The following is a 57,671-nucleotide window of genomic DNA, read 5'->3' as shown; positions in this document are numbered from 1 at the left end:
CCCGGCGAGGGCCTCGTCGTCGGCGACCACGGGCGGGATCCCCTCACGGGGTTCGAGCAACGGGATCGGCAGCCCATCGGACGGTCCGTCGACGTCGTCCGGGGGGCCGCCCCCGGTGGTGGTGCGCAGGTCTGCTGCGGTCTCTTGGGCGTCGGTCACCGGTCAAGGGTATCCGTGGATGCGGCGCGCCCGTCGCCGGAACGTTCCGTCGACGGGCGCGGGGTGGAGGGAGGAAGGGGAGGCGGGGGCTTTCCGGCCGGCTGCGGCGGGGTCCTCGGGGGCCCCGGCCGGTATCCGGGGGAGGCCGGCGGCGGTCAGTGGATGATTCCGGTCCGGAGGGCCACGGCGACCATTCCGGCGCGGTCGCCGGTGCCCAGCTTGCGGGCGATCCGGGCCAGGTGGGACTTGACGGTGAGTGCGGACAGGCCCATCGAGACGCCGATGGCCTTGTTGGACTGGCCCTCGGCGACGAGGCGCAGGACCTCGACCTCGCGGCCGGAGAGCTCGCGGTAGCCGCCCGGGTGGCTCGGGGCACCCGGGGGGCGGCGGTGCATACGGGCGGCGGCCGAACCGATGGGGGCGGCGCCCGGGCGGCCGGGGAGGCCGATGTTGGTTCGCGTACCGGTGACGACATAGCCCTTCACGCCGCCCGCGAGGGCGTTGCGAACCGCGCCGATGTCATCGGCGGCGGACAGGGCCAGACCGTTGGGCCAGCCGGCGGCGCGGGTCTCGGAGAGCAGGGTGAGACCGGAGCCGTCGGGCAGGTGGACGTCGGCCACGCAGATGTCGCGCGGGCTGCCGACGCGGGGACGGGCCTCCGCGATGGACGAAGCCTCGATCACGTCGCGTACTCCGAGGGCCCACAGGTGGCGGGTCACGGTGGAGCGGACGCGCGGGTCGGCCACGACGACCATGGCCGTCGGCTTGTTCGGGCGGTAGGCGACCAGGCTTGCGGGCTGCTCGAGAAGAACGGACACCAGGCCTCCTGGGGGAGTGGCGGGTCGGCGCCGGCTCGGGGAAGAAGCCGGTGCGCTCCGTGCGGATGGTCACTGACTCCTTCGGCACGTCACCCGCCCGGCTTTAGGGAATGATCACGATTTGGTGAGTAACAATTCGGGCAATTCGGATGCACGATCGATCGGAGGGTGATCAGAAGCCCGCAGCGGCGACCGGATTCGGACACCGGGTCGAGACTCGGCCGGACGAGGGTGAAACTCGCACCGACTCGTGCGGCGCCCGGACGGCACTCGGGCCCGACTCGGACGGTACTCGACCCCCGCTCGGACCCGGCTCGATCCAGGCTCGCCCCGCCCGCCCGCCCGCCCGCCCGCCCGCCCGCCCGGACCCCGGCCCGGGTCCCGGGATCCGCTACGGGTGGTGCGGACCGCGCCGCTGGGGCAGCGTCACCACGCCCGGCTCCACCGGCGGCAGCGGCTCCAGCCCCGAGATCTGGCACAGCAGCTCGCACCAGGCCGCCAGGTGCGCGGCGGTGTCCGGCACCCCTCCCACGCCCTCCCGGGGCGTCCAGGAGGCCCGGATCTCGATCTGGGTGGCCGGGGCCCGCTCCCCGAGCCCGCCGAAGTAGTGCGAGCTCGCCATGGTCACGGTGCCGCTGGGCTCCCCGTACGCCAGACCGCGCGCCTCCAGCGCGCCGGTCAGCCAGGACCAGCACACCTCCGGCAGCAGCGGATCCGCCGCCATCTCCGGCTCCAGCTCCGCCCGGACCAGCGTCACCAGCCGGAACGTGCCGTGCCACGCGTCGTGCCCGGACGGGTCGTGCAGCAGGATCAGCCGCCCGTCGGCGAGGTCGTCCTCGCCGTCGACGACCGCCGCCTCCAGGGCGTACGCGTAGGGGGCCAGCCGCTGGGGCGCCCGGGTGGGGTCGATCTCGATCCCCGGCCGCAGCCGGGCCTTCCGCAGGCCGTCGACCGCCCGCCGGAACGGGAGCGGGACGGAAGCCTCCTTCGCGCTGTCCACACCGTCAGCGCCATCTGAAAATCGTCCCTGAGCCGCAGCCATGCGGGGAACGATAGGCGGAAGAAGGGCCCGTTCAGCGCAGGGACACCCGGGCCGGGTCGGACACTTCTTCATACGTGCGAAGATTTGCCGCGTGAGCGCCAACCACAGCCCCGCGGGCCAGCCGAGCCAGACGTACGATTCCGCCTTCCTGAAGGCGTGCCGGCGGGAGCCGGTGCCGCACACCCCGGTGTGGTTCATGCGGCAGGCGGGGCGCTCCCTCCCCGAGTACCGCAAGGTCCGCGAGGGCACCGCCATGCTGGAGTCCTGCATGCGGCCCGACCTGGTCACTGAGATCACCCTGCAGCCGGTGCGCCGCCACAAGGTGGACGCGGCGATCTTCTTCTCCGACATCGTGGTCCCGCTGAAGGCCATCGGCATCGACCTGGACATCAAGCCGGGCGTCGGCCCGGTCGTCGCCCAGCCGATCCGCAGCCGCCAGGACCTCGCACAGCTGCGCGACCTGACGCCCGAGGACGTGTCCTACGTCACCGAGGCCATCGGCATGCTCACGGGTGAACTCGGGAGCACCCCGCTGATCGGTTTCGCGGGCGCCCCGTTCACCCTCGCGAGCTACCTGGTCGAGGGCGGCCCGTCCAAGAACCACGAGCACACCAAGGCCCTGATGTACGGCGACCCGCAGCTGTGGGCCGACCTGCTGGACCGCCTCGCGGACATCACCGCCGCCTTCCTCAAGGTCCAGATCGAGGCCGGCGCCTCCGCCGTCCAGCTCTTCGACTCCTGGGTCGGCGCGCTCGCCCCGGCGGACTACCGCCGCTCGGTGATGCCCGCCTCGGCGAAGGTCCTGGAGTCCGTCGCCTCCTACGGGGTCCCGCGCATCCACTTCGGCGTGGGCACCGGCGAACTCCTCGGCCTGATGGGCGAGGCCGGCGCCGACGTGGTGGGCGTGGACTACCGGGTGGCACTGGACGAGGCGGCCCGCCGGGTCGGACCGGGCAAGGCGCTCCAGGGCAACCTGGACCCGGCCGTGCTGTTCTCCACCCCGGAGGCCGTGCGGGCCAAGGCGGACGAGGTCCTCGCGGCCGCGGCCGGCCTGGAGGGCCATGTCTTCAACCTGGGCCACGGGGTGCTGCCGACCACCGACCCGGACGCCCTGACCCGCCTGGTCGACCACGTCCACACCCGCACCGCGAAGTAGCCCCCGGCCCCGGCCCGCCGCGGCCTAGGGCTTCGCGCAGGTCAGGGTGACGATCGGGCTCTGCCCGAAGACGTCGCCGGCGTGCAGCCGGGCCATGGTGGTCCGGTTGGCGCCCGGCGGGACCTCGACCACGGTGGTCACGTTCAGGCTGGTCTCGCCCGGGGCGAACGTGTGCTGTCCGGCGCCCACCGGGGTGCTGTCGGAGCGGTGCGCCCAGTGGTAGTCGACGCGGCCGGGCCCGGACACGGTGATCCGGCCGTCGAACACCACCCTGTTGTCCCGGGTGCAGTCCACCGGGGTGGCGGCGTTCGTCAGCGACACCACCTCGACCTTGGTCACCTTCGCGGTGCCGCCGCGGCCCTCCTCGCCGCCGCCGGAGCCCTGGCAGCGGACCCGGTTCCGGTCGCCGTCCTGGTCGCGGAACCCCACGCCGTACTGGCCCTGGCGGACCCCGGAGCGGGTGGCGGAGCCCTGGTCGTCGACCGTGAGGCGGAAGTCCCGCGGACCGTCCACCTCCACCCGGGCGCCCGCCGGGAAACCGGTCAGGACCAGGTCGAAGGCGTTCCCGCCACCGCCACCGGCGGGGACGAGCCGGCAGGCGGCCGCCGGGGCGGCGGGCGCGGCCTGCGCCGGGGCGGCCAGGGAGCAGAGCAGCAGTGGGGCGGCGAGCAGGGTGAGGCGGCGACCGTTCATCGTGCGGCCCTCCCGGGCACGGCGGATCCCCGAGCCTGAGCTCTCAGGATAGGCCGCCTCAGACGGTCGCGCGGACCGCGGCGACCGCCTTGCGGGCCGCCACCAGGACCGGGTCCCACACCGGGGAGAACGGCGGCGCGTAGCCCAGGTCCAGGGAGACCACCTGCTCCACGGTCATGCCCGCGGTCAGCGCCACCGCCGCCACGTCCACCCGTTTCGCTGCCCCGGCCCCGCCGACGATCTGCACCCCCAGCAGCCGTCCGGTCCGCCGCTCGGCCAGCATCTTCACCGTCATCTCCGCCGCCCCCGGGTAGTACCCGGCGGTGTTCGTCGACCGGATGGTCGCGGTCACGAACCGCAGGCCCACGGCCAGCGCGTCCTTCTCGCGCAGCCCGGTCCGGGCGATCTCCAGGGAGCAGACCTTGCTGACGGCGGTGCCCACCACCCCCGGGAAGGTGGCGTAGCCGCCGCCCACCCCGGAGCCGATCACCTGGCCGTGCTTGTTCGCGTGGGTGCCCAGCGGCACGTGCCGGGTGCGGCCCGCGACCAGGTCCAGCACCTCCACGCAGTCCCCGCCCGCCCAGATGTCCCGGTGCCCGCGGACCCGCATGGACAGGTCGGTGAGCAGCCCGCCGGACTCGCCGAGCGGCAGCCCGGCGGCCCGGGCCAGCGCGGTCCGCGGCTCCACCCCGATGCCCAGCACCACCACGTCCGCCGGGTACTCGGTGCCGTCCGCCACGGTCACCGCGCGGGCCCGGCCGGCGCCGTCGGTCAGGATCCCGGTGACCTCGGCGCGGGCCACCGTGCGGATCCCCATCGCGTTCATGGCCGTGTGCACCAGCCCGCCCATGTCCGGGTCGAGGGTGGCCATCGGCTGCGCGCCGCGGTGCAGCACGGTCACCCCGTACCCCCGGTCGACCAGGGCCTCGGCCATCTCCACCCCGATGTAGCCGGCCCCGACGACCACCGCCCGGCGGGCCCCGGACCGCCCGCCGGATTCCAGGGCCTCCAGCGAGTCCAGCAGCCGCCGGCCGTCGTCCAGGGTCTGCACCCCGTGCACCCCGGGGGCGTCGATGCCGGGCAGCGGCGGCCGGACCGGCCGGGCGCCGGTGGCCAGCACCAGGTGGTCGTAGCCGGTCCAGGACTCGGCGCCGGTCTCCAGGTCCCGGGCCCGGACCCGGCGCCCGGCCGGATCCAGCGCGGTCACCTCGGTCCGGGTCCGCAGGTCGATGCCGCGGGCCCGGTGCTCCTCGGGGGTCCGGGCCACCAGGTCCTCGGGCCCGGCGACCTGCCCGCCGATCCAGTACGGGATCCCGCAGGCCGAGTAGGAGGTGAACCGGGAGCGTTCGAAGGCGACGATCTCCAGCTCGCCGGGGCCCTTCAGCCGGCGGGCCTGCGAGGCGGCGGACATGCCCGCCGCGTCGCCCCCGACCACCACCAGTCGTTCCGCCGCCATCGCCGTACCGCCTTCCGCCGCCCGCGCCGCCGCCACCGTGACGGTGACCGCCCCACGCTATGCGGGATCCGGCCCGTACGGCGGCGGCGGGGTGTCAGCGGTCCCGGTCCTCCTCCTCGGAGGCGCCGGCCGGGTCGCCGCCGGCGTCGGCCGGAGCGGGCCGCTGCGGGCCCACCCGGGGGGCGGCGGCCGGCGCGTAACCGGGCAGCCCGGGCCGGGCCGGGGCGGCGGCCGGCCGGACCCGGGCCGGGCGGAACCGCCGGTACAGCTTCCACAGGACCAGCGGGAGCAGACCGGCCAGGGCGAACGGCAGCACCGCGCCCAGCACCAGGGTCACCCACTTCAGGGCGGTCACGAACGCGTCCCAGCCGCCCCCGAGGGCATCGGTGAACGCCGGGTCCCCGTCCTCCTCCTCGACCGCCGTCGGCGCCCCGGAAACCTCCAGGGTGATGGTCGCGAGGGAGGTCTGGTCCTTCAGCGCGGTCTGCTGGGCCAGCAGCGACTCCAGCTCCGACTGCCGCTTGCTCAGCTCCCCCTCCAGCAGCACCACGTCACCGAGCGCCGTGGCCTTCTCCATCATGTCCCGCACCCGGGCCACGCTGGCCTGCTGCGACCGGACCCGGCTGTCCACGTCCACGACCTTCTCGGTGACGTCCTGCGCCCCCACCTGCCGGTGCAGCGGCTTCCCGCCGCCCTCCAGGGCGGCCAGCACCCCGTCGAACCGGTCGCTGGGCACCCGCAGCACCAGCGTGGAGGTCAGGATCCCGCCGTCGCCCCCCTCGGTGGTCTCCGATCCCACGTAGCCCCCGGCGCCCACGGCGGCCGCCCGGGCGGCCGTCAGGGTCCGCCGCGGGTCCTTCGCCTCGATGCCCAGCGTCGCCGTCCGGATGATGTGCTGCCGGACCTGCACCGGCTTGCCCGGCGCCCCCGGAGCCGCCGGAGCCGCCGGAGCCGCCGAGGCGGCGGACCCGGCATCGGCCCTGGCCCCCTCCTGACCGCCCTTCGCGTCCGCGGTCAGCCCGTGCGGGGCGGCCGCCTTGTCCCCGGCGCCGTCCCCGGCCCCGCAGCCGGTGGCCGTCAGGGCCACCGCGGCCGCCAGCGCCACCAGCACCCCGGTGCCCCCGCGCACCGTTCTCCGGCCCCGGCCGATCTCACGCGTCGTCATGGTCACTGCGGTGCCCCCCGGGCTCGATCCGATGTCCCCCTTCCGACGTGCCGGCCCGGCCCCCGGTTTCCTCGTACGGTCCCGAGCCGGTCCCGAACGGGTCACGGTCCGGCCTCGGCCCCCGCCGGAGCCGTCCCGGCGCTCTGCGACCATGGACCCATGCGCGAAACGGACACCGCCACGGACACGGCAACCGGCACCGGCACGGCAGGGGCACCGGCAGCGGATGCCGGACGGCCCGGCCGCCGCGGACACGCCCTGGTGGTCGGCGGCGGCATCTCCGGCCTCGCCGCCGCGCACCGGCTCCTCGCGACCGGCGCCCGGGTGACCCTCCTGGAGGCCGGCCCCGCCTTCGGCGGAAAGCTGCGCACCGGGGAACTCGCCGGCCGGCCCGTGGACCTCGGCGCCGAATCCCTGCTCGCCCGCCGCCCCGAGGCGGTGGACCTGGCCCGCGCGGTCGGCCTCGGCCCCGACCTGGTGCCGCCCGCCACCGCCGCCGCCCGGCTGTGGAGCCGCGGGGAACTGCTGCCCATGCCAGGCGGCCACTTCATGGGCGTACCGGGCGACCTCGCCCCGCTCGCCGCCGCCGGGCTGCTCTCCGCCGAGGGCCTGGCCCGCGCCGAAGCGGAACGGCCCGACCCCGAAGGGGGCCTGGCGGAGGACGAGGACGTCGCCGTCGGCGGCTACGTCGCCGACCGGCTCGGCCGCGAGGTCGTGGACCGGCTCCTGGAACCCCTCCTCGGCGGGGTCTACGCCGGTGACGCCTACCGGATCTCGCTGCGCGCCGCCCTGCCCGCCCTGCACACGGCGCTGCGCACCCGCCCCGTCCTCACCGAGGCCGTCCGCTCCATCCAGCGGGAGGCCGCCGAACGCGCCCACGCGCTCGGCGCGGCCGCCACCGGCCCGGTCTTCACCGGCATCGAGGGCGGCATCGGCCGGCTCCCGCTCGCCGTCGCCGAGGCCTGCCGGGCGGCCGGCGCCGACCTGCGCACCGGCACCGGGGTCCGGGAACTGCTGCGCACCGGGCAGGGCTGGCGGGTGGTGACGGACGGCGGCGAGGCCATCGACGCGGACGCCGTGATCCTCGCCACCCCGGCCGGCCCGGCCGCCCGGCTGCTGGCCGGGGCCGCACCGGCCGCCGCCACCGCGCTGGCGGAGGTCGAGTACGCCTCGATGGGCCTGGTCACCCTCGCCTTCCGGCGCTCCGAACTCCCCGGGGCGATCACCGCGGGGGGCTCCAGCGGGTTCCTCGTCCCGCCGGTGGACGGGCGGACCGTGAAGGCCTCCACCTTCTCCAGCAACAAGTGGGCCTGGAACGCCGCCGACCCCGAACTGTTCCTGCTGCGCGCCTCGGTGGGCCGGCACGGCGACGAGAAGGACCTGGACCGGGAGGACCCCGAACTGGTCTCCGCCGCCCTCGCCGACCTCGGCGAGGCCGTCGGTCTGGCCGCCCGCCCGGTCGCCTCCACCGTCACCCGCTGGCACGGCGGACTGCCGCAGTACCCGGTCGGCCACCTGGACCGGGTGGCCCGGATCCGGACCGCCGTCGCCGCCCGGCCCGGCCTCGCGGTCTGCGGTGCCCTCTACGACGGGGTGGGCGTGCCGGCCTGCATCGCCGCCGCCCGCGCGGCGGCGGACGCGGTCCGGGAGGCGCTGGCAGCCCCCGGGGGCACCCCTGGCACGGACCACTGATCGCGGCAGGGACAATGGGTCCATGACTACGTCGGAGAAGATCCCCAATGCGGGGAAGAAGGCCAAGGACCTCAACGAGGTCATTCGCTACACCCTCTGGTCCGTCTTCAGGCTGAAGGACGTCCTGCCGGAGGACCGCGCCGGGTTCGCCGACGAGGTGCAGGAGCTGTTCGACCAGCTGGCCGCCAAGGACATCACCGTCCGCGGCACCTATGACGTGTCCGGCCTGCGCGCCGACGCCGACATCATGATCTGGTGGCACGCCGAGACCTCGGACGAGCTCCAGACCGCCTACAACCTGTTCCGCCGCACCCGGCTGGGCCGCGCCCTGGAGCCGGTGTGGTCGAACATGGCGCTGCACCGCCCGGCCGAGTTCAACAAGTCGCACATCCCGGCCTTCCTGGCCGACGAGGTCGCCCGCGACTACGTCAGCGTGTACCCCTTCGTCCGCAGTTACGACTGGTACCTGCTGCCCGACGAGGACCGCCGCCGGATGCTCGCCGACCACGGCAAGATGGCCCGCGGCTACCCCGACGTCCGCGCCAACACGGTGGCCTCCTTCTCGCTGGGCGACTACGAGTGGATGCTCGCGTTCGAGGCCGACGAGCTGTACCGGATCGTCGACCTGATGCGCCACCTGCGCGCCTCCGAGGCCCGGATGCACGTCCGTGAGGAGGTGCCCTTCTACACCGGGCGCCGCAAGTCCGTCGCCGACCTGGTGGCCGGGCTCGCCTGATACCTCCCCTGGGGGGAAGGACCGGAGGAACACACCGCCAGGTGGCCCCTCCGGTGGATCGGGAGGCCCTGCCCCCGAATCGACGCAGCCGGAGATCCCGCCCGGAAGTTCAGACGGCAGGCGGCAGCAGCGACCCCCGGGTCGCCGCCGCCCCGCCGTCCAGCGACACCGGTGCGGGCTCCGGATGCGGCGCACAGCCGGCCCGCGGACCAGGGGTGTCCCCGGTCAGCAGATAGCGCTCCACATGGCGGTCCACGCACGCGTTGCGGCCGCCCGCCACCCCGTGGGTGCCCGCTCCCCACTCGGTGACCAGCGAGGCCCCCGGCCCGAGCCGCCGCTGGAGCTCCAGCGCCCCCCGGTAGGGGGTGGCCGCGTCCCGCTCCGCCGCCAGGACCAGCAGGTCCGGCAGCCGCACCCCGAGGCCCGCCGCCGAGGCCGGCGCGGGGGCCCGTACGTCCACCGGCCGCGGCCGGTCCGGCACCGGCCAGTACGCGCAGGGCAGGTTCAGCCAGGCGTTGGCCCAGGTCTCGAAGGGGGCCCGGCGGGCCAGCTCGGTGTGGTCGCGGTCCCAGACGGCGAAGTCCCGGGGCCAGGGCGCGTCGTTGCACAGCACGGCCGTGTAGACGGCGGTGGCGTTCTCGCGCTCCCCGGCGGACGCCGGATCGGGTGCGGCCAGCTCGGTCAGCGGACCGGGGTCCCCGGCGAGGAAGGCGCTGAGCGCGGCCGCCCGCTCGGGCCACACCTCGTCGTAGTAGGCGGCCTGGAGGTACGCGGACTGGAGCTCGCCGGTGCCGACCAGTCCGCCCGCGGGCTCCCGGGCCACGGCCGCGCGCACCTTCTCGTAGCCGGCCTGGACGGCCGCCGGGGTGTCGCCCAGCCGGTAGACGGAGTGGTGCCGGGCCGCCCAGGCCCGGAAGTCGTACCAGCGGCGCTCGAAGGCGGCGGACTGACGCAGGTTGTTGCGGTACCAGATCCGGCGCGGGTCCGGGTCCACGGGGGAGTCGAGGACCATCCGGCGGACGTGCTCCGGGTAGAGGGTGGCGTACACCGAGCCGTAGTAGGTGCCGTACGAGGCGCCGAAGAAGTTCAGCCGGGGCTCGCCGAGGGCGGCCCGCAGCACGTGCAGATCGCGGACGTTGTTCAGGGTGGAGTAGTGGCGGAGCGCCTCCCCGGCCCGCTCCGCACAGCCCCGGGCGTAGCCGCGGGCCTCCTCGATCCGCTGCTCCTTGTACGCGGCGGAGGGCACGGCCGGGACCTGGCGGGGGGCGAGGCCGGGGGCTCCGGCGGTGCCCGGGGCGGTGTCCCGGGGGCGGCAGGACAGCGGGGCGGACCGGCCGACCCCGCGCGGGGCGTAGCCCACCAGGTCGTAGGCGGCGGCCACCCGCCGCCATTCGGGCAGCGCGGCGACGGTCGGGAAGAACATGCCGGAGGCCCCCGGTCCGCCCGGGTTGTAGACCAGCGCGCCCTGGCGGCGGACGCCCTGGCGTCCGGTGGCGGGCAGCCGGCTGACGGTGAGGGAGATCTGCGGGCCGTCGGGGCGGGCGTAGTCCAGGGGGACCGGGAGCAGGGCGCAGCGGACGGCGGAGGGGAGGCCCTCGGCGGCCGGGCAGGCGGTGAACCGGGGCGGCCGGGCGGCGGCCCGCCGGGCGGCGGCCTCGGCCCCGGCGGCCTCGGCGGTCCCGGTGGCTCCGCCGGTCTCGGCGGCTCCACCTGTTCCGGAGGCTTCGGCTGCCTCGGAGGCTTCGGCGGCGGGCCGGGTGGTCGTGGCGGCGGCGGTGGCGGGGTGTGCGGGGGCGGCCAGGGCGAGGGAGAGGGCCGCGGTGGCGGCCGCGGCGGCGCCCCGGCGGGCGAGCGGAGTCCGCAGCACGGCGGCTCCTTCCGTTTCCGTGTCATCGGACGGTCGTACGGTCGTACGGTCCGATGGGCAGCTGGACTGATGGACCGGCTGATCGATGAACCGATGACACGGGCGGGCGGGTCCGGAGTAAAGCGGACCCGCCGGGCGGGGGCCTCAATGACCCCGTTGGCGGGGCGGCAGTCCGCGCTCGCCGACGGACAGCGCGGCCCGCAGGTCCGGATCGCCGACGGCGGACAGTCCGTGCACGGCGACGGCCGTCAGATAGCCCGGGTCGTCCCCGCGCAGCCCGGACAGCATCCGCCGGCCGGCCGGGGAGGCCCAGACGGTGTGGGCGCCGTCGAACCGGGCCATCGCCAGCAGGGTGGTGGCCAGCAGCAGCGGCAGCGAGAACCAGCACAGCAGCAGGGTGGTGCGGACCCCGCCGGTGGGCACGGACAGGGCGGCCGCGGTCATCGCGAGCACCAGCAGGACGGAGCCGCGCACCTCGCGGATCCCCTGGTGCAGGCCCGTACGGACCCGGTCCGGCAGGGTCAGCCCCGCCTCGGTGAGCCGCTCGGCGACCCGGCGGACCGCAGGGGCCCCGGCCGTGGCGGTCCGCAGCGCGGAGACCGGGAGCTGTCCGTCGGGACCGAACGCCCCGAGCACCGAGCGTTCCAGGGGGTCCCGGCCGACCGGGTCGACCACCGTGGCCCAGCCGGTCCGGGCCAGCAGCAGGCGCCGCTCGCGTGCCATGGAGAGCAGGGTCAGATCGGTGACCCGGCGGGGGCCGCCGGCCAGATAGGCGGCCTCGTAGAGGGTGAGGTCCCCGTGGTGGCGGACGGTGGCCGCGGCCGGGCCGGAGTCCGGCGCGGAGTCCGGCCCGGCCGCGGCGGGTTCGGCGGCTTCGGTGGTCGCCCGCAGCAGCCGGACGCTGGCGAGCAGCACTCCGGCCCAGGCCACGAGCAGAAAGGGGACCCAGAACATGACCGGATGTCTACAAGAAGCCGATCACACCGGTCCGGGCCGGTGCCGAGGTGTGAACAGGTCGTGATGCGGCCGTGATCCGGGGTGATGTCCAGTCAGGAGCTGCTGCCGCAGCTGGAACTGGACGAACTCCCGCAACTCGACCCGCTGGAACAGCTGGACCCACTGGAACAGCTGGACCCGGAGGAACAGCTCGACCCGGAGGAGCAACTGGAGCCGGAGGAACAGCCGCTCCCCGAGGAGCAGCTCGCACCGCCCGGGCCGCCGCCGCACCACATCACCGGCAGCACCTCGCTCCCGGAGGAGGACGAGGAGGAGTGCGCCCGGTGCGGGTGGCCGGCTCCGCCGGGCCCGCGCCGGCGGCCCGCCGCGCCCCGTACCAGCTGGAGGCGGAGCAGCGGATCGGCCACCGCGGCGGGACCGCGCAGGGCCACCGCGGCGGTGGGGTCCGAGCTCCGGCCGTACGTGGCGCGGTAGCCGGCCAGGGCCTGTCGGCCGGCCCTGGTGGCGCGTCCCACGGTGGAGGTCACCAGGACCACTCCCGAGATCAGTCCGAGGACGGCGGCGGGCAGGGCGGCCAGCCCCGCGCCGACGTCGACGACCGCGGCCAGCACGATGCACACCGGCGTCGCGACGAGGCAGAGCAGGGCCTGCAGGACGGCCCAGCCGCGCAGCCCGGCCAGCCGGCCCGGGGCGAGCAGCAGCCCGCGGGCGGCCAGCCCCTCGCCGGTCTCCCGGACGGCCGGATGGGTCTGGGTGGCGGCCCGCAGCGGGTAGAGGGCACCGGCGGCCGCCCCCGCGAACACCTCCAGGACGGCCCGTTCCACCGGGTCCCGGCCGCGGGCACCGGTCCGCACCTGCACGATGCCGGGGCCGCCGATCATCATCCGGCCGTCCTGGCAGAGCGAGACCATGGCCGCCTCCACCACCCGGCGCGGTCCGCCGGTGAGGAAGGCGGCCTCGGGGGCGTCGAGCGGCGCGGGGACGGGCGGGACGGGGCCCCGGGCCCGCCGGACGCCGAGGAGGATGCCGGCGGTGGAACCGAGGACGGCCAGCCAGAACAGCACCGGGAACAGGATCATGCGGCGGCCCGCCCGGGGCGGGGGCCGAGGCCCAGTCCGCGCAGCCACTGGCCCAGCCGGGTCCGCGGCCGGTGGCCGGCCCGGTCCTGCCACCAGCGGGTGAGCCGGCGGCGGGCGGCCGGGTCCAGGTCCGCGGGCAGGCCGTGGACCAGCAGGTGCTCGGCGAAGTCCAGGGCGTCCCGGCGGTACCCGTCGGTCATCGGGCGGTGCCGGGCGTAGCCGGCGAAGGCGGTCCGGTAGGCCGGTCCGAGGATCTCGGGCAGCTCGGGCGCGATCTTGCGGACCACCGAGGCCCGCTTGCCGACCAGGGCGCGCGCCTGCACGGCTATCCGCTGCCGGTCGAAGCCCTCCGGGACCGGGGTGCCGGCCACCAGCGCGGACAGCAGCGCGGTCTGCGCGATGCCGACCCGCACCCGGGCGCCCTCGGGGTCCCCGGCCGGTACGGGCACGGGGCGCGGGGTGTCTGCGGGGCTCGGGGGGTTCGGGGTGCTCGCGGGGTTCGGTGGGAGGCCGCCGGGGCCGGGGCCGGGGCGGGTGCCGGCGGCGCCGGCCGGTACGCGCGCCGGGGTGCGGGCCGGGACGCGGGCCGGTACGCGGGCCAGGGCGCCGCGGATGGCGGTGAGTTCGGCGGCGAGTTCGGCCTCCGGGGGGAAGTCGTCGTCCCGTTCCAGCAGCACCCCCGGCGGGTCCATCCGCTGCCGGAGCTCGGTCAGCAGGTCCAGGACTTGCGAGGGCACCGGGTGGGCGTGGGTGTCGTGCCACACCCCGTCCCGCTCCAGCCCGCCGGCCACGTGCACATAGGCCAGGGCCTCCGGCGGCAGCGCGTCGAGCACGGCGAGGGGGTCCTCGCCGCGGTTGACCCGGTTGGTGTGCAGGTTGGCCACGTCGATGAGCAGCCGCACCCCGGTCCGCTCCACCAGCTCGGCCAGGAACCGGGCCTCGGTGAGCTCCTCGCCGGGCCAGTTCACCAGCGCCGCGATGTTCTCCAGCGCCAGCGGCACCGGCAGCGCCTCCTGGGCGATCCGGACGTTCGCGCAGAGCACGTCCAGGGCGTCCCGGGTGCGCGGCACCGGCAGCAGGTGACCGGCCTCCAGGGCCGGGGAGGAGCTGCGGACGAACGCGATGTGCTCGGTGACCAGCGGGGCCCCCAGGGCCACCGCCCGCTCCGCGAGGGCGGCCAGCCGGCCGGGGTCGGGGCGGTCCGCGCCCCCGAGTCCCAGCGAGACCCCGTGCGGGACCACCGTCACCCCGCGCTCGCGCAGCCGCAGCAGCGAATCCGGCAGATGGCCGGGGCACAGGTTCTCGGCCACCGCCTCCACCCAGTCCAGTCCCGGCAACCGCTCGACCGCCTCGGCGATCTCAGGCCGCCAGCCGATCCCCACCCCCAGGCGTGCCATGGGCTCCATGCCCCCCGCCCCCCTTCAGTACGTCGTGCCGATGTCATGACCCCGGCACGAGGACGCCAACCACGCACAGAAGGTTTCAGAGCAACATTTGAGCTTCCGCCCGCCGCCCGGCCCGCGCCCCGGGCCTCTCAGCCGTGGCGTCGGCGCAACAGCACGAACGCCCCGGCGGTGGCCGCGGCGGCCAGCGCCAGCAGTATGCCGCTCTCCGCCAGTTGCAGTGGCCAGTACCCCCACGCGACGGGCCGGAACCGGGAGCCCAGGGTGGTCAGGCCGGCCATCGCGGCGGCGGTGACGGCGCTGGCCACGGCCACGGCGGGCACCGTGCGCCCGGTCAGCAGCGCGGCGAGCGCGCCGACGGCGGTGCCGAGAAGCGCGGTGGCCACCGCCACCGGTCCGATCGCCCCGTAGAAGGGGAACTCGTACCACTGCACCGGGTACCAGGAGTCCGCCGTGCGCAGCCGGATCCATTCGGCGATCAGGCCGAACGCGGACAGTGCGAGGACCGCGGCGACCGCCGGGACGGCCAGCCGGGCGGTCAGCCAGCGGGCGGGGCTGACGGACTGGGTCCACTGGAGCCGGTAGGTACCGGACTCCAGCTCGCGCCCGATCAGCGGACCCGCGACGTACCCGGCGAGGGCGACCGGCAGCAGGACCACCGCGAGGGCGATGACACCGAAGAGCTTCTGCTCGTACAGGGCGCGGGAGAGGTAGCCGCGCACCTCGGTCCCGCAGCCGGGCACCGTGTTCCAAGGGTCGCAGCCGGAGGCGGCGAGGTCGGCGCCCACGGACTGTACGTACCAGCGGGCGGTGGGGAGGGCGAGCACGGCGAGAAGCAGGACGGCGAACGCGCCCCACAGGGCGGTGCGGTGCAGACGGGCGGTGACGCGGACGGGTCCGCGCAGATCGGCGAGGGTCATGCGGCCACCGCCATGGCCGCGGTGAGCAGGGCCGGTGCGCCGGGGGCGCGGAGGTGGGAGAGCAGGAGCTCCTCCAGGGTGGGTTCGGTGCCGCCGAGCGCACCGCCGGGTGCCTCGACCCTCAGCAGGGCGGTGAGCTGCCGCCCGATGGTCCGCGAGCTCACCACGGTGTGCGGGGCCAGGTCGCGGACCGGACCGCTGACCAGGGTGTGGGCGGAGAGGAGTTCCTCGACCGGTCCGCCCAGGCGGATCCGTCCGCCGTCGAGCAGGAGCAGGTGGTCGCAGGCGTCCTCCAGTTCGGGGAGGATGTGCGAGGACATCAGGACGGTGGTGCCGTGATCGGCGGCCGTCGCCAGCAGGGTGCCCATGAGTTCGTGGCGGGCCAGTGGGTCGGCCTCGGACAGCGGCTCGTCCAGCAGCAGCAGTGACGGCCGCTTGCCGAGGGCGAGGGCCAGGGCGACCCGGGAGCGCTGCCCTCCGGAGAGGGTGCGGATCCGGCGGGCCGGATCGATGCCGCCGGCCGCCACCACGGCGTCCGCGGCGGACGCGTCCCAGCGGCCGGGGTTCAGATCGGCGCCCATCCGCAGGGTCTGGGCGACCGTCAGCCGCGGGTAGAGCGGCTTCTCCTGGGCGACGTAGGCGACCTCCTCCCGGGGCGGGACGGTCAGGCGGCCCTCGGTGGGCCTCATCACGCCCGCGGCCAGTGCCAGCAGGGTCGACTTGCCGGCCCCGTTGGGCCCGACGAGGGCGCAGACGTGCCCTGCCGGGAGCCGGAAGGAGCAGTCGCGCAGGGCCCAGCCCTCGCGGAACCTCCGTCCGAGCCCGCGCGCTTCGATCGCTGACGTCATATCGGTTCCCCCTGGTCGTTCGGTTCGCTGTCGGCTCCGCCCAGCACGGAGGCGATCAGTGCGGCGATGTCCTCTTCCTCCAGCCCGGCTTCGCGGGCCCGCTCCAGCCACCGGGCGAGCTCGGAGCGGAGTCCGCCGTCGGCGGCCCCGCCCTCGCCCAGCGTCCGGCGGACGAAGGTGCCCAGCCCCCGGCGGCCCTCGACCAGGCCCTCGCGCTCCAGTTCCCGGTACGCCTTGAGGACGGTGTTCGGGTTGATGGCGAGCGCCTCGACCACCTCACGGGCCGTGGGCAGCCGGTCCCCGGGCCGCAGCAAGCCCAACCGGAGGGCCTGCCTGGTCTGCTGCACGATCTGGAGATAGGTGGCCACACCGCTGCGGCGGTCGATGCGGTACTCGACCATGCCCACACCACCCTTTCACTAAGGAAGTAGTGAAAGGGTGGTGCACGGCACCGAGGGCTGTCAAGAGCGATCTTGGGACCTAGGAGGTCGGGCGGGTGCGGAGGGCCGGGTGGTCGGAGACCAGGGTGCAGGAACCGGGGGCGATCTCGGTGAAGCCGGCGTCGCGGACCACCGGGAGGCCGGAGGCGGTCAGTTCCGCCCAGCGGGCGGGGGGCGCGGTGCGGACGGCCAGGGGGAAGCCGGCCTCGCGCCAGGCGGCCCGCTCCTCGCCGGTCAGCTCCCACCAGGCCAGTTGGGCCGCGTGGCCGGTCTGTGCCATGGCCTTGCCGGCCGACATGTCCAGTTCCGGGTTGAGCCACAGCACCGGGACCCCGGCGGGCGCCGGGCCGGGCGCGGCCGGGTCGTCCAGGTCGGTGCCGGAGACCTGGAGCTTGGCCAGTTCCTTCGGCCAGCCGTCCAGCGGCACCGGCGGGAACACCCGCACCTCGGTCTCCGTACCGCTCACGGTGATGCCGGGCAGCGTCCCGGCCTTGCGCCATTCCGCGCCGCGGGCCCGCCGGACCACCTTGCGGATCCGGGCGTCCTGCCAGTCGCGGACCGCCGCGGCCCACTCGCCGTCGCCCTGCGCCCGCCCGTCCGACAGCAGGACGAGGACCGCGCGGGCCGCCGTCTCCAGGGCGTCGGTACGGGCCGGCGGGTCGGTCTTCTCGATCCGGACCACCAGCGGGAGGACGAACTGGGGCGCCAGGTCCCGGGCGGCGGCGGCCTCGGCCGGGGTGGTGGGATCGGTGGTGTCTTCGCTGCTCACCGGCCAAGGATGCCACCGGCGGAGGAGGTCCCCCGATCCGGGCTCCGACTTCAGGATGACGCCGGGGGCCGCGGGTCCGGGCGAGGATCGGGGGCATGAAGAGCGACCTCTTTTCCGCCGAGCACCTCGCCCAGCCCGCCGCCGCCCCCGGCATGGCCCTGCAGAACGCCAAGTCGGTGAAGTACACGGTCAACGGCGAGATGCTCGCCCGCCAGGGCTCGATGGTCGCCTTCCGCGGCGGTCTGCGGTTCGAACGCAAGGGCCAGGGCATCGGCGGGATGCTCAAGCGGGCCGTCACCGGCGAGGGGCTGCCGCTGATGTCCGTGACCGGGCAGGGCGAGGCCTGGTTCGCGCACCGGGCCGAGAACTGCTTCATCGTGGAGATCGAGCCGGGTGACGCGTTCACCGTCAACGGCCGCAACGTCCTCTGCTTCGACGCGACCCTCGGCTACGAGATCAGGACCGTCAAGGGTGCCGGGATGACCGGCGGCGGCCTCTTCAACAGCGTGTTCACCGGGCAGGGCAAACTGGCCCTGGTCTGCGACGGCACCCCGATCGTCATCCCGGTCACCGCCCAGGCCCCGGTGTACGTGGACACCGACGCGGTGGTCGGCTGGAGCGCCTCGCTGGACACCGGGCTGCACCGCTCCCAGTCGGTGGGCTCGATGATCCGGGGCGGTTCCGGCGAGGCCGTCCAGCTGGAGCTGCGCGGCGAGGGCTTCGTGATCGTCCGGCCGAGCGAGCACGTGGAGAAGCCCGCCTCCTCCTGAGTCCCCTCCTGGGCCCGCCGTCCCCGGGGAGGCCCGTACGCTCGGTCCCATGGACGAGCACGAGCACGAGCACGCGCACGCGGATCAGGTGTACTGCGCCCCGGCTCCGGGCCGCCCCCCGGGGGCGGTGGCCGGGCCGCCGTACGCGGACTGCGTGGACTGCGGGAAGCCCACCGAGTACGGGACGGCCACCCCGGGGCGGGTGCTCTGCCCGGTCTGCGAATGGCAGGAGGCGCAGCGCAACGCCTGCTCCGGCTGAGCCGGGACCGGGGTCGCGGTCGGGGCCGTGGTCGTGGCCGTGGTCGCGGGTCAGGTGCCCATCAGCTCGGACACCTTGACGAACCGGTAGCCGCGCTTGCGGAGCTCCGGGACGATCGTCCGGATCGCCTCCTCGGTGACCGGGGCCGCGCTGCGGGTGCAGTGCATGACCACCACCGACCCCGGCTTCACCCCGGCCAGCACCTGCTCGGCCACCGCGTCGGGGTCCGTGGCGAAGGCGTCCCCGCTGACCACGTCCCACTGCACCGCGGTCACCTTGGCGGTGGACAGGGCGCGCAGCGCCTTGTCGTCGTAGCAGCCGCCGGGGAACCGGAAGTACGGCACCGTGTTGACCGCCCCGGCCTCCCGGAAGGACTCGAAGGCCCGGTCCACATCGGCGCGGACGGCGGCGCCGTCCAGCGCGGGCAGCCCGTAGCAGGGGGTGCTGAAGGCGTGGTGGCTGTAGGAGTGGTTCGCGATCTCGAAGCCCGGGTCGGTGCCGATGTCCTTGGCCTGGTCCGGGTACTCCTCCGCCCAGCGGCCGGTCATGAACACGGTGGACGGCACCTTCAGCGCGCGCAGCGCCTCGATCAGCCCCGGGTTGTCGAAACGTTCCCCCCGGGCCGCGCGCGGCCCCTGGTCCGAGGTCATGTCGGCGTCGAAGGTCAGCGCCACGGTCTTGTCCCGCTGCTGCCGGGCGCGCAGGAACACCGGGGCCAGACCGCCCGGGCCGGGAGCCATGGTCGGCGGCTTCTTCGGCGCCCGCCCGGGCCCGGGAGCGGCCCCCGGCGCGCCCCCGGTCGCGGTGGCGGACGGAGTGGCGGTCGCGGTGCCGGACGGGGAGGCGCCCGCGGCGGACGGGGCACCCGGCTTGAGCGCGGACGTGGCCGGCCCGCCCGCCCCGCCGGCACACCCGGCGAGGGCGGCGCCCAGCACGGCACCGAGCACGGCAAGGGCTGCCGATTTGGTCACAGAACATACGGAACGTGCGGAAGCTGTCACCTCCGCAAAATATATGACTATCTGTAAAGCAGGCGGATCCGGCGCCCCTCACCCCCTCCGTGTCCGCCGTTCGGTCCGCACCGGCTCAGCTTCAGCCACTCACCCATGAGGCCACCGACGCGATGAACCCGGGTGGCAGATTTTCCAGAGCCCAGCTCATGGACCGCTCGCCGAGCGCCGTGCCGAGTCCCTGGCCCACGCCGTAGAGGAGTCCCGCGCCGACGAGCGCCCCGGCGGTGGCGACGCCCGGGCGCGGACCACGGGTACGCGTGTCTCCGCGTACGTCGGCCGTGGATCCCCGCCCGTCCGCGTTCGAGGCCGCGCTCCGCGACTGTTCCGGAAGCCTCACCATGCCCGGACCGCCCCGTGCGACACCGCGTACCCGGCGGCGGCGTCGCGGCGCCGCTCCGACCGCTTCAGCCAGTAGTAGGCCGTCGCCGACCGGTCCAGGCGGGCACGGCGATGAGGCTCGCCCAAGGTCGTCCACGCCTCCTCCCATGCCTCCATGGCCGCAGGTCCCGCACCGCAGACCCGTACCAGGGCCAGGACGGTGCCGAGGGGAGCGCTGCGCTCGCCGCGCAGGAGGGCACCCACCGTGGACCGGCGCAGCACCCCGCTGGTGTCGCGCTCCACCAGCTCCCGCTGCGACATACCGCTGGAGACCACGAGGCCGCGCAACGCGGTCAACAGCTCGCGATAGCCGACCAGACCGTCAGGAGGGGCGCCCTCCCTGCGGTCGGCCCGGCCCTGCCGCCTGATGGCGTCCGCCGTCGACCACAGGTCCATCACCATCGGGAGATCCGCCCCCGAGCGCACGGCGATGCTCTCGACCAGGTGGCGGGGCGGAACCGAACGGCCCGCGAGTGCCCGGGACACCTGGGAGCGGTGCCGTCCGACGAGCACCGCCACCTGGCCCTGGCTGAGCCCCCGCCGCTTCAACTGCTCCCGCAGGACCGTTGCCATTTGACGCACCGCCGGTTGCCAACGGTCCGCCGTTCCGTATGCGCTCACACTGCCCCCGCTCCGACCGAACTCTGCCCGAACTGCCTGGTCGGCAGCGTGCCCCCGCTGCGCCGGCCCCGTCCAGCCCGGGCGGCCCCCGCTGTGCGCTCGTGGCCACACACCACCGCTTTCCTCGTGGTTTCAGCAGCATCAGCACAGGTCAGGGCGCCGCCGATGCTGGTGTTGCCAACCTGGCATCTCCACGGGACACGCCGGGCAGGATCCTCCCGGCGGGCGGTCAGGTGGTCAGGAGGCGGGCGCGGGTGGTGGGGACGTCGAAGGTGGCCTTCGGGTAGTGGGGGGCGAGTTCTTCCAGGTGTTCCAGGAGGAGGGTGCTGACGGCCCAGTTGCGGTACCACTTGCGGTCGGACGGGACCACGTACCAGGGGGCGGCGCCGGAGCAGCGTTCCAGGGCGGTGCGGTAGGCGTCCTGGTAGGCGGGCCACAGGGCGCGGTCGGTGATGTCCTCGGGGCTGAACTTCCAGTGCTTGTCGGGGTTGTCCAGGCGTTCCAGCAGGCGCTGGAGCTGCTTCTCCGGGCTGATGTGGAGGAACACCTTCAGCAGGGTGACCCCGTCCTCGACCAGGCCCCGCTCGAAGGCCTCGATCTCGGCGTAGCGGGCCTCCACGGTCTCCGGCGGGACCAGGCCGCGGACCCGGGTGACCAGGACGTCCTCGTAGTGCGAGCGGTCGAAGATGCCGATCTCGCCGGGACGGGGGAGGGCCCGCTCGATGCGCCGGAGGAAGGGCTCGGCGCGCTCCTGCGGGGTGGGGGCCTTGAAGGCCGTGATGCGGGCGCCGGCCGGGTTGAACTGGCGGATCACGTGTTTGACGGTGCCGCCCTTGCCGCTGGTGTCCATGCCCTGGAGCACCAGCAGGATCCGCCGCCGGTCGCCGGCGGTGGCGGAGGCGAACAGGCGCTCCTGGAGCGAGGCCAGCCGTACGGCCAGGGCCGGGGCGGCGGCGGCCGCCTCCGCCTTGTCGCGGGGGCCGGCCGGGAGGCCCGCCGGATCCGTTCCGGCCGGAGCACCGCTCCGGGCCGAGAGCACCGCTCTCAGGGTGGGTTCGGGCCGCTCCCTCTTCGTCATGCGGGCTTCCTTCCTTCGGTCAGTGCCGGGGGCCTCGGAGCCGGGCCTCGGAGCCGGGCCTCAGAGCCAGGGGCCGGTGACGGCGAACGTGGTCCCGGGGGAGTAGACGTTGACGAACAGGGTCCGGCCGTCGGGGGCGAAGGTGACCCCGGCGAACTCGCCCCACTCCGGGGTCCCGGAGGTCCCCGGGGTCCCGGCCGGGCCCAGGGTCTCGGCGTTGCGGGCCACCGGGTACACACGGCCCGCCCGGCTCACCCCGAACACGTACTGTGCCCCGCCGCCGTCCTCGCACACCATCAGCCCGCCGCCGGGCGCCGGGCAGATGTTGTCGGGGGAGTCGCCCGGCAGCCCGGTGTCGGTGCCCGGGCCGAACCTGACCTCCAGGGTGACCCGGCGGCGCACCGGGTCGTAGTGCCAGACCTGCCCGAAGTGGTCGGCCGCCGCGCCCTCCCGGGCGCGGGCGAAGCTGGACACGAAGTACACCCCGGAGCCGCCCCAGTAGCAGCCCTCCAGCTTCTGCGCGTGGGTGATGCCGCCCCGGCCGAAGTCCTGGAGCCGGACCGGGGTGACCGCCGCCGAGGGGTCCGGCACCGGCACCCACTCCACCGGGAAGGAGCTGCCCGGCTCGGTGACCGCGGCCAGGTCCGGGACCCCCGGCACCCGCATCGCCTCCAGCCGTCCGCCGGCCCGCAGCGAACCCGGCCCGCCGAGCGGCCGGGCCGGCAGGAAGCGGTAGAACAGGCCGAACGGCCGGACGAAGGCGTCCTCCGTCTCGTAGACCACGCCCCGGTACGGGTCCACCGCGACCGCCTCGTGGGCGAACCGGCCCAGCGCGGTCAGCGGGACCGCGCCGCTGCGGTGCGGATCGGCGGGATCGACCTCGAAGACGAAGCCGTGGTCCTCGGCGTAACCGGCCGTGCCGGCCCGGTCCTCGGTCTCCTCGCAGGTCAGCCAGGTCCCCCAAGGGGTGCGCCCGCCCGCGCAGTTGACGGCGGTGCCGGCGATGGCGACCCGTTCGCCGGTGACCGCGCCCCGCGCGTCGAGGGTGAGCACGGTGCAGCCGCCCCGCGCGTACGGGTCGTAGGTCAGGCCCGCGACCGGCGGGACCGGCAGCGCGGCGCCGGCCCGGTTCTCGTGGTTGCGGACCAGTCGCACCCGCCCGCCGCCCGCGTCGAAGGCACCCATGCCGTCGCAGTTCGCCGGCACCGCGCCCTCGCCGGAGAGCATCGGCCGGCCGGCCCGGGACAGCACCCGGTACCGGAACCCCTCGGGCAGGTCCAGCAGCCCCTCGGGGTCGGGCAACAGCGGCCCGTATCCCGGGTGTTCACCGGCCGCACCGGCGCGGACCGCGTCGGTGCGGGCGGCGGCGGCCGCCGGGAAGCCGGCGGACAGGGCGCCCGGCGCACCGGCGAAGACGATCCCGGCCAGGAACTGACGTCGTGTCGCGGACATGCGTCCTGTGGTACCACGCGGCGGTACGGGCTCCCCGGACCGCCGCGCGCACCGACGGGCCGTCAGATCAGCTCGGCGCTCAGGGTGATGGTGGTGCCGGTCAGGGCCTGGCTCACCGGGCAGTTCTTCTTGGCGTCCTCGGCGGCGGAGGCGAAGCCCTCCGCGTCCAGACCGGGGACCTCGGCACGCACGGTGAGGTGGATGCCGGTGATGCCCTCGCCGGGCTGGAAGGTGACGTCGGCCTTGGTCTCCACCCGGGTGGGAGGGGTGCCCGCGCCGTCCAGGCCGTGCGAGAGGGCCATGGAGTAGCAGCTGGAGTGGGCCGCGGCGATCAGCTCCTCGGGGCTGGTCTTGCCGTTGGCGGCCTCGGCGCGCGAGGGCCAGGAGACCTCGAACGAGCCCCGGCCCGAGGAGTCGAGGGAGACGGTGCCGGCACCCTGGAGGAGGTTGCCCTCCCACTCGGTGTGGGCGGTACGCGTGGTGGCCATGGTGGTTCCCTTCGCAGACGTGGTAGGGCCGCGCCGCGAACGGCGGCCCGGCCGTCCCCAAACCTACTGGGCCACCAGCCCCTTCGCGTCCCGTGCCAGCGCGGTGAGCCGCGAGATGGCGCGGAAGTACTTCTTTCGATAACCGCCGTTCAGCATCTCTTCGCTGAACAGCCGGTCGAAGGGGGCGCCGGAGGCGAGCACCGGGACCTCCCGGTCGTACAGCCGGTCGGCGAGCACCACCAGCCGCAGCGCGGTGGACTGGTCGGGCACCGGGCCGACATCGGTCAGGCAGACCGCCGAGACGCCCTCGGTGAGCGCCCCGTACCGGCTGGGGTGGACCTTGGCCAGGTGCTCCAGCAGGCCGGGGAAGTCGTCCAGGCTGGCGCCGGGGGTGGCGTACGCGGCCTTGGCGACCTGCTCGTCGGAGAACGGCGGCGGGGCTTCGGGCAGCCCCCGGTGCCGGTAGTCCTGGCCGTCGATGCGCAGCGGTCGGAAGTTCGCCGACAAGCCCTGTATCTCGCGCAGGAAGTCGGCGGCGGCGAACCGGCCCTCGCCGAGCTTGCCGGGCAGGGTGTTGGAGGTGGCGGCGAGCGCGACCCCCTGCTCCACCAGCCGGGCCAGCAGCGAGGACACCAGCACGGTGTCGCCCGGGTCGTCCAGCTCGAACTCGTCGATGCACAGCAGCCGGTGCCCGGACAGGGTCTGCACGGTCTGCTGGAAGCCGAGGGCGCCGACCAGGTTCGTGAGCTCCACGAAGGTGCCGAAGGCCTTGAGGGCGGGCTCGGCCGGGGTGGCGTGCCAGAGGGAGGCCAGCAGGTGGGTCTTGCCGACGCCGTAGCCGCCGTCGAGGTACACCCCGCGCGGTCCCGCGTCGGCGGTGCTCTTGGGGGCCCGGGAGAACCAGCGGCGCTTGCCGGAGCCGGTGGCGTGGGCGCCGCCCAGTCCGGCCGCGAAGGAGGACAGCACGGTGACGGCCTGGGACTGGCTGGGCTGACCGGGGTCCGGTACGTAGGTGTCGAAGCGCACCGAGTCGAAGCGCGGCGGGGGCACCATTTCGGCGACCAGACGGTCGGCGGGCACCCGGGGCTCGCGGGCGCACAGCGACTGCGGTCCCGCGTCGGTTATGTGACCGGTCGCGGCCGCGTCGCCGGAGGTCCTCAGAGATGTCGACACAGCATTCAACTGTACGTCGTGCCACACTGCACCCCATGCGTCGCCTGTTCCCTGTGACCGATCAGACACCGGCCGAGACCGACCGGGAGTGGTCGCTCGACGAGCTGGCGGAGGCCTACGGGTACCCGCCGCCGCCCGCGGGGGCGCCGGACGGCCCGCCGTGGCACTGGCTGCGCGGGAACATGGTCTCCACCCTGGACGGGGCGGCCCAGCACGACGGGCGCTCCCAGCCCATCTCCAACGCCACCGACATGCGGGTCTTCGGCACCCTGCGGGGGCTGGCCGATGTGGTCGTGGTCGGCGCGGAAACGGTTCGCCAGGAGGGGTACCGGCCGGCCCGGGCCCGGGAGGCCTTCGCGGCCCGCCGGGCGGCCGCCGGCCAGGGCCCGGCCCCCGCCGTCGCCGTGGTCTCGGCCGGGCTGGACCTGGACTTCTCCCTTCCGCTGTTCACCGCCCCGCTGGTGCCCACCCTGCTGCTGACCGGGGCCGGGGCCCCGGCGGACCGGGTGGCGGCGGCCGGGAAGGCCGGGGCCGAGGTGGTGCTGGCCGGCGAGGGGGTCGGGGTGGACCCGGCCCGCGCGGTACGGGAGCTCGCGTTGCGGGGCCACGTACGGCAGCTCACCGAGGGAGGGCCGAGGCTGCTGGGGCAGTTCGTGGCGGCCGGGGTGCTGGACGAGCTGTGCCTGACCGTGTCACCGATGCTCACGGCGGGTGACGCCCAGCGCATCGCCGGGGGCCCCGGAGTCGGGCTCCCGCACCGGCTGGAGCTGGCATCGCTGCTGGAAGAGGCCGGGTTTCTGTTCACCCGCTACCGTCGGATCTGAGTGGATGCGGAATTCACCGTTCCGCTTAGCTTCCACTGGGCACTATTACCAGCGCGAGCCCCGTGTCACAGCGGGGCAGGATGGTTTCCGCAGGGGCCGCCACGGCCATGAAGGGCCTCGGCCATGAAGGAGAGGGCGTCCGTGTTCACGAGCGTATTGATGATCGAGAAGCCCCTGACGTCCGTAGACGTGGACTTCGTCACCACCCTGCACGGAGACGACCCGGTCTCCTTCGTCGTGCTGCTCCAGCCCCGGGGCGACCAGGACCGGCTGCTGCGCGCCATCGACGACGTCGCCCTCGGCGAGATCCCCGAGGCGATCCGGGAGGGCGACGAACCCGAGGGCGAGGACGCCCGCGGCCCGGCCGCCCACGCGCTCGCCCACTCCCTGAACGCCCTGCGGGCGAAGAAGCACGCGGCCGTCGGCCAGATCGTCGACGACCACCCGCTGGACAAGCTCAAGGCCGTCGTCGAGGAGACCGGAGCCGACGAGGTCATCGTGCTGACCGCCCCGCACTTCGTCGAGGAGTTCTTCCACCGGGACTGGGCCTCCCGGGCCCGCCACAAGGTGGGGGTCCCGGTCCTCAAGCTCTTCGCCCACAACGAGTAGCCGCCGCCGCGCCCGCTCCGGCGCGCTCCCCGGGAGCGCCGCCGGAGCCGGGCCGAGGAATTAGGCTGGGGCCCGTCACATCCCCACCGACGCCACTGGAGCACCACGGATGATGCCCGGCCTGCCCACCGCCATGGACCGACCCCACTTCATCGGCATCGGCGGGGCCGGCATGTCCGGGATCGCGAAGATCCTCGCCCAGCGGGGCGCCGCCGTCGCCGGCAGCGACGCCAAGGACTCGGCCACCGCCGACGCCCTGCGCGCCCACGGCGCGACCGTCCACATCGGGCACGCCGCCGGACACCTCGCCGAGGACGCCACCTGCGTGGTCGTCTCCAGCGCCATCCGCGCCGACAACCCCGAGCTCGCCCGCGCCGCCGAACTCGGCGTCCCCGTGGTGCACCGCTCCGACGCGCTCGCCTCCCTGATGGACGGCCTGCGGCCGATCGCGGTGGCCGGCACCCACGGCAAGACCACCACCACTTCCATGCTGGCCGTCTCGCTGTCCGCGCTCGGCCTGGCCCCCTCGTACGCCATCGGCGGCGACCTGGACGCCCCCGGCTCCAACGCCCACCACGGGACCGGCGACATCTTCGTCGCCGAGGCCGACGAGAGCGACCGCAGCTTCCACAAGTACGCGCCGCAGGTCGCCATCGTGCTCAACGCCGAGCTCGACCACCACGCGAACTACGCGTCCATGGAGGAGATCCACGACTCCTTCCTCACCTTCGCCGGCCGGATCGTCCCCGGCGGCACCCTGGTGGTCTCCGCCGACCAGGAGGGCGCGGTGGAACTGACCCGCCGGGTCCGCGCCGCCCATCCCGGCCTGGCCGTGGTCACCTACGGCGAGTCCGAGGGCGCCGACGTCCGCATCACCAAGATCACCCCGCGCGGTCTGAGCAGCGAGGTCACCGTGCTGCTGGACGGCCGGATGCTCACCTTCACCGTCTCGGTGCCCGGCCGCCACTACGCCCACAACGCGGTCGCCGCCCTCGCCGCCGGCGTCGCCCTCGGCATCCCGGTCCACAACCTGGCCTCCGCCCTCGGCAAGTACACCGGGGTCAAGCGCCGCCTCCAGCTCAAGGGCGAGGCCCGCGAGGTCCAGGTCATCGACTCCTACGCCCACCACCCCACCGAGATGACCGCCGACCTGGAGGCCATCCGCGGGGCCGCCGGCGACTCCCGGATCCTGGTGCTGTTCCAGCCCCACCTGTTCTCCCGCACCCAGGAACTCGGCGTGGAGATGGGACAGGCCCTGGCGCTCGCCGACGCCTCCGTGGTCCTGGACATCTACCCGGCCCGCGAGGACCCGGTCCCCGGGGTCACCAGCGAGATCATCATCGCCGCCGCGCGGGCCGCCGGAGCCGACGTCACCGCCGAACACGACAAGGCCGCCGCGGCGGGCACCATCGCGGGAATGACCAAGCCCGGCGACCTGGTTCTGACCATGGGCGCGGGCGACGTCACCGATCTCGGACCCGAGATCCTCGCCCGCCTGAGCGACTGAGGGAGCGACCGCCATGGCGTACGAGATCGAGAAGCCCGACGAGCAGTGGCAGGCGGAGCTCACCCCGGCCGAATACCAGGTCCTGCGCCTGGCCGGCACCGAGCCCGCCTTCCGCGGCGAGTACACCGACACCAAGACCGAGGGCACCTACTCCTGCCGCGCCTGCGGAGCGGAACTCTTCCGCTCCGAGACCAAGTTCGAATCGCACTGCGGCTGGCCGTCCTTCTTCGACCCGAAGGACTCCGACGCCGTCGAACTCCTCGCGGACACCTCGCACGGGATGCGCCGCACCGAGGTCCGGTGCGCCAAGTGCGGCTCGCACCTGGGCCATGTCTTCGAGGGCGAGGGCTACCCCACGCCCACGGACCAGCGGTACTGCATCAACTCCATCTCCCTGCGCCTGTCCCCGGACGCGGGCTGAGGCAGCCCGGGGCCCCTGCGGCCCCGGGGTCAGATCAGGCTGTGGCGGACGGCTCGGGCCACGGCGTGGGCGCGGTTGCGGGCCTGGAGGCGGCCCATCAGTTCGTAGATCACGTTCTTGACGGTGTGCTCCGAGCAGGACAGGGTGCGGGCGATCACCGCGTTGCCGTGGCCCTCCGCCATCAAGGTGAGCACGGTGGTCTGGCGGGCCGTCAGCAGCGGTGCCTCCGGCAGGGCCTTGGAGCGGGCCACCGCCGGGGTGCCGCCGCTGCCCAGCAGCCGGACCAGGGCCGCGTAGGGCATCCGGCCGTCGCCCTGGTGGGCGCAGTGCACGGCGGCGACCAGCTGGTCCGGGGTGAGGTCGTCGGAGCGCAGGATGGCCAGCACCCCCGCCTCGATGGCCAGCCGGAGCCCGGCCGGGGTGACCGTGTCGCAGATGGCGAGCAACCGGTGCCCCGGGCCGGGGCAGGCCGCCAGGGCCTCCTCCACGGTGGCGGCGACCGCCACCACCACGGTGTCCGGGGCCGGCCCGTCGGCCGGGGCCAGACCGCTGCCGGCGGTGTGCAGCATCCGGGTCAGGCCCTCGGGCGGGGTGCCGCCGGGGGCGCCGACCACATGCACCCGTACGCTCTGCCCCGCGCGGTCCGGGGCGGTGGCGACGGCGCTCACAGCAGGCCCGTCCGGAGCGCGTAGGCGACGGCGTGGGCGCGGTTGCGCAGCCGGAACCGCTGGGTGATGTCGTGGACCACGGTGGTCACGGTGCGCTGCGAGTAGCAGAGCCGCTGGGCGATCTCGCTGGTCTCGTGCCCGTCCGCGACCATCCGCAGCACCGACCGCTCCCGGTCGGTGAGGCCCGCGGCGGCCCAGGGGGCGGCGGAGGAGTCGGGGTCCCGGCCCGGGGCACCGGAGTGTTTCAGCAGCAGGTCCAGCAGGTCCGGCGGCAGGGTGCAGTCCCCCCGGGCGGCCGCCAGGACGGCTCTGGAGAGCCGGGGCGCGTCCGCCTCCCGGCGGCGCAGCAGTCCGCGGGCGCCGGCGGCTATGGCGTGCAGGGCGCCCCCGGGGGCCAGTTCGGCGGCCACCAGCACCACGTCGGGCCGGTGCGGGGCCTCGCGGATGGTGCGCAGGACGTCGAGTTCGGGGTGGCCGACCTGGTCCACGGTCATGACCACGACCCGGGGCTCACCGTCCGGAGGGGTCAGACACACCTCGGGGCAGGTGAACAGCGTGCTCTTGGTGCCGGCTTCCAGCACCGGGTCGAATGCGACGACGTTGACGGGGACGGTCTTTCCCACCGTGGCCTCCGAGGGTCATGGGGAGTGGGTGCTCAAGTGCTGCGGGGCGGGGGTGTTGCCGTGCTGCGCTGCTGCGGTGCCGTACTGCTGCGGTGCCGTACTGCCGTGGTGCCGTACTGCCGTGGTGCCGTACTGCGGTGGTGCGGTAGCGCCGTGGTGTCGTGGTGCTGAGAGCAGACTGCGGGTGGGGGGCGCCCCCGGGCATCGGGCCCCGGCCCCCACATTTGTGAAAGCCCGGTGTGCGGCCCCCGCGGGACGGGTGCGGGCGGGTCCGTGGAGCTCAGGGGCCCGGCGGCACCCGGCCGGCCGCCCCCGCCGGGGCCCGGAACGGCCTGCTCGGGGGGCCTGTACGGGGGTTCCCGGGCGGGTGTGCGGGGGCGGTCCCCCATACCCGCCCGGCGGGGTGGGGGAGGCCCCGCAGAATATGGGGGAGTTCCCCCCATGTGGGGGTCGGCGGGCTCGGCGAGTCTTCTTCTCGTGACTGATACCGCCACTGACCGAGAGACCCAGGTCGGCGCCCTCACCCGCTGGTGGTGGGCCCGGGGGCTGACCCTGCGGGAGCGCCTGGACGCCCCCGGCGCCCCGGTGCGCCCGGTGCCCGCGGGGGCTGCCGCCCCCGCCCGCCCGGCGCCGTGGGCCTGCGGTGACGCGGAGGGCTTCGCCGCCCGCCTCGGCCACCTGGGAGTCGGTCGGGACGCGGCGTACGCACTCGCCGAGGAGGCCCCGGCGGACCTCGCCGGCCGGGCCGCCAAGCCCGGCTGGGCGCGGTACGCGGAGCGGGCCGTCGCCGCCCTGGCGGAGCGCCCGGCGGACTCCGTCCGTACGGACGACACCCGTACCGACACCCGTACCGACGGCGACCGTGCCGACCGCACGGAGGGCGGTGCCGAGGACGGTGCCGCGCTGTTCCTCCCGGTGCTGCGGCCGCTGATCGACCTCGCCTGGGCCGAGGCGGCCGCCTCGGCGGTCTCGGCCGCCGACTGCGGCGCCGGTGAACTCGCCGCGGTCCGCGCCGGTTTCGAGGCGCGCCTCGGCGAGCGCCTCACCCGGCAGGCCGCCCGCACCCTGGTGAAGGAGCTGAACCTGGCCCGGGCCGCCGGTGAACTGCCGGGCCCGACCCCGCAGGACCGGTTCGCGGCGTTCCTCGCCCGGCTCGGCACCGCGCGGGGTCTGGCCGGGCTGTTCACCCGCTACCCGGTACTGGCCCGGACCCTCGGCCAGGCCTGCGGGTACGCCGCCGAGGCCGCCGCCGAACTGCTGGACCGCTTCACCGCCGACCGCCCCGAGATCGTCAAGGAGCTGCTGCGCGGCACCGACCCGGGCGAGCTGGTCCGTCTCGACCTCGGCCGGGGCGACTGCCACCAGGGCAACCGCTCGGTGGCGCTGCTCCACTTCGCCGACGGCAGCACCGTGGTCTACAAGCCCCGGCCGCTCGGCCAGCACGAACTGCTGGACCGGACGGTGGGCTGGCTCAACGGCAAGGTGCCCGGACTGGGCCTGCGCACCCCGCGCTCGGTCCGCGCGGCCGGACACGGCTGGCTGGAGTTCATCGCCCACCGCGGCTGCGGGTCGGTCGCCGAACTCGACCGGTTCTACCGCCGCCAGGGCGCCCTGCTCGCCCTGCTGTACGCGGTGGACGGCGTGGACATGCACTTCGAGAACGTCATCGCCTGCGGGGACCAGCCGGTCCTGGTGGACGCCGAGACCCTGCTGCACACCGGGCTCCCGGCGGCCATGACGGCCGGCCCCGACCCGGCCGCGGAGGCCCTCCAGGCCTCGGTGCACCGCACCTGCCTGCTGCCGAGCCTGCTGATCGGCGAGAACGGCGGCCTGGACATCTCCTCCCTCGGCGGCGGCGCCGGCGGGGCCTACCCCAGCGACGAGAGGTGCTGGGAGGGCGCCGGCACGGACGAGATGCGGGTCCGCCGGACCGCCGTCGCCTGCCAGGCCGGGCAGAACCGCCCGGTCCTGGAGGGCCGCCCCACCGGCCACACCGACCACCGGGCCGCCCTGCTGGAAGGGTTCCGGGCCGGATACGAGGCGATCTCCCTGCACCGCGCCGAACTGCTGGGCGCGGGCCCCGGTGACCGGGGGCTGCTGGACGGCTGGGCCGCCGCCCCCGGCCGGCTGATCGCCCGCTCCACCCGCCTCTACGCCACCCTCCTCGACGAGTCCGCGCACCCCGACGTGCTGGGGGACGCGCTCGCCCGCGAATCGGTGTTCGCCCTGCTCTGGTCGGAGTCCGCGCACGACCCGGCCCGGCAGCGCCTGGTCGAGGACGAGATCGCCGACCTGTGGTGCGGGGACGTGCCGCTGTTCTTCCACCACCCGGCCGGCACCGCGGTGCTGACCTCCCGGGACACCCGCCTCGAAGGGCTGCTGCCCACCGCCGGACTCGCCGCCGTACGCACGAAGATCGCCGCGATGAGCGAGGTGGACCGCTACGACCAGGAGTGGATCATCTCCGCCACGCTGGCCGTCAGCAGCGCCAACTCCGGCGCTCCGCGCCCCCGTTCGGTGCTCGGCGGACCGGCCGCCCCGGCCGTGGTGCCGGAGCCCGCGCGGCTGCTGAGCGCGGCCTGCGGGATCGCGGACGAGCTGGCCGCCCGGGCGGTGCCCGGCGGCGACCGGGTCAACTGGCTCGGTCTGGAGCAGGTGGCCGGCGACCACTGGGCGGTGCTGCCGATGGGCGGCGGGCTGGCCCAGGGCTACTGCGGGGCCGCCCTGTTCCTGGCCCAGGCCGGGGTGCTGTCCGGAGCCGAGCGCTACACCGCGCTGGCCCGGCGGGCCGTCCGCCCGCTGCCCGGGCTGCTGGCCGTGCTGGCCGCCGAACCCGAGCTGAGCGCCGCCGCCGGACCGGGCGCCCTGCACGGCCTCGGCGGGATCGTCTACGCGGTGGCCCGGCTGTCCGCCCTGTTCGGCGAGGTGGAGTCGGACGCCGACGGCATCGGCCGCTGCCTCCCGGACGCCCTCGCCGCCCTCGAACTGGCCGCCGAGGCCGACCCGGACGGCCCGCTGGACCTGGCCGACGGACTGGCCGGCGCCCTCGCCGTGACCGTCGCGGTCATCGGCTCCCCCGGAGCCGCCGGGGCGCCCGCCCTGGCCGACCGGCTCGCCGGCCTGCTGCTCGCCCGGCTGGGCGGCAGCACCCCGACCCCCGGCTTCGCCCACGGCGACGCCGGAGTGGGCTGGGCCCTGCTGCGGTACGCCGAGGCCCGGCCCGGGCGGGAGCCCGCCCGCCGCTGCGCCGAGGCCGGAGCCGCCCTGCTGGGCCCCGCCCTGGAGACCGCCCTGCTCCACCCCGGACACCTCGACTGGTACGGGGGACTGTCCGGCACCGCCCTGGCGGCCGCCGGCACCGCGCTCGCCGACGGCGCCCGCCCGGGCACCGCCGCCGCCCTCGACCGGACCGTCGAGCTGCTGGACCGGGCCCCGCACTGCGCGGACCTGTCCCTCCAGCACGGCACCCTCGGCTCCCTGGAACTCCTCTCCGTGCTCTCCGCCCGCGGCCACGACCGGGCCCGCGGCGCACTCACCCGGCACACCGCCGGACTCCTGGGCCGGCTCGCCGAGTACGGCCACCACTGCGGCACCCCCGACCAGGTGCCGTCCCCCGGACTGCTCGCCGGACTCTCCGGCATCGGCTACGCCCTGCTGCGGCTGGGCTTCCCCGAGGCGGTCCCGTCCGTGCAGCTCCTCGAACACCCGGCCCGCTGACGGCCCGCCCGCTGACGGCCCGCCCGCCGACGGCCCGCCCGCCGACGGCCCGCCCACCGACAGACCGCCCCCTGGCGGCCGGCCCGCCGACGGCCCGGACGCCACTCCTCCCGAAAGGCAGTCATCCCATGCAGAAGAACCTCGCCGCCGCCCAGTCCGCCGCCACCTCCGCCGCCGTCGTCGTCTCCGCCCCCGCCGAGGACCCGGCGGGCCGGCTGACCCTCTCGGGCCGCAACCGGGTGTGCGCCCGCGCCCGGGTGCTGTCCGGGCTGGTGCTCACCAGCGGGCTCGTGATCACCCTCGGCCAGCTCGACACCAGCGTGTCCTTCATCAAGGCCGGCGGCTCCGCTTGATCGGCGGCCGGTCGGCCCCGGTGGCCCCGACGGCCCGTCAAAGGCGTGGAAAGGGGGTTCCGGGTGGCATTCCGGTCCTCGCCGAAAAGGCCAACTTTGAGCGGACCTCTAGCAGTTCGCATGAACTAGCATCTCGCATATGCGTTCCCGTGCGCGGTATCTCGTGGGTCGTGACTCCCAAGTGGCGGAGCTCAAGCTGGCGTTGGCCGACGCACGGGAAGGGCGCGGCGGAGTCGTCTTCCTGGTGGGCGAGGCGGGGATCGGGAAATCCCGGCTCGCCGCCGAAGCCGTCGGCCTCGGCTTCGATTCCGGGATGCGCGTGCTGCGCGGCCGGAGCAGTACGACGGGCCCCACCGTCCCTTTTCGGCCACTCACCGAAGCACTGATGTCGCTGTTCCGCAGCGGCCGACCGCTCGACGACCTGCCGCTCGGCCCGTACCGGCCCGCCCTGGGACGGCTCATACCGGACTGGAGCAGTGACTCCCAGGACAGCAGCTCCATGATCATCCTGGGGGAGGCGGTGCTGCGGCTGCTGATCGCCACCGCCGAACCGGCCGGACAACTGCTCCTCCTGGAGGACCTGCACGACGCCGACCCCGAGACCCTCGCGGTGGTCGAGTACCTGGTGGACAACCTGGAGTACACCCCCGTGGTGCTGCTCGCCACCATCCGCACCGAACCCTGCGACGCCCTCGACATGGCCTACTCGGCCCGCCGCCGGGGCGTCGGCACCGTCCTCGAACTCGCCCCGCTCACCCGCCCCGAGGTCGGCCAGGTCATCGCCGCCCAGCTCGGCACCGAACCCGAGGGAGTACCCGAAGCGGCCCTCACCCGGCTCTGGGACGACAGCGCCGGCAGCCCCTTCCTGGTCGAGGAACTCCTCCAGGGCATGATCAGCGGCGGCGCCCTCGTCCAGGGCGAGGACGGCTGGCGGGTGGTCGGCGACCTCCGCAGCGACGTCTCCACCGCACTGGCGCGCGGCATCCTGCGGCGCATCGACCGGCTGGGCCCGCAGGGCCTGACCCTGCTCTCCGCCGCCGCCGTCATCGGCCGCCGGTTCCCGCTCACCGTCCTCCAGAAGATGACCGGGACCGACGACCGCGGCCTGCTCAGCCATCTGCACGCCGGGGTCGCCGCCCAGCTGGTGGTGCCCGACGAACCGTCCCCCGACTGGTACGCCTTCCGGCACTCGCTCACCGCCGAGGCCCTGCTCACCCAGCTCACCCCCGGCAACAGGGCCGCGATGTCCGGGCGGGCCGCCGACGCCGTCCAGGCCCTGCACCCCGAACTGCCCGGCGACTGGTGCCCGCTGGTCGCCGAGCTCCGCCAGCAGGCCGGCGACCACGAGGAGGCCGGCCGGCTGTTCGCCGAGGCCGGACTGCGGGCCCTGCGGGCCGGTGCCATCGGCTCCGCCATCACCCTGCTCAGCCGTGCCGAACGGCTCCTCACCGACAGCCGGGACGCCACCCGCCGGGCCGAGGTGCTGGAGGCGCTGCTGCCCGCGCTCGCCGAGGCCGGGAACTTCTCCGAGGCCTTCGGCTTCGCCGACAACCTGCACGCCCTCGGCAGCCTGGCCGCCCCCCGGCTCGCCACCCTGCACACCCGGCTCGCCAAGGTCGCCCACACGGCCGGCCGCTGGGAGGACGGCAACCGGCAGATCGCCCAGGCCCGGGCCCTGCTCCGGGCCGAACCCGACGAGCGCAGCAGCGCCCCCGTCGACGTCACCGCCGCCTATCTGGCCCTGGACACCCCCGGACCGGACCGCACCCAGCTCGCCGAGAAACTCGCCCGGTCCGCCCTGCAGACCGCCGAACGGCACGGCCTGTCCACCGTGGTCTGCCAGGCCTGGGAGCTCCTCGCCACCCTGGCCCGCGAACGGGACTTCGACGAGGCCACCGCCCTGCTGGAATCCGCCCTCTCCACCGCCGAACAGCACCGGCTGCCGGTCCAGCGGATGTACGCCCTCACCCGGATCGGCGGCAACAACTGGCTGACCGAGGGGGACACCGGCCCGCTGCTCGCCGCCCGCGCCGAGGCCCTCCGGCTGGGCTCCGCCACCATCGTCTACACCATCGACGGCATCCTCATCCTGGACACCGTGCTGCGCGGGGAGTTCACCGTCGCCGAACGCGGCGCCGAGGAGTGCCTGAGCGTGGTCCAGCGGCTGAGACTGGCACCCGCCACCCGGTACGTCCTGATGTCCCAGGCCGTCCTCGCCGCGCACCGCGGCGACCGGCCCGCCATGGACCGGGCGCTGTCCGCGTTCGCCGACTGGGACGGCGCCGGATCCCAGGAAGAACCTCTGACGCTCGGGCTCGCCCGGGCGTTCTGCGCACTCATGGAGGAGGACAGACCCGGCGCGGTCCGCGCCCTCGACGCGGTCCGCGCACTGGAGGACGCCAACCCGAGCACCTACTACCTCAGCGGCCGGTACGGCATCGGACTGCTCCTCGGCGTGCTCTCCGGGGAGGTCGGCCGCGCCCCCTACGAGGAGATCGCCGCGACCTCGCCCGGCCGGATGCGCTGGAACCGGCAGTTCGTGCTGCTGGCCGACGCCGTCCTGCTCGGCCGGGAGGGGCACCGGGAGCGGGCCACGGCCGCCGCCGCCCAGGGGCTGGCTCTGGCCGAGGCCTATCCGACCGCCCTCCACCTGGGCCTGCGGCTGATCGCCGAGTCCGCCCACCAGGACGGCTGGGGGGACCCGGTGGTGTGGCTGCGCCGCGCCGAGGACCACTTCCACCGGCAGTCGGTGACCAGCGTGACCAACGCCTGCCGGGCCGCCCTGCGCCGCCTCGGCGCCCCCGTGCACCAGCGGCGCACCGGCTCCCACGCGATCCCGGAGGCGCTGCGCAGCATGGGGATCACGGTCCGCGAGTACGAGGTGTTCCAGCTGCTGCCCGAACGGCTGGGCAACAAGGAGATCGCCGACCGCCTCTACATCTCCCCCCGCACGGTGGAGAAGCACGTCGCCGCCCTCGGCACCAAGACGGGCCACCCGACCCGGGCCGCCCTCTGCGACTTCGCGACCGCCGCCCTGGCCTGAGGCCGGGACGGCGGTCGCGGGGGAGCGGGCGGAGCGTCCGGTCAGCCTCGGAGCAGGTCCTCGGCGATCGTGCCCAGCCAGGCTCCGTGCGTGTACGGGACCGGCGGGTCGACCTCCAGGCCGAGCAGGGACAGCCCGTAGGCGTAGTCCGCCTCGTCCAGCCGAAGCGCCAGCAGCTCGTGCACCTCACCGCACGCGCGGGCCGCCAAGGAGGGCTCCGTGCCGTCCAGGTAGTCCCGCAGGGCCTCCTCGTGGTCCTCGAACTCCTCCCCGAAGTCCTGTGAGAACCATCCGCCGAGCAGCTGCCCGAGCTCCGGGAACCGGGCCTGCCACTCCCAGCGGGTCCGCGGCGCCCCGGGCGGCGGCACCTCCCCCTCCGCCAGGGCCTGCCTCAGGTGCCCGGCGACGGTCAGCAGCCAGTCCCGGACCGACGCCCCGGCGACTCCGTCGAGGCCCGGATCGGGCAGCGGGTAGACCTCCCCGAGCCGCAGCCGCAGCGGCCCCGGGGGGTTGCGGGCGTAATCGCGCAGCTGACTCTCGGCGACCCCGACCGCCCAGGGCCGGGTGTACCAGGTGTGCCTCAGGTAGGCGGTGAGCGCCTCGCTGGGCCGCTCCTCGGTGTCGTCGGCGGGCTGTCCGGCATACGCCCGGAGCACCTGGTCCATCTCGCCGTACTGGTGGTCGTGCTGCAGGGGAGTCAGCGGCATCGGGGGCGTTCTCCTGTCACCGTCGAGGTCGAGGTCGAGGCTGAGGTCACTGTCACGGATGGATGGGGAACGTGGCGTGCACGGCGAACCCGAGGGGCTGGTCCGGGGACCGCTTCAGCACCACCCGGGCAGCCCGCACGTCCACCGGCCCGTGCCCGGCCAGCATCGCCGCCTGCAGCAGCACCTGCCCGACGGGCTCGGGCCGGGACGGCCAGCACGCCTCGATGACCAGCCGCTGTCGGGCCGACCGGGTCAGCCACCGGTGCACCAGTTGCTCGTTCTGCGATATCACCGCCTGGGTGGCCCACCGGGCGGTCTCCCGGTCGGGGTAGGTGGCCGAACGTGTCAGCAAGGGGGTCGCTCCTCTCGGCCGCCGGTCCAGCCCACGGGGCCGTGCTCCCGGCGGAGGTGGGCGGTCAGGGTTTCGGAGATCAGGGTCAGCCACTCGGTCCAGGACTGCTGGGAGCCGGAACCGAGCCCGAGTTCCCCGGCGAAGAACCGCCGCAGGGCGGTGTCCTCCTGGAACAGTGCCAGGGCCTCGGCGCACTCGGCGACCACGACGGGCAGGTTCCAGGTGCACATCCCCCGCTCGTGGCAGGCGGCGGTGTAGAGGCCGATTCCCTCGGCATCCGTGAGGTCCTCCTGGTCCAGCGCGATGCCGTCCTGGCCGAAGTAGAGGTCGAGGAGATCGGTCAACCGGGGAAAGCGCAGACTGAGCTCCCATGAGGTCGGAACCGCGTCGGCGAGCTTGGCTGACAAGCCGTTCTGCCACTCGTCCACATAGACGGCGATCTCCAGGAGCGCGGACGGCTCCCCGCCGGGCCCGGAACGCTCGGCGAGCTCCCGCAGATCGTCCGGCAGCCGCTCGGAGGCCGTGCCGCCGGCGGCGAGGGCCCGCGCGAACGAACGAAGCTCCCCGGAGACCTCGTACACGGTCAGACCGTTCCGTTCGGACCGGTCCCAGAGCGCGCGGAGCGGAGCCTCGAGGACGTGGGCCCGCACCCCGGGGTCGGAGGGGAGGCCCGGGACGCCCGGAGGGAGAAACGCGGCGAAGAGGACGCGCAGGGCGGAGAAGCGGAAGTGGTCCTGGTACATGTTCGGTCTTCCTGACGGACCTAGGGATTCGCAGACGCCGAGGGGGCAGCGGGGGGTGCCTTGTCGGGAAAGGCGGTGATGACGATGAAGGGAGGCACCCGGTCGGTGGTGAGCAGAAGACGGACCGTCACGTGGGTGTAGGTGCTCGGTGCACCGGTAGGGGAGTCTACGGTGGTCCCGGTGACCTCCGAGAAGGAGACGGTGAATTTGAGCATTCCGCCGATCTGCGGCGGGGCACCGAGTTTGGCGACCTCCTGGGCGATGTAGGAGGACTTCTGGTCGATGGCTTCCTGGACGAACCTCTGAGCGCTGGACAGATCGGCGAACGTGGAGGCGCTCGGGGGGTTCTGATCCCGCATCCGGCGCTGGAGTTCCTCGGTGGTCAGTCCCACATGCCGGTCGATGACGTGGGTGGTCTGGCCGCCGACCTTCATGTCCTCCTGGTTCGCCAGGTCGATCGGGTACCGGTGTGCGGCAGGATCACTTGGAACCGTCCAGCGGTGCACCGGTTGGTAGCCCGAGATCGCGCGCGAGCCCACGGCCTGGGCCCGGGCTTCCTGCCCTTGGAAGGAGGGCACACTCCGCCGGGCCTCCACGAGTACGTCCTCGAGGGCTCCCAGGTGCAGGGACAGCTGCAAGGTGTTTCCGTTGTACCTGTCCACACCCGCGTCGAGCTTGGATTCGTCCAGGTTCTTGAGGAACTGCGCGGCGATGGCCGGGGGGCCACCGAAGTACGAGGCGATGTCCTGGAGGAAGTTCTTGACGCTGTCCGTCTCCAGGAGGTCCTTGGCCGCCTGGATGTACACCTGCTCGATGACCTCGCGGAGGTCCTTCACCTCTTGCTTGAACGCGTCGAGGAGGTCCGCTATGTCCTGGGCGACCTTGATGAGGATCTCCAGGATCGGCTCTCTCGTCTGGACGTTCAGCGCGGGGTGCTTCCAGTCGTAGCCGTGGGCTACAGGACTGTTGGCGCCCTTCCCCCAGTACGCCGTGCCCCATAGGCCGGCGACGAACTGGTGCATCGCGGCCTGCCATTCCACAGCCGCGGAGTCCGGGTTCCGCAGGTAGTTGATGGCCGCGTTCAAGTCGTCGCCCGATTGCCTGGCGTCGTTGGACACCCGCTTCCAGGCGGCGACGACATCGGGGAGTTCGAGGTCGTCGCCCCCGGGGGTGACCTGGCCGACCTTGCCGTGATGGAGGATGTTCTTCATGGCACTGCGGACCAGCCACTGGACGGCGCTCCCGAAGGCGTCGAGGACATTGTTCAGGATCCGGTCGACGTATCCGTCACCTCCGTCCGTGCTCCAGCCAAGGTTCGCCGCCTTTCCGTAGAAGGGAGGGGTGCGGATGACGTCCGGGACCGGCTTCAGGCTTTTCGGGGTACCGAGGGTCGGGTCGGAGGCGTAGTCGGCACTGACGTAGTTGTTCGCCGTGATGGTGAGGCCCGTCGAGACCCCGCCGACAGCGGCCACCGAGGCGGCCCACACCTCCAGGTAGAGCGCGGCGACTGTGTCGTACGCGGCGACGAAGGCTTCCGGTCCCGTACCGACCCCGCAGACGCGCTTGTGGTTGTCCAGGGTGTTCAGCAGCCTGCGTGGGGCCTGATCGAAGGCCGTCTGGTGGTTTCGGATGAGGTAGGAGGTGTACCAGACATGGGACGGGGTGACATCGAATGCCGCGGGGAACTGGTCCGGGTCCGTCGAGGGTTTGAGATCCTGGACCTGCTTGTTCGGGTCAGGTGGCGGCTGACCCTGGGAGATGTCCTTGCCCGAGGGGTCGTAGAGCTTCCCGGGGGAGGGCGACGGCAGCGCGGGGCCGGTGGGCGGGGTACCGCCGTTGCCGCTGCCACCGGACGGTGGGGGCGGCATGGACATCAGGCGGCGCCCCAGCCGCGCAGCACCGCCTGGTGGGCGGCGGCGTAGTTGGCATGGGCGGTGGTCACCGAGGTGTGCAGCCAGGCCTGTGCGGCCTTCAAGTCGGCCATGTCGTTTCCCCACCGGTCCAGGGTGAGGACGAAGGCCTCGCGGGCCTCGCCCTGCCAGCCGAGCACCACCCGCTCGGTGCGCTCGTACAGCAGGCCCAGTTCTTCGTTCAGCTGTCGGAGTATCTCCTCCAGCTCACCGGACATCGCCTGTAACGCGGTGATGTCCACGGCTATCCGGTCGTCGCCCGCCATCTCCCGTCCTCTCCCCCGGAAGACCTCCTTCAGAGGTCTTCGATACGGCTGCGCGGCTGCGGAGCCGGCCCGGTCTCCGGGGCGCCCGGCGGGGGCGGGGCCTGGAGGGCGGCGGCTTCGCGGGCCACATCCATCGCACTCTGGACCTGCCGCATCCGGGCCAGAACGTCGAGGTCCTGGTCGCTGAAGCCGTCCCGGCCGAGCCGGAGCGCCTCCTCCAGCAGCCGCAGGTGCTCCCGGATGCGCACGGCGTCCCGCGCGGCCTCGGTGTGGAGGGTGCGGTAGGCGTCGCCAGTGGTCCCCTGCCAGCGGGCCTGGATCCGGTCCACGATCGCGTCCATCCGCCGTACCTGGACGTCCAGGTGCCGTTGCATGGCGTCGAGATCGTCGGCGAGCCTGGTGAGCCCGTCACCCTCGGGTATGCCCAGATCGGGGTTGTGTACCACCACGTCGGCCTCCACGACCCGTTCGGGCGCGCGACTGTCGCGCCGCGCGCCCGTAACGTACAACCTGCCCTGATCAAAAAGAAGTTGAGAAGTAGTCAAGCCTCCGAAGTGGCTTGAAGGCTTCTCGGTCAGCGCATCTCGCGGACCGGGCGGGAGGCCAGGACGGCGACCGCGGTGACGCCCAGCACCGCCGCCGAGAGGGCGAACATCGGGCCGGTGCCGGACTGGGCCAGGGCCCCGCACAGCACCAGGGAGAGCGGGGCCACGGCGTAGCCGAGGACCATGTCCACCGAGATCACCCGGCTCAGCACCGAGCCGTCGATGTTCCGCTGGATCCAGCTGAGCCCGAACACCCCCTGGAACCCCATGCCGAAGCCCATCACCAGGACGGTCAGCAGGGCGGCCGCCGTGTCGTCGACGAGGCCCAGGACCCCGGAGCCGACCGCCAGCCAGCCGGCCAGCGCGGCGATCAGCAGGCCCACCCGGGGCCGGCCGGCCATCGCCCCGCCGACCAGGGTGCCGAGCATGGCGCCGCCGGCCAGGGCGCCGTTGAGCAGGCCCAGGGTGGTCGAGCCGCCCTGGAGGTCGACCTTGGCGAGGGTGGCGAATCCGACCGTGAAGGGGCCCGCCTGGCAGAAGGTGACGGCCATGTCGATGGCCAGGATGGTGCGGATCCGCGGGTCCTCCCAGGCGTAGCGCAGACCGGCCTTGATCCGGCTGCCCAGCGAGTCCACCGGGGCGGCGGGCCCCTTCGCCGCCGCGGGCTCCGGCTCCGGGTCCTCCCCGGCCGCGAGGGCCGCCTCCCGGGCGGTCTCGCGGAGGGTGCGGATGCGGGACACGCACAGCCCGCAGAGGGCGAAGCAGACCGCGTCCACCAGGAAGGCCACGTGCGCGTCGGAGAAGGCCACCACCATGCCGCCGACCGCCGGGCCGAGGATCGCCGACACCTTGGTGCCCACCCCCAGCAGGGCGTTGGCCGGGGGCAGCATCTCCTTGTCCACCACCGAGGGCAGGATCGAGGCCCGGGCCGGCTGGAAGAACGCGTCCACCGCCCCGAAGGCCGCGGCGGCCGCGCACAGCAGCCACACGTTCAGCGCGCCCGCCATCCCGGCCAGGCCCACCGCCGCCATCAGGACGGCCCGGGCCCAGCTGGAGAACTTCATCAGGGTGCGGCTGGACCACTTGTCGCTCAGCGAGCCGCCGACCAGGGTCAGCAGGGCCCGCGGTATCGCCTGGCAGGCCAGCACCCAGCCGAGGGCCAGGGTGGAGCCGGTCAGACCCAGGGTGATCCAGGAGAACGCGATGTAGCTGAAGCCGTCGCCGAGCAGCGACAGCGACTGCCCCAGCCACAGCAGCCGGAACGACGGCTGCCGGGCGGGTGTCCACAGCCGGGAGCCGGCGCTCGCCAGGGTGCTTGCCATGGTCGGATTCCTTCGGTTCGGCGGTGCGGGGGTCAGTAGCGGATGGGCAGGGCGGTCATCGCCCGGTTGAGCAGGGACAGCTGCCAGGTGTGCCCGACGTCGACGAGCTCCAGCCCCGGGTACTCGCGGACCAGGACGTCGACCACCGCGCAGGCCACCAGCCGGGCCAGGGCGGCACCGATGCAGAAGTGGGCGCCGAACCCGAAGCCGAGGTGCGAGGCGCTGCCCCGGGCGACCCGGAACACGTCCGGGTCGGCGAAGCGCTCCGGGTCCCGGTTGGCGGCCGCCGTCACCAGGAACAGCCGGTCCCCGGAGTGCACGGCCCGCCCGTCGAGGTCGAAGTCCCGGGCGGCGGTCCGGATCGACATCTTCGACGGCCCGTCGAACCGCATCGCCTCCTCCACCGCCATCGGCACCAGCTTCGGGTTCTCCCGTACGGCGGCCAGCTCCTCCGGGTGCCGCAGCAGCGCCAGCAGGGCGTTGACGATCAGGTTGCTGGTGGTCTCGCCGCCGGCGAAGGCCATCTGGGTGAGCATCCCGACGAACTCCTCCTCGGTGACCGAGGAGCCGATCTGGCCGCCCGCCAGCACCGAGCTGATCAGGTCGTCCTTGGGGTCCGCGCGGCGCTGCCGGACGAGGTCGGCGAGATAGTCCTCCAGGTTCACCAGCGACTGGAGCGAGGTGCGGTACTCGCGCTCCTCCTGGGCCGCGCCCAGCACCAGGTCGCCGACCCGGGCGTTCCAGTACCAGAACGAGGGGTGGTGGGCCTGCGGGACGCCCAGCCAGCGGCCGAACACCAGGGCCGGCAGCGGCCGGGCGATGTCCGCGACCAGGTCGCCGACGGTGCCGGGCACCGCCCGGCGGGCCAGCATGGCCCGGGTCGCCCGCTCCACGAAGCCCCGGTAGCGGACGATGGCGCGGGCGGCGAACTGCTCCTGGAACACCTGGCGCAGCCGCCGGTGCTGGGGGGCGTCGTTGAACACCATCCAGCGGGACAGGATCCCGAAGGCCCGCTCGGCGTCCTCCCGGGCCCCCTCCGGCACGGCGTCCATCAGCGGCCGCACCCGCTCGGCGGAGACAGCCGAATCACGCAGGCAGCGCATCAGCGGGGTGTGCCCGGTGACCAGCCAGGCCCGGTGCATGGCGCTCCAGTACACCGGGTCGTGGTCCCGGAGGGAGTTGAGGTAGCCGTACGGTTCGGCGTTGACGGCCGGGTCCAGCAGGTACCGCTCGGTGAACGGGCCGGCCGGGCGCACGGCGGCCAGGGCGGCCGGGGCGGCGGGGGCCGGGAGGTCGGCGGCGGTGGCCCCGGTGAAGGGGCACACCCCGGCGGGGGCGCCGGCCGGCGCGGTCCGGGTCTGCTCGGTGTCGGTGAGGGTCATCGCCGGGCCTCCGCCTGGGTCGTGTGGGTGGGGATGCTCTTGATCGTGTCGAGCAGGGCCGCGGTCCGCGGCATCAGGCGTTCGGACATCATCGACATGTGGTCGCCCTCGGTGATGTGGACGGTGAGGCCGTCCCGGGCGAGGGCCCGCCAGCGGGCCACGTACGTCGGGTAGTCCACGTCCAGGCCGGGCATCGGCTCGCCGTCGGGCAGTCCGGCCGCCTCCGAGCCGACCACCAGGTGGATGTGGCCCGGGTAGGGGCGCAGTTCGTAGCGGGCCAGGGCGACCAGCAGCGAGTGCCACACCTCGATCGGGGCGTTCTCGACCAGGGCCGCCTCGCTGGGGCTCATGTCGGCCGCCAGCAGCTGGGCGGTCAGCTCGGCCACCGCCGTGTCGCGTTCCGCCGAGGCGGGCAGGGCCCGGACCCGGTCGCGCAGCCGCAGCGCGGACTCCAGCTCCCGGCCGACCCCTTCGAGGCGGGCGCGGGCGGCCGGGTTGGGCAGATAGGGCTCGACCAGGACCAGGGGTTCCACCCGGTGTCCGGCCTCGTGCAGCTGGGTGGCCATCTCCAGGGCGATGTTGGCGCCCATGGACCAGCCGAACAGGTCGTGCGGGCCCTCGGCGCCGTGCGCGGTGATCTCCGCGACGTAGTTCGCGGCGATCCCGGGCAGGTCGGCCGGGTCGAGGCCGCCGAGCAGGCCGCGGGCCTGGAAGGCGTGGACCGGGCGGCCCGGGGCCAGCATCCGGGCGAGCGGCACGTACCAGGCGGCGCTGCCGCCGGTCGGGTGCACGCACCACAGCGGGGAGCCCTCGCCGGTCCGCAGCCGGACCTCCGAGCGGACCTCCGCCGGCCCGAGGGAGGCGGCGGCGGCCGCCGCGGTGGCGCGTTCGGCGAGCGCGGCGACGGTGGGCGCCTCGATCAGGTCGCGGACCGAGACCGGCAGCCCCCGGGAGGAGGCCTGGGCGGCCACCCGGACGGTGGACAGGGAGCTTCCGCCGAGCCGGAAGAAGTCGTCGTGCACCCCGATCCCGGGGATGCCGAGCACATGGCTCCACACCTCGGCCAGCACCGTCTCGGCCGGGGTCCGCGGGGCGGTGTACGGGGCGCCGGAGTCGGCGCGTTCCACCGCGGGCAGCGGCAGCGCCGGCTTGTCGATCTTGCCGCTGCTGTTGACCGGCAGCGCGTCCAGGAACACGAACCGGCCGGGCACCATGTACTCGGGCATCTGCCCGCGCAGCGCCTGCCGCAGTGGCTCCCCGGCGGACCGGTCGGCGGGCTGTCCGTCGTGCGCCACCACATAGGCGACCAGGGCCGGTTCGCCGCCCGGCAGGTCCCGCCGCAGCAGCACCACGGCCTGGCGGACCTGCGGGAGCTCGCGCAGCCGGTGCTCGATCTCGCCGAGCTCGATCCGGAAGCCGCGCAGCTTGATCTGGCTGTCCCGGCGGCCCAGCCACTCCACGGTGCCGTCCGGCCGCTGGGCGCCGATGTCGCCGGTGCGGCAGAGCCGGTCGCCGGGGGCGCCGTACGGGTCGGGCACGAAGGTGGCGGCGGTCAGCTCGGGGCGGCCCAGATAGCCGGGGCCCACGCAGGCGCCGCCCAGGTAGATCTCGCCGGGGACGCCGACCGGGACCGGCCCCATGTCCTCGTCCAGCACGTACATCCGGGTGTTGCGGATGGGCCGGCCCACCGGCGGCCGGACCGTGTCCGGGGTGAGGGTGGCGGCCACCGACCACACGGTGGTCTCGGTCAGCCCGTAGATGTTGATGAAGCGGCGGCCCCGGGACCAGGTCCGGGCCAGTTCGGCCGGGCAGGCCTCGCCCGCCACCTGGAGGACCGCCAGGTCGGGGAACCGGTCCTCGCCGAGGACGGCCAGGGCGCTGGGCGGCAGCATGGTGCCGGTGATGCCGTAGGAGAGGAGGGTCTCGGCCAGGTCGGGGCCGGGCCGCAGCGCCTCCTTGGGCACGGTGCACAGCCGGCCGCCGTTGGCCAGCGACCAGGTCAGCTCCAGGATGGAGGCGTCGAAGGTGAAGGAGGCGAACTGCAGCACCCGGTCCCCGGCGGACGGCGCGAACAGGTCCCGCTGCCCCTCCAGCATGTTGGTCAGCCCGCGGTGGGCGATGGCCACGCCCTTGGGGGTGCCGGTGGAGCCCGAGGTGTAGATCACGTACGCCGTGTTCCCGGGGTCGGTCCCGGCCCGGACCGGCCGGCGGGCCCCGCCCCCGCTCGCGTCCTCCGTCCCGGCGTCCGGGGCGTCAGCGACGTCGGCGGTGTCCGGGACGTCGAGGAACAGAACGGTTCCCTCGAAGGGCACCGTGCCGGCCAGCGCGGACTGGGTCAGCAGCAGCCGCATCCCGCTGTCCGAGGCGGTGAACGCCAGCCGCTCGGTGGGGTGCTGCGGGTCCATCGGCAGGAAGGCGCCGCCCGCCTTGAGCACGCCCAGGGCCGCCCGGACCAGGTCCGGGCCCCGCTCCACGCAGATCCCGACGACCACCTCGGGTCCCACCCCGAGCCCTTGCAGCCGGACCGCCAGCCGCTCGGCGGCGGAGTCCAGTTCGGCGTAGGAGATCTCTCCTCCGGGGTGCGCCACCGCCACCGCGTCCGGGGTGCGGGCGGCGTGCCCGGCCACCAGCTCGTGGAACATCAGCTCGGTGCCCGGGAGTTCGGGGCCGCGCGCCCATTCGCCCAGGGCCCGTTCGCGGGCCTCCCCGGTGATCGCCGGCCGGGTCACCGGCGCCTCGGGCGCCCCCGTCATCGTCTCCAGGACCGTGCACAGCAGGTCGGCGAGGGCGTCGGCGGTGGCGGGCGCCAGGTACTCGGGGTCGGCGTCCAGCTGGAAGCCGTCCACGCTGGCGTTCACCAGCAGCGGGAACATGGTGCGGGCGATCTCCAGGGAGCCGTCCCAGCTGTCCCCGGACAGCCGGTGGAAGTTGACGAAGTTGAAGATGGCCTCCACCAGGGCCGGTTCGCCCGGCCGCAGCTGCTGGAGCCGGACCAGCGGCACCCGCCGGTGCGGCAGCATCTCCTGCTCGGCCTCGAACACCGACCGGACGTAGTCGAGCCAGCTGCCCTCCGGCCGCCGCACCCCGAACGGCACGGTGTTGAGGAACAGCCCGCGCATCCGGTCGCCGCCGGACAGCTCCGGCCGGCCGTTGGTGACCAGCCCGATGGCGTGCCCCAGGTGCCCGGCGGTGTCGGCGTCCGGCTCGGCGAACAGGCTCATGGTGTGGTGGAACGCGGCGACCAGCACGGTCCGGCGCGGCACCCCGGCCAGTTTCGCCAGCCGGCCGATCGGCTCGGCCAGCCGGGCGTAGGACCGCTTGATCTCGTACACCGGCTGCTCGTCGGCCCCGGCAGCGGCCCCGCGCCGGGGGAACCGGACCGGCCGCAGGTCGCTCAGGGCCGTCCGCCAGTAGCGCAGCCCCTCCTCGTCCTCCAGGGCGGCCCGCTCCAGGGCCACGTACTCGGCGAACCGGGGGGACGGCGCCAGTTCCGGGGTGCGGCGGTGGGCGACGGCCTGCCGGTGCAGGTCCAGCAGGTCCGCGATCAGCGAGGTCAGGCTCCAGCCGTCGAGGACCACATGGCAGTCGGTGAGGGTGAGCCGCAGCTCGGTGTCGGCGATCCGGTGCAGATGGATCCGGATCAGCGGCGGGGCGGCCAGGTCGAAGCGGCGGCCGAACTCCTCCTGTACGAAACGGCGCAGGGCCGCCTTCTGCTGCTCCAGGGCCAGTCCGCGCAGATCGCTGTAGCCGACCGGGACGTGCGCGGTGCGGTGCACCAGCTGGAGCGGCTCGGAGAAGGACACCAGGTCGATGGAGGTGCGCAGGATGCCGTGCCCGGCCACCACCGTGTCCACGGCCGCCTGGAACGCCCCGAGGTCGAAGCCCTCCGGCACCGTGATCTTCAGGTCGGTGACGTTGTGGTAGGCGCCGCGCCGCTCGTCGGCGAGCATCTCGTGCAGCATGCCGGCCTGGAGCATGGTCAGCGGGTAGGCGTCCTCCAGTCCTTCCGGCAGCCGGGCCGCGTCGGCCTCGGACAGCTGGGAGAACGGGGCGACCGGCTCGGGTCCGGCCCCGTCGGCGGTCTTCGCCGCCCGGGCCAGATCGGCCAGCGTACGGGCCCGGAACAGGTCCGGGACGGTCAGCGCGAGACCGGCCGAGCGGGCCCGCCCGATCACCTGGAGGGCCAGGATGGAGTCCCCGCCCAGATCGAAGAAGTTCGCGGTGGAGCCGACCCGTTCGGTGCCCAGGACCTCCGCCCAGATCCCGGCGAGGGTCTCCTCCACGGGTCCGGCCGGGGCGGTGTACCCGGCGGGCGCGGCCGTGCCCTCGGCGGCGAGCGCCACCAGCGCCTTGCGGTCCACCTTGCCGTTCGCGGTGATCGGCAGCCGGGTGTGCCGGACGAACAGCGCCGGGACCATGTACTCGGGCAGGGTCAGCCGCAGCCGGTCGCGGAGGTCCGCGGCGTCCAGCGGGCGGCCCTCGGTCAGCACCACATGGGCGACCAGCCGGGCCCCGCCGTGCCCGTCGGGGCGGGCCACCACGGCCGCGTCCCGGACCCCGGGCAGGGACCGCAGCCCGGTCTCGATCTCCCCGGGCTCGATGCGGAACCCGCGGATCTTGACCTGGTGGTCGGCGCGCCCGCAGTAGGCCAGCTGCCCGTCCGGGAGCACCCGGACCAGGTCCCCGGTGCGGTACATCCGGGTGTCGCCGGGGCCGAAGGGGTCCAGCGGGAAGCGTTCGGCGGTCAGTTCGGGCCGGTTGCGGTAGCCGCGGGCCACTCCGCCGCCGGCCACGTACAGCTCGCCGACGGTGCCGCGCGGCACCAGCCGGCCGGCCCGGTCCAGCACGTAGCCGTGCTGCCCGGCCAGCGGGCGGCCGATCGGCGAGTAGACCGGGGAGTGCGGGTCCTGCTCGGTGATCAGCCGGTAGGTGACGTGCACCGTGGTCTCGGTGATCCCGTACATGTTGACCAGGGCGGGCCTGCGGTCGGCCGGCACCGCGAACCAGTCGCGGTAGTCGCGGGTGTCGAAGGCGTCCCCGCCGAAGACCACCGTGCGCAGCGCCAGCTCGGCGAACTCGGCGCCCTGCTGGGCCAGATGGGCGCGCAGGCCCTTGAAGGCGGCCGGGGTCTGGTTGAGGACGGTGACCCGCTCCTCGCGGAGCACCGCGTGCACCGCGGCCGGGTCGCGGACCTCGTCCTCGGTGAGCACCACCACCCGGCCGCCGGAGGTCAGCGGGCCCCACAGCTCCCAGACGGAGAAGTCGAAGGCGGGGGAGTGGACCAGGGTCCAGACGTCGTCCGGGCCGAAGGAGAAGTGCCGGTCGGCGGCGTCGAACAGCCAGGCCGCGTTGGAGTGGGTGATCTCCACGCCCTTGGGCTGCCCGGTGGAGCCGGAGGTGTAGATCACGTAGGCGAGGGAGTCCGGTCCGGGGCGGACGGCCGCCAGATCGGCCGCGTCGGCCGCGTCGGCCGCGCCGGCTCCGGCTGCGGCTCCGGTGCCGGTGCCGGTTCCCGGGGCGGCCTGGTCCAGGTCGATCACCCCGACCGGGAGCCCGTCCAGGGCCTCCCGGCCGGTCGCGTCGGCGACCACCCACTCCACCCCGGCGTCCGCGACGGTGAACTCCCGGCGGGCCCGCGGGTGCGCAGGGTCCAGCGGCAGATAGGCCGCCCCGGCCCGCCACACGCCGAGCAGGGCCACCGCCAGGTCCACCGACCGGCCCAGGCAGACGCCCACCAGGGACTCCGGTCCGATCCCCGCCGCCCGCAGCCGTCCGGCCAGCGCCCGGGAGCCGGCGTCGAGTTCGGCGTAGGTCAGGGTCCGGCCGCCGCCGGAGACGGCCACCGCGCCGGGGGTCCGCCGGACCTGCTCGTCCACCCGGTCCAGGGCCGGGCGGGGGGCGGGCCGGGGGGTCTGCTCCAGCGGCCGGTTGGCCGGGCCGTCCGGCCCGAGGAGCTCGCCGATCTCGGTGTCGGTGAGCAGGGCCATCTCGCTCAGCGGGACGCTCGGCACCAGGGTGAAGGCGCGGAGCACGGCCACCGTGTGGGCGGCCAGCCGGGCCACCGACTCCGCGTCGTACAGGTCGGGGCGGTAGACGAAGCGGAGGGTCTGGCGGCCGTCCTTCTCGAACACGTCGAGGGTGAGGTCGAACTTGGCGGTGGTGAGGTCGACGGGGAAGACCGCGCCGGCCGCGCCGCCCAGGGCGTACGAGCCGGTCCCGGCGGCGGTGTGCGTGTACAGCACCTGGAACAGCGGGTTGCGGGAGAGGTCGCGGTCCGGGCTGAGCTCGTCCACGATCCGCTCGAAGGGAAGGCCCTGGTGGGAGAGGGCGCCGAGCACCGTCTCCCGGGTGCGGGCCAGCAGTTCGGCGGAGGTCGGGTCGCCGGACAGGTCGGTGCGCAGCACCAGGGTGTTCACGAAGAACCCGACGAGCCGTTCGGTCTCCGGCCGGTCGCGGTTGGCGACCACGGTGCCGACCGCGATGTCCTCCAGGCCGCTGTGGAAGGACAGCGCCGCCTGGAAGGCCGCCAGGACGGTCATGTAGGGGGTGGTGTCGGCGCGTTCGCCGGCCGCGGCCAGGGCGGCCGTCAGCTCGGCGGGGAGCTCCTCGCTGTGCAGGGCGCCGACCGAGGAGCGGACGGCGGGCCGGGGACGGTCGGCGGGCAGCTCCAGCGGGGTCAGTCCGGCCAGCGTGGAGCGCCAGTAGCCGAGGTCGGCGCTCTCGTCGGTGCCGCGCTGCCAGACCGCGTAGTCGGTGTAGTCGATCGGCTGCGGGGCCAGTCGGGGTGCCTCGCCGGCGGTGCGGGCCCGGTAGAGCTCGCGGAGGTCGGCCATCAGGATGTCCAGGGACCAGCCGTCCGAGACGATGTGGTGCATGGCGAGGACCAGGACGTGGTCCTCCTCGGCGATCCGCAGCAGGGTGGCCCGGAAGGCGGGCTCGGCCGCCAGGTCGAAGGGGCGGACGGCCAGCTGCCGGACGGTCTCCGCGACGGCTTCCGGCCCGGTGCCGGCGGCCCCGTCGGGCAGCACCCGGAGGTCCAGTCCGGCCCCGTCGGCGGGCAGCACCCGCTGGGAGGGCAGCCCGTCCCGGTCGGGGAAGACCACCCGCAGCTGCTCGTGCCGGGCGACCAGGTCGGCGACCGCCCCGTCGAGGGCGGCCACGTCCAGCGGTCCGGTGAACCGCCAGGCGGCGGGCATCAGGTACTCCACCCCGCCGGGATCGAGCTGGTCGAGGAAGTACAGCCGCTGCTGGGCCGCCGACAGCGGGGCCTCCTCGGGGCGCGGGTCCAGCCGCGGGATCCCGGCCGGAGCGGCGGCGGCGGCCTTGCCGCGGAGCCGGCGCTCCAGCAGGGCGCGGGCGGCCGGGGAGAGACCGCCGGCGGCGGGCTGGGCCTGGGCGGTGGGCTGCGCCGTGGTGGTGGTCTCGGCCTGGGTGGTGGTCATGGCGGGTCCGTCCAATCAGGGAGGTCGTACGGTTCGGGGGGCGCTCCGAGGCCCGCGTCGGGGCCGGGCGGCGCGATGCGCCGGCGGCCGGCCCGGGGGGCCGTCGAGGAGCGCTGGGGGAGGGGTGCCGGCGGGGCCCGGCGGCCCGCTGTGCGCGGGTCCGCCGGGGCGCGGGGCGGGGGCGGAACGGGGCGGGGCGGAACGGGTGGGACGCGGTGGCGCGGGCTAGAAGTCGGTCAGCGGGAAGTCGTCCGTCAGCGACAGGTCGATCTCGTCGTCGCTCATGTCGGCGATCAGGGCGATGAGTTTGCGTTCCACCTCGACGGCGAGCCGCTCCACCGTCGGGTGGTCGAACAGGTCGCGGACCTGCATCTCGCAGTCGAAGGCGGTCCGCATCCGGGAGGCGACCGCCACCGCGCGCAGCGAGTGCCCGCCCAGGGCGAAGAAGTCGTCCCGGACGCCGACCTCCGGCAGGCCCAGCACCTCGGCCCAGATCTGGGCCGTCACCACCTCGGTCGGGGTGCGGGGCGGCACCGCGTCGGCGGCGGCCGGGAGTTCCGGATCGGGCAGCGCGGCCGTGTCCAGCTTGCCCTGGACGGTCCGCGGGAGTTCGTCCAGGACCACGAACGAGGCGGGCACCATGTAGCCGGGGAGCAGCGACCGGCAGTGCGCGGCCAGTGCCCCGGGGTCCAGGCCGGGCCGGCCGGCCGCGTAGCCGACCAGGGCGCGGTCCCCGCGCAGTTCGCGGACCAGGACGGCTGCCGCGTGCACCTCCTCGTGGCGTTCCAGGACCGACTCCACCTCGCCGAGTTCGATGCGGAACCCGCGGATCTTGACCTGGTGGTCGGTGCGGCCGAGGAAGTCGAGTTCCCCGGAGGGCAGTCGGCGGACGATGTCGCCGGTGCGGTAGAGCCGGCCGCCCGGGGTGCTCCCGAACGGGTCGGGGACGAACCGTTCCGCGGTGAGCTCCGGCTGTCCCAGGTAGCCGCGGGCGAGTTCGGGTCCGCCGACGAGGAGTTCGCCGGGAACTCCGAAGGGGACGAGGCGGTCGTGCGCGTCCACCACGTAGGTGCGGCGGGCTCCCCAGGCGGTGCCGATCGGGACCCGGCCGTCGACCGGGCCGGTCACCAGGTGGGAGGTGCACGAGATGACGGTCTCGGTGGGCCCGTAGGTGTTCTGGAAGGGGGTGTCGGGGAGTGCGGCGAACCAGTGGGCCAACGGGGCCGCCGGCAGGGTCTCGCCGCCGGTGACGGCCAGCCGCAGGCTCTTCAGGTCGCCCGCGACCCCGTCCAGCCGGGCGATGATCTCCTCCCAGTAGGAGGGGGTGGCCTCCATCACGGTGACCCCCTCGGCCCGGACCCGGGCGGCGAGCTCCTCCACCGTCCAGACCTCGTCCGGCCGGATCACCAGCGTGGCGCCGGCTCCGAGGGCGGGCAGGATCTGCTCCAGCGAGGCGTCGAAGGAGAACGAGGCCAGGTTCATCACCCGGTCCGCGGCGGTGATCCCGAACCGTTCCCGGGCGGCCAGCGCGTGGGCGGCCACCGCGTGGTGCTCCACCCCGACCGCCTTGGGGCGGCCGGTGGAACCGGAGGTGAAGATGACGCAGGCCAGTTCCCGGGGCCCGGGGACGTGCCGGGGGGCGTCGGGGTCGGGCAGCACCCCGTCGAAGGAGACGGTGGGCACCCCCAGCCCGGCGGCCGCCGTGGCGGCCGCCCCGTCGGTGACCACGCAGCGCACCCCGGCCCGCTCCACCATGTACCGGAGCCGGTCCTCGGGCAGTTGCGGGTCCAGCGGGACGTACACCCCGCCGGCCCGCCAGATCGCGGCCATCGCCGCCACCGAGCGGATCCCGCGCCGCAGGCAGACGCCCACCGGGACCTCCGGGCCGGCTCCGGCGGCGGTCAGCCGCCGGGCCAGGCCGCCGGTCAGCGCATCCAGCTCGCCGTACCGCAGGGACTCCTCCCCGCAGACCAGGGCGACCGACTCCGGGTCCCCCTGGACGGTGAACGGCGGCACCCCGGAGACGAGCCCGGCGCCGGACTCCGCCTCTCCCGAGAGGAGCGCGGCCCGCTCGGCGGCCGGCAGCAGTTCCAGCCGGCCCACCGGGGCCGCCGGGTCGGCCAGCACCGACTCCAGCAGCCGGCCCACGTGCCGGGCGAACCGGGTGACGGTCTCCGGGTCGAACAGGTCGACGGCGTACTCCACGTTGAGCGCGAACCGGTCCGGATAGAGCAGGAAGGTGGCCGTCATGTCGAACTTGGCGGATCCCCAGGGGAGCGGGAAGTAGTCCACGTCCAGGCCCTCGACCCGGGGACCGCCGGTGGAGCTCTCCTGTACGTCGAACATCACCTGGAACAGCGGGTTGCGGGCGGGGTCGCGCTCCGGCCGGAGCTGCTCCACCAGCCGCTCGAACGGCACCTCCTGGTGGTCGAAGGCGCCCAGCACGGACTCCTTGACCCGGCCCAGGTACTCCTCGAAGGTGGGCTCCCCGGAGAGGTCGCCGCGCAGCACCACCGTGTTCACCAGCAGCCCCACCAGGCGCTCCAGCTCCAGCTGGCCGCGGCCGGCCACCGGGCTGCCCACCGCCACGTCCTCCTGCCCCGACCAGCGGGACAGCACGATCTGGGTGACCGCCAGCAGCAGGATGAACCGGCTCACCCCGAACCGCCGGGCCAGCTCGCCCAGCCCGTCCGCCAGCTCCGGGGCCAGGTCCACCTCCACCGCGGCCCCCCGGCCCGACCAGCCGGCCGGGCGCGGCCGGTCGGTCGGCAGCTCCAGCACCGGGACCCCGGCGAGGTTCTCCTCCCAGTACGCCAGCTGGTCCTCCAGCACCCCGCCGGCCAGCCGCTCCCGCTGCCAGACCGCGAAGTCCCCGTACTGCACGGGCACCGGCGGGAGTTCCGGCAGCCGGCCCGCCAGCCGGGCCCGGTAGCCCTCGGCCAGCTCGCCGATCAGGATGTCCTTGGACCAGCCGTCGGTGGCCACGTGGTGGAAGGCGATCACCGACACGTGGTCCTCGCCGCCCAGCTCCCACACCCCGGCCCGCAGCAGCGGCGGATCCGCCAGGTCGAACCGGCGGGTGGCGAAGGCCACCGCCTCCTCCCGCACCCGCTCCAGCCGGGCCTCCTCGGCGGCCGGGTCCGCGGCCGGGCCGGCGGGCGGCGCCGTGTGCCAGGAGACCGGCAGCCGGACCCCGGACACCACCCGCTGGGCGGGCCGGCCGTCCACCTCCACCAGCGCCGTCCGCAGCGCCTCGTGCCGGGACACCAGATCGTCGAGGGCGCCCTGCCAGGCCTCCCGGTCCAGCCGGCCGCGCAGCCGCCAGGAGAACCACAGCACGTACTCGTCACCGGCGTCGGACATCCGGTCCAGGAACCACATCCGCTCCTGGGCGAAGGACAGCGGCAGCGGACCGGACCGGTCCACCGGCACCACGGTCACCGCACCGGCCTGCCGGGCCGCCGCGACCAGCGGCCCGAACAGCCGGATCCGCGGGTTCTCGAACAGGGTCCGCAGCTCGACCTCACGGCCCAGCCGCTCGGCGATCCGGGACACCGCCATGGTGGCCAGCAGCGAGTGCCCGCCCAGGTCGAAGAACCCGTCGTCGATGCCCACCCGGTCCACTCCGAGGACCTCGGCCCAGATCTCCGCGACCACCCGCTCGGTGTCGTCGCGCGGGGCGACGAACTCGGCACCGCCCACCGCCAGGTCCCGCTCCCGGTCCCCGGCGGGGACGGGCAGCGCCGCCCGGTCCAGCTTGCCCGAGGCGTTCACCGGCAGCGCGTCCAGCGCCAGGAACTCGGCCGGCACCCCGTAGTGCGGCAGCCGCTCCGCGCACCAGGCCCGCAGCGCCGCCGGGGCCGGCGGCCCCGCCGGGCCCGCCACCGTGTAGCCGGCCAGCACCAGCCCGCCCGCCGCGTCCGGCACGGCGGCGACCGCGGCGGCCACCACCCCGGGGCACTCCCGCAGCACCGCCTCGACCTCGCCGAGCTCGATCCGGAACCCCCGGATCTTCACCTGGTCGTCGGCCCGGCCCAGGAACTCCAGCCCGCCCGAGGGCAGTCGGCGGACCAGGTCCCCGGTCCGGTACAGCCGGCCGCCGTCCCCGGCGTACGGGTCCGGCACGAACCGGTCCGCGGTCAGGTCCGGGCGGCCCAGATAGCCCCGGGCCAGCTCGGTACCGCCGATCAGCAGCTCCCCGGGCACCCCCTCCGGGACCAGCTCCCCGTACGCGTCGACCACGTACGCCCGGCGGCCGCCCAGCGGCCGGCCGATCGGCACCGGCCCGCCGTCCGTTCCGGCGGCGGTGTGGGTGGTGGCCGTGACCGTGGTCTCCGTGGGGCCGTACGCGTTGACCACCCGGGCCGCCGGGACCGCCGCCAGCCAGGCCGCCAGGGCCCCGGCCGGCACCGCCTCCCCGCCCAGGATCAGCAGCCGCAGCGAGGCCAGCGCGGCGGCCGTCGCCGAGCCCGGGCCGCCGAGCCCGTGCGCCAGCTCGGCCCAGTAGGTGGGCGGCAGGTTGAGCACCGTGACCCCCCGCTCCCGGACCACCTCGGCCACCCGGCCCGGCAGCCACTGCTCGTCCGGGCGGACCACCACGGTGGCCCCGCAGCCCAGCGAGGTCAGCAGCTGGTCGAAGGAGGCGTCGAAGCAGAAGGAGGAGAACGCCAGCACCCGGTCGGCGGCGGTGATACCGAACTCGGCCCGTGCGGCGGCCACGTGCGCGTCCAGCGCCCGGTGCTCCACCCCGACCGCCTTGGGCCGCCCGGTCGACCCGGAGGTGAAGATGACGTACGCCAGCTCCTCCGGCTCGGCCCGGTGGCCGTCCCCGGCGGAGGGCGGCGCGGAGTCCGCCGCCTCCGGCCCGGGCCCGGCCGACAGGGTCGGGGCGCCCAGCGCGGACGCCAGGCAGGCCGTGTCCGGGTCGGTCAGGACCAGCCGGAGGCCGGCCTCCCCGGCCATGAACCGCAGCCGCTCCTCGGGGAGCCCGCGGTCCAGCGGCACGAAGACCCCGCCGGCCCGCCAGACCGCGGCCATCGCCGCCACCGCCGGTATGCCGCGCCGCATCAGCACCCCGACCGGATCACCGGGCCGGACCCCGGCCCCGCGCAGCCGGGCCGCCAGTCCGGCGGTCAGCGCGTCCAGTCCGGCGTACGTCAGGGACTCCTCCCCGCAGACCAGCGCGACCGCCTCCGGCGCGCCCGACACCGCGAACCGGGGGGCCGGGACGGGGGCCGGGTCCGGGGAGCCGGCCGGGCCGGCCAGGGCGATCAGCCGGCGGCGCTCCCCGCCCGGCAGCGGGGCGATCCGGGCCGCGAGCTCCGCGACCGGCCGGCCCGGCTCGGCCACGACCGCGCGCAGCAGCTCCACATAGCCCTCGGTGAACCGCCGCATGGTGTCCGCGTCGAACAGGGCGGTGGCGTACTGGAGCCGGGCGGCGATCCCGCCGTCCGCGGCCAGCCCCAGGTCCAGGAACACGTCCAGCGGGGTGCCGCGCAACGGGGTCCGCACCAGCGCCACGTCCAGGCCGTCCAGCCGGGCCGGTTCCGGCACCGTGTTGAGCAGGGTGAACGAGGCCTGGGCGAGCGGGTGCCGGGACAGGTCCCGCTCCGCCCCCACCACCTTGACCACCCGGTCGAAGGGGGCCTCGAAGTGCGAGAAGTCCTGGAGCGCCCGCCCCCGGACCCGGTCCAGCAGCTCCGCGAAGGTGGGGTCCCCGGACAGGTCGGTGCGCAGCACGATGGTGTTCACGAACGGGCCGATCACTCCGGCGGCCGAGGCCTGGCCGCGGTCGGCCAGGGTGGTGCAGACCGCGATGTCGGTCCGGCCGGAGTAGCGGGCCAGCAGCGCCTGGTACACCGACAGCAGCAGCATGTAGCGGGTGGCGCGGCGTTCCCGGGCCACCCGGTCGACCTCGCCGACCAGTCCGGCCGGCAGGTGGAAGCGGACCACGTCCCCGGCGCCGTCCCAGAACGCCGGGCGGGGCCGGTCGGCGGGCAGGGCCAGCGGGGACACCCCGGTCAGCCGGTCCCGCCAGTAGTCCAGCAGCCGCTCCATGCGGGCGCCGGACAGCCGGCCGGACTCGGCGCGGGCCACGTCGGCGTACTGGAGGGCGGGCGGGGCCACCTCCTCGCCCCGGTAGCCGGCGTCCAGTTCGCGCATCAGCACGTCCCAGGACACCCCGTCCACCGCGATGTGGTGGACCACGATCAGCAGCAGGTGCTCGGCCGGTCCGATCCGGGCCAGGGTGACCCGCATCGGGTGCTCCGCGGCCAGGTCCAGCGGCCGGTCCAGCTCCCGGTCGAAGAGCTCCTCGGCGCAGGCCGCCTCGGTGCGGTCCACCACCAGGGCCCCCGGCGGGTCCACCACCGGGACCGGCTCGCCGTCCACGGCGACGTACCGGGTGCGGAGCACCTCGTGCCGGTCCGCGATTCCGTTCAGCGCGCGCTCCAGCGCCGGGACGTCCAGGTCGCCGCGGATGCGCAGGGCGAGCGGAAGCAGGGAGTCGGCGGAACCCCCGGCGAGCTGGTCGAGGAACCACAGCCTCCGCTGTGCGAACGATGCCACCCGGTCAACCATCACTGTGCCCCTCCAAGCGCGGTGTTTTCCCCAACAGTGCTGTCTGCGGAACACGCTCAACAGGGAAGAAGACGCAGCGGCACGCGCGGCAGTACGCGCAGCCGGGCACGGCGGCGGGGGGGGGGGGGGGGGGGGGGGGGGCGCGGGCGGCCCCCCCCGCGGGGGGGCCGCGGGGCCCGCCCCCCCCCCCCCGGAAACCCCCGGAGCCACAGACAAACAAGCTGAA

At 74.8% G+C, this 57,671-nt stretch carries 44 protein-coding genes (1 of these 44 running past the window's edge); 12 read left to right on the top strand and 32 right to left on the bottom strand.

Going from position 1 to position 57,671, the window contains the following annotated elements:
• From ACZ50K_RS20450 to ACZ50K_RS20440, 3 genes are all read right to left on the bottom strand, one after another.
• Nucleotides 1-159 carry the 5' end (the start) of an HRDC domain-containing protein gene (locus ACZ50K_RS20450; protein WP_468904834.1) on the bottom strand. 1,125 nt of this gene lie to the left of the window's left edge, so only the first 159 of its 1,284 coding nucleotides appear in the window; the start codon lies at nucleotides 157-159; its stop codon lies beyond the left edge, outside the window.
• 155 nt (nucleotides 160-314) lie between these two features.
• Complete coding sequence (locus ACZ50K_RS20445; protein ID WP_468904832.1) at nucleotides 315-977, bottom strand: LuxR C-terminal-related transcriptional regulator; 663 nt, start codon at nucleotides 975-977, stop codon at nucleotides 315-317.
• A 391-nt stretch (nucleotides 978-1,368) separates the two neighbouring features.
• Nucleotides 1,369-2,019, bottom strand: a complete 651-nt coding sequence (locus ACZ50K_RS20440; RefSeq protein WP_468904830.1) for a DUF3000 domain-containing protein — start codon at nucleotides 2,017-2,019, stop codon at nucleotides 1,369-1,371.
• A 91-nt stretch (nucleotides 2,020-2,110) separates the two neighbouring features.
• On the opposite strand from ACZ50K_RS20440, the gene hemE reads away from it, so the two are divergent.
• Entirely contained in the window at nucleotides 2,111-3,175 is a 1,065-nt protein-coding gene (gene hemE, locus ACZ50K_RS20435) for a uroporphyrinogen decarboxylase (RefSeq protein ID WP_468904828.1), read from the top strand.
• A 24-nt stretch (nucleotides 3,176-3,199) separates the two neighbouring features.
• Here hemE and ACZ50K_RS20430 read toward each other — a convergent pair whose 3' ends face one another.
• From ACZ50K_RS20430 to ACZ50K_RS20420, 3 genes are all read right to left on the bottom strand, one after another.
• A complete protein-coding gene (locus tag ACZ50K_RS20430; RefSeq protein ID WP_468904826.1) occupies nucleotides 3,200-3,868 on the bottom strand; it encodes a hypothetical protein in 669 nt (222 codons plus the stop codon).
• A 58-nt stretch (nucleotides 3,869-3,926) separates the two neighbouring features.
• Complete coding sequence (locus ACZ50K_RS20425; protein WP_468904824.1) at nucleotides 3,927-5,324, bottom strand: FAD-dependent oxidoreductase; 1,398 nt, start codon at nucleotides 5,322-5,324, stop codon at nucleotides 3,927-3,929.
• 94 nt (nucleotides 5,325-5,418) lie between these two features.
• Complete coding sequence (locus tag ACZ50K_RS20420; RefSeq protein WP_468904821.1) at nucleotides 5,419-6,489, bottom strand: DUF4349 domain-containing protein; 1,071 nt, start codon at nucleotides 6,487-6,489, stop codon at nucleotides 5,419-5,421.
• 159 nt (nucleotides 6,490-6,648) lie between these two features.
• On the opposite strand from ACZ50K_RS20420, the gene hemG reads away from it, so the two are divergent.
• Nucleotides 6,649-8,181 (top strand): protoporphyrinogen oxidase, encoded by a 1,533-nt coding sequence (gene hemG / locus ACZ50K_RS20415; RefSeq protein WP_468904819.1) that lies wholly within the window; start codon nucleotides 6,649-6,651, stop codon nucleotides 8,179-8,181.
• Between the two features lie 22 nt (nucleotides 8,182-8,203).
• Complete coding sequence (gene hemQ / locus ACZ50K_RS20410; RefSeq protein WP_468904816.1) at nucleotides 8,204-8,917, top strand: hydrogen peroxide-dependent heme synthase; 714 nt, start codon at nucleotides 8,204-8,206, stop codon at nucleotides 8,915-8,917.
• Between the two features lie 109 nt (nucleotides 8,918-9,026).
• On the opposite strand, the gene ACZ50K_RS20405 is transcribed toward hemQ, so the two are convergent.
• From ACZ50K_RS20405 to ACZ50K_RS20370, 8 genes are all read right to left on the bottom strand, one after another.
• Nucleotides 9,027-10,784 carry an alpha/beta hydrolase gene (locus tag ACZ50K_RS20405; RefSeq protein ID WP_468904813.1) on the bottom strand — a complete coding sequence of 586 codons (1,758 nt, stop codon included), beginning with the start codon at nucleotides 10,782-10,784 and terminating at the stop codon, nucleotides 9,027-9,029.
• Nucleotides 10,785-10,928: 144 nt separating this feature from the next.
• Nucleotides 10,929-11,738, bottom strand: a complete 810-nt coding sequence (locus ACZ50K_RS20400) for a TIGR04222 domain-containing membrane protein (protein ID WP_468904811.1) — start codon at nucleotides 11,736-11,738, stop codon at nucleotides 10,929-10,931.
• Between the two features lie 95 nt (nucleotides 11,739-11,833).
• On the bottom strand, nucleotides 11,834-12,820 hold the full coding sequence (locus ACZ50K_RS20395; RefSeq protein WP_468904809.1) for a TIGR04222 domain-containing membrane protein: 987 nt from the start codon (nucleotides 12,818-12,820) through the stop codon (nucleotides 11,834-11,836).
• The gene (locus ACZ50K_RS20390; RefSeq protein ID WP_468904807.1) at nucleotides 12,817-14,226 is read right to left on the bottom strand and encodes a multinuclear nonheme iron-dependent oxidase; all 1,410 of its coding nucleotides are present in this window, start codon (nucleotides 14,224-14,226) and stop codon (nucleotides 12,817-12,819) included. The genes ACZ50K_RS20395 and ACZ50K_RS20390 overlap by 4 nt, the downstream gene beginning before the upstream one ends.
• A 128-nt stretch (nucleotides 14,227-14,354) precedes the next feature.
• Nucleotides 14,355-15,143, bottom strand: a complete 789-nt coding sequence (locus tag ACZ50K_RS20385) for a hypothetical protein (RefSeq protein WP_468904804.1) — start codon at nucleotides 15,141-15,143, stop codon at nucleotides 14,355-14,357.
• A complete protein-coding gene (locus ACZ50K_RS20380; RefSeq protein ID WP_468904802.1) occupies nucleotides 15,140-15,991 on the bottom strand; it encodes an ABC transporter ATP-binding protein in 852 nt (283 codons plus the stop codon). The genes ACZ50K_RS20385 and ACZ50K_RS20380 overlap by 4 nt, the downstream gene beginning before the upstream one ends.
• Nucleotides 15,988-16,392, bottom strand: a complete 405-nt coding sequence (locus tag ACZ50K_RS20375) for a GntR family transcriptional regulator (protein ID WP_468904800.1) — start codon at nucleotides 16,390-16,392, stop codon at nucleotides 15,988-15,990. The genes ACZ50K_RS20380 and ACZ50K_RS20375 overlap by 4 nt, the downstream gene beginning before the upstream one ends.
• Nucleotides 16,393-16,471: 79 nt before the next feature.
• Entirely contained in the window at nucleotides 16,472-17,200 is a 729-nt protein-coding gene (locus ACZ50K_RS20370) for a peptidyl-tRNA hydrolase (RefSeq protein WP_468904797.1), read from the bottom strand.
• 95 nt (nucleotides 17,201-17,295) lie between these two features.
• Here ACZ50K_RS20370 and ACZ50K_RS20365 point away from each other — a divergent pair, with 95 nt between their 5' ends.
• Together ACZ50K_RS20365 and ACZ50K_RS20360 are read left to right on the top strand one after the other, a co-directional pair.
• Nucleotides 17,296-17,970 (top strand): AIM24 family protein, encoded by a 675-nt coding sequence (locus ACZ50K_RS20365; RefSeq protein ID WP_468904794.1) that lies wholly within the window; start codon nucleotides 17,296-17,298, stop codon nucleotides 17,968-17,970.
• Nucleotides 17,971-18,019: 49 nt separating this feature from the next.
• Nucleotides 18,020-18,229, top strand: coding sequence for a hypothetical protein (locus tag ACZ50K_RS20360; RefSeq protein ID WP_468904791.1), 210 nt, complete (start codon nucleotides 18,020-18,022; stop codon nucleotides 18,227-18,229).
• Nucleotides 18,230-18,279: 50 nt separating this feature from the next.
• On the opposite strand, the gene ACZ50K_RS20355 is transcribed toward ACZ50K_RS20360, so the two are convergent.
• The 6 genes from ACZ50K_RS20355 to zapE form a co-directional block, all read right to left on the bottom strand.
• Nucleotides 18,280-19,200, bottom strand: a complete 921-nt coding sequence (locus tag ACZ50K_RS20355; protein WP_468904788.1) for a polysaccharide deacetylase family protein — start codon at nucleotides 19,198-19,200, stop codon at nucleotides 18,280-18,282.
• A gap of 375 nt (nucleotides 19,201-19,575) precedes the next feature.
• On the bottom strand, nucleotides 19,576-20,193 hold the full coding sequence (locus ACZ50K_RS20350) for a helix-turn-helix domain-containing protein (RefSeq protein ID WP_468904786.1): 618 nt from the start codon (nucleotides 20,191-20,193) through the stop codon (nucleotides 19,576-19,578).
• Between the two features lie 277 nt (nucleotides 20,194-20,470).
• Nucleotides 20,471-21,319 (bottom strand): PPK2 family polyphosphate kinase, encoded by an 849-nt coding sequence (locus ACZ50K_RS20345; RefSeq protein ID WP_468904784.1) that lies wholly within the window; start codon nucleotides 21,317-21,319, stop codon nucleotides 20,471-20,473.
• Nucleotides 21,320-21,379: 60 nt separating this feature from the next.
• The gene (locus ACZ50K_RS20340) at nucleotides 21,380-22,771 is read right to left on the bottom strand and encodes an alkaline phosphatase PhoX (protein ID WP_468904782.1); all 1,392 of its coding nucleotides are present in this window, start codon (nucleotides 22,769-22,771) and stop codon (nucleotides 21,380-21,382) included.
• Between the two features lie 62 nt (nucleotides 22,772-22,833).
• Nucleotides 22,834-23,259 (bottom strand): OsmC family protein, encoded by a 426-nt coding sequence (locus ACZ50K_RS20335; protein ID WP_468904779.1) that lies wholly within the window; start codon nucleotides 23,257-23,259, stop codon nucleotides 22,834-22,836.
• 63 nt (nucleotides 23,260-23,322) lie between these two features.
• Nucleotides 23,323-24,384, bottom strand: a complete 1,062-nt coding sequence (gene zapE / locus ACZ50K_RS20330; protein WP_468905359.1) for a cell division protein ZapE — start codon at nucleotides 24,382-24,384, stop codon at nucleotides 23,323-23,325.
• An 83-nt stretch (nucleotides 24,385-24,467) separates the two neighbouring features.
• Between zapE and ACZ50K_RS20325 the strand changes: the two genes are divergently transcribed.
• The 4 genes from ACZ50K_RS20325 to msrB all read left to right on the top strand — a co-directional run bounded on the left by ACZ50K_RS20325 (nucleotide 24,468) and on the right by msrB (nucleotide 27,793).
• Nucleotides 24,468-25,256, top strand: coding sequence for a pyrimidine reductase family protein (locus ACZ50K_RS20325; protein ID WP_468904776.1), 789 nt, complete (start codon nucleotides 24,468-24,470; stop codon nucleotides 25,254-25,256).
• Nucleotides 25,257-25,397: 141 nt separating this feature from the next.
• Nucleotides 25,398-25,865: an indole-3-glycerol phosphate synthase gene (locus ACZ50K_RS20320; RefSeq protein ID WP_468904775.1), complete on the top strand. Its 468-nt coding sequence runs from the start codon at nucleotides 25,398-25,400 to the stop codon at nucleotides 25,863-25,865.
• A 109-nt stretch (nucleotides 25,866-25,974) separates the two neighbouring features.
• A complete protein-coding gene (gene murC, locus ACZ50K_RS20315; RefSeq protein ID WP_468904772.1) occupies nucleotides 25,975-27,372 on the top strand; it encodes a UDP-N-acetylmuramate--L-alanine ligase in 1,398 nt (465 codons plus the stop codon).
• 13 nt (nucleotides 27,373-27,385) lie between these two features.
• The gene (gene msrB, locus ACZ50K_RS20310; protein WP_468904770.1) at nucleotides 27,386-27,793 is read left to right on the top strand and encodes a peptide-methionine (R)-S-oxide reductase MsrB; all 408 of its coding nucleotides are present in this window, start codon (nucleotides 27,386-27,388) and stop codon (nucleotides 27,791-27,793) included.
• Between the two features lie 29 nt (nucleotides 27,794-27,822).
• Here the strand turns inward: msrB and ACZ50K_RS20305 are convergent, their stop codons facing one another.
• Both ACZ50K_RS20305 and ACZ50K_RS20300 read right to left on the bottom strand, forming a co-directional pair.
• A complete protein-coding gene (locus ACZ50K_RS20305; RefSeq protein WP_468904768.1) occupies nucleotides 27,823-28,461 on the bottom strand; it encodes a helix-turn-helix transcriptional regulator in 639 nt (212 codons plus the stop codon).
• Nucleotides 28,458-29,084, bottom strand: coding sequence for a helix-turn-helix transcriptional regulator (locus ACZ50K_RS20300; RefSeq protein WP_468904766.1), 627 nt, complete (start codon nucleotides 29,082-29,084; stop codon nucleotides 28,458-28,460). Before ACZ50K_RS20300 ends, ACZ50K_RS20305 begins: the two co-directional genes overlap by 4 nt.
• Before the next feature lie 477 nt (nucleotides 29,085-29,561).
• Between ACZ50K_RS20300 and ACZ50K_RS20295 the strand changes: the two genes are divergently transcribed.
• From ACZ50K_RS20295 to ACZ50K_RS20285, 3 genes are all read left to right on the top strand, one after another.
• Nucleotides 29,562-32,801, top strand: a complete 3,240-nt coding sequence (locus ACZ50K_RS20295; protein WP_468904764.1) for a type 2 lanthipeptide synthetase LanM family protein — start codon at nucleotides 29,562-29,564, stop codon at nucleotides 32,799-32,801.
• 128 nt (nucleotides 32,802-32,929) lie between these two features.
• Complete coding sequence (locus tag ACZ50K_RS20290) at nucleotides 32,930-33,154, top strand: hypothetical protein (RefSeq protein WP_468904762.1); 225 nt, start codon at nucleotides 32,930-32,932, stop codon at nucleotides 33,152-33,154.
• Nucleotides 33,155-33,293: 139 nt separating this feature from the next.
• Nucleotides 33,294-36,197 carry a helix-turn-helix transcriptional regulator gene (locus tag ACZ50K_RS20285; RefSeq protein ID WP_468904760.1) on the top strand — a complete coding sequence of 968 codons (2,904 nt, stop codon included), beginning with the start codon at nucleotides 33,294-33,296 and terminating at the stop codon, nucleotides 36,195-36,197.
• A 41-nt stretch (nucleotides 36,198-36,238) separates the two neighbouring features.
• On the opposite strand, the gene ACZ50K_RS20280 is transcribed toward ACZ50K_RS20285, so the two are convergent.
• The 10 genes from ACZ50K_RS20280 to ACZ50K_RS20235 all read right to left on the bottom strand — a co-directional run bounded on the left by ACZ50K_RS20280 (nucleotide 36,239) and on the right by ACZ50K_RS20235 (nucleotide 57,433).
• Nucleotides 36,239-36,904: a contact-dependent growth inhibition system immunity protein gene (locus ACZ50K_RS20280; RefSeq protein WP_468904757.1), complete on the bottom strand. Its 666-nt coding sequence runs from the start codon at nucleotides 36,902-36,904 to the stop codon at nucleotides 36,239-36,241.
• Between the two features lie 52 nt (nucleotides 36,905-36,956).
• Nucleotides 36,957-37,256: an RNase A-like domain-containing protein gene (locus ACZ50K_RS20275; RefSeq protein ID WP_468904755.1), complete on the bottom strand. Its 300-nt coding sequence runs from the start codon at nucleotides 37,254-37,256 to the stop codon at nucleotides 36,957-36,959.
• The gene (locus ACZ50K_RS20270; protein ID WP_468904753.1) at nucleotides 37,250-37,999 is read right to left on the bottom strand and encodes a hypothetical protein; all 750 of its coding nucleotides are present in this window, start codon (nucleotides 37,997-37,999) and stop codon (nucleotides 37,250-37,252) included. Before ACZ50K_RS20270 ends, ACZ50K_RS20275 begins: the two co-directional genes overlap by 7 nt.
• Nucleotides 38,000-38,019: 20 nt before the next feature.
• Entirely contained in the window at nucleotides 38,020-39,867 is a 1,848-nt protein-coding gene (locus ACZ50K_RS20265) for an RNase A-like domain-containing protein (RefSeq protein WP_468904751.1), read from the bottom strand.
• 5 nt (nucleotides 39,868-39,872) lie between these two features.
• A complete protein-coding gene (locus tag ACZ50K_RS20260; RefSeq protein ID WP_468904749.1) occupies nucleotides 39,873-40,175 on the bottom strand; it encodes a WXG100 family type VII secretion target in 303 nt (100 codons plus the stop codon).
• Between the two features lie 29 nt (nucleotides 40,176-40,204).
• Nucleotides 40,205-40,624, bottom strand: coding sequence for a WXG100 family type VII secretion target (locus ACZ50K_RS20255; protein ID WP_468904746.1), 420 nt, complete (start codon nucleotides 40,622-40,624; stop codon nucleotides 40,205-40,207).
• A gap of 125 nt (nucleotides 40,625-40,749) precedes the next feature.
• Nucleotides 40,750-42,042: an MFS transporter gene (locus tag ACZ50K_RS20250; protein ID WP_468904743.1), complete on the bottom strand. Its 1,293-nt coding sequence runs from the start codon at nucleotides 42,040-42,042 to the stop codon at nucleotides 40,750-40,752.
• Nucleotides 42,043-42,074: 32 nt separating this feature from the next.
• Nucleotides 42,075-43,424 carry a cytochrome P450 gene (locus ACZ50K_RS20245; protein WP_468904741.1) on the bottom strand — a complete coding sequence of 450 codons (1,350 nt, stop codon included), beginning with the start codon at nucleotides 43,422-43,424 and terminating at the stop codon, nucleotides 42,075-42,077.
• Nucleotides 43,421-50,866 carry an amino acid adenylation domain-containing protein gene (locus ACZ50K_RS20240; protein WP_468904739.1) on the bottom strand — a complete coding sequence of 2,482 codons (7,446 nt, stop codon included), beginning with the start codon at nucleotides 50,864-50,866 and terminating at the stop codon, nucleotides 43,421-43,423. The genes ACZ50K_RS20245 and ACZ50K_RS20240 overlap by 4 nt, the downstream gene beginning before the upstream one ends.
• A 225-nt stretch (nucleotides 50,867-51,091) precedes the next feature.
• Complete coding sequence (locus ACZ50K_RS20235) at nucleotides 51,092-57,433, bottom strand: amino acid adenylation domain-containing protein (protein WP_468904736.1); 6,342 nt, start codon at nucleotides 57,431-57,433, stop codon at nucleotides 51,092-51,094.
• Nucleotides 57,434-57,671: the final 238 nt, after the last annotated feature.

The sequence above is a fragment of the Streptomyces sp. NPDC033845 genome (assembly GCF_055576225.1).
The sequence above is the reverse complement of the archived record's forward strand: the minus strand, read 5'-3'. Positions and strand labels throughout refer to the sequence as shown.

Bases quoted from the DNA above. Each gene is read 5' to 3' on its own strand.
- ACZ50K_RS20290 (WP_468904762.1), top strand. From the start codon at position 32,930: ATGCAGAAGAACCTCGCCGCCGCCCAGTCCGCCGCCACCTCCGCCGCC.
- ACZ50K_RS20430 (WP_468904826.1), bottom strand. From the start codon at position 3,868: ATGAACGGTCGCCGCCTCACCCTGCTCGCCGCCCCACTGCTGCTCTGC.
- ACZ50K_RS20350 (WP_468904786.1), bottom strand. From the start codon at position 20,193: ATGGCAACGGTCCTGCGGGAGCAGTTGAAGCGGCGGGGGCTCAGCCAG.
- msrB (WP_468904770.1), top strand. From the start codon at position 27,386: ATGGCGTACGAGATCGAGAAGCCCGACGAGCAGTGGCAGGCGGAGCTC.
- ACZ50K_RS20250 (WP_468904743.1), bottom strand. From the start codon at position 42,042: ATGGCAAGCACCCTGGCGAGCGCCGGCTCCCGGCTGTGGACACCCGCC.
- ACZ50K_RS20380 (WP_468904802.1), bottom strand. From the start codon at position 15,991: ATGACGTCAGCGATCGAAGCGCGCGGGCTCGGACGGAGGTTCCGCGAG.
- ACZ50K_RS20340 (WP_468904782.1), bottom strand. From the start codon at position 22,771: ATGTCCGCGACACGACGTCAGTTCCTGGCCGGGATCGTCTTCGCCGGT.
- ACZ50K_RS20240 (WP_468904739.1), bottom strand. From the start codon at position 50,866: ATGACCACCACCCAGGCCGAGACCACCACCACGGCGCAGCCCACCGCC.
- hemQ (WP_468904816.1), top strand. From the start codon at position 8,204: ATGACTACGTCGGAGAAGATCCCCAATGCGGGGAAGAAGGCCAAGGAC.
- murC (WP_468904772.1), top strand. From the start codon at position 25,975: ATGATGCCCGGCCTGCCCACCGCCATGGACCGACCCCACTTCATCGGC.
- ACZ50K_RS20440 (WP_468904830.1), bottom strand. From the start codon at position 2,019: ATGGCTGCGGCTCAGGGACGATTTTCAGATGGCGCTGACGGTGTGGAC.
- ACZ50K_RS20400 (WP_468904811.1), bottom strand. From the start codon at position 11,738: ATGTTCTGGGTCCCCTTTCTGCTCGTGGCCTGGGCCGGAGTGCTGCTC.
- ACZ50K_RS20245 (WP_468904741.1), bottom strand. From the start codon at position 43,424: ATGACCCTCACCGACACCGAGCAGACCCGGACCGCGCCGGCCGGCGCC.
- ACZ50K_RS20270 (WP_468904753.1), bottom strand. From the start codon at position 37,999: ATGTACCAGGACCACTTCCGCTTCTCCGCCCTGCGCGTCCTCTTCGCC.
- ACZ50K_RS20365 (WP_468904794.1), top strand. From the start codon at position 17,296: ATGAAGAGCGACCTCTTTTCCGCCGAGCACCTCGCCCAGCCCGCCGCC.
- ACZ50K_RS20360 (WP_468904791.1), top strand. From the start codon at position 18,020: ATGGACGAGCACGAGCACGAGCACGCGCACGCGGATCAGGTGTACTGC.
- ACZ50K_RS20335 (WP_468904779.1), bottom strand. From the start codon at position 23,259: ATGGCCACCACGCGTACCGCCCACACCGAGTGGGAGGGCAACCTCCTC.
- ACZ50K_RS20345 (WP_468904784.1), bottom strand. From the start codon at position 21,319: ATGACGAAGAGGGAGCGGCCCGAACCCACCCTGAGAGCGGTGCTCTCG.
- ACZ50K_RS20420 (WP_468904821.1), bottom strand. From the start codon at position 6,489: ATGACGACGCGTGAGATCGGCCGGGGCCGGAGAACGGTGCGCGGGGGC.
- ACZ50K_RS20280 (WP_468904757.1), bottom strand. From the start codon at position 36,904: ATGCCGCTGACTCCCCTGCAGCACGACCACCAGTACGGCGAGATGGAC.
- hemG (WP_468904819.1), top strand. From the start codon at position 6,649: ATGCGCGAAACGGACACCGCCACGGACACGGCAACCGGCACCGGCACG.
- ACZ50K_RS20425 (WP_468904824.1), bottom strand. From the start codon at position 5,324: ATGGCGGCGGAACGACTGGTGGTGGTCGGGGGCGACGCGGCGGGCATG.
- ACZ50K_RS20395 (WP_468904809.1), bottom strand. From the start codon at position 12,820: ATGATCCTGTTCCCGGTGCTGTTCTGGCTGGCCGTCCTCGGTTCCACC.
- ACZ50K_RS20385 (WP_468904804.1), bottom strand. From the start codon at position 15,143: ATGACCCTCGCCGATCTGCGCGGACCCGTCCGCGTCACCGCCCGTCTG.
- ACZ50K_RS20265 (WP_468904751.1), bottom strand. From the start codon at position 39,867: ATGCCGCCCCCACCGTCCGGTGGCAGCGGCAACGGCGGTACCCCGCCC.
- ACZ50K_RS20285 (WP_468904760.1), top strand. From the start codon at position 33,294: ATGCGTTCCCGTGCGCGGTATCTCGTGGGTCGTGACTCCCAAGTGGCG.
- ACZ50K_RS20260 (WP_468904749.1), bottom strand. From the start codon at position 40,175: ATGGCGGGCGACGACCGGATAGCCGTGGACATCACCGCGTTACAGGCG.
- ACZ50K_RS20325 (WP_468904776.1), top strand. From the start codon at position 24,468: ATGCGTCGCCTGTTCCCTGTGACCGATCAGACACCGGCCGAGACCGAC.
- ACZ50K_RS20375 (WP_468904800.1), bottom strand. From the start codon at position 16,392: ATGGTCGAGTACCGCATCGACCGCCGCAGCGGTGTGGCCACCTATCTC.
- ACZ50K_RS20390 (WP_468904807.1), bottom strand. From the start codon at position 14,226: ATGGAGCCCATGGCACGCCTGGGGGTGGGGATCGGCTGGCGGCCTGAG.